This window comes from Paenibacillus violae (assembly GCF_032461945.1).
Classification (GTDB): domain Bacteria; phylum Bacillota; class Bacilli; order Paenibacillales; family NBRC-103111; genus Paenibacillus_E; species Paenibacillus_E violae.
In genome coordinates, this window is record NZ_JAWCUD010000014.1 from 115,344 (window position 1) to 173,014 (window position 57,671).

Genomic DNA, 57,671 nt, shown 5'->3' on the forward strand with positions numbered 1-57,671 from the left:
GGGGAATCGCTGTTGCTCATAATGGTTTTCCCGGCATGATCAATGATATAAACAGAGCTATGGCTCGCCGACTCCATCTGCGCGAACAATTCCTTGACTTGATCACCATCAATCAGCACGATGAAGCTTCCAAGATTTTGGGATTGCGATTGAACGGGAAGTGATTGCATATAAGTAATCACATTTTTTGGGACTTGCTCTTGCTCGTTGGATAAAGGAGTTGCCGGCAAATAGGACATTTTATGCTCCTTGTCCAGAAGCAGATGCCACTGCTCGTAAGGCATGTCCTTATAAGCGTAATAGATGGAATAAAACGTCCGCGAATCCGACACCAAGTCCGGTTTGACGATGGTATCGCTGTTTGCGAAGTAGACATAATAATCGAGGATAAAATTGCTGGTCATACTGTGATACTTACTCATTTTGTCGCGCATGAATTGGATGAATTCATATTTGTCCACATCATTTGGATGGGCAGGGATTCTAAGCATATAATCCAGCTTTGGGTCAAACACAACTTGGCGCATTAACGTATCCACTTCCGCCAATTTGTTATCCAGCGAAAGCTTCAACTGCTCGAGCATGGCCCCATTGGATCTTGTCGTGCTTCTCTCCAAGCTTTGTTCCACTTTCGTATACAGAAAAAGCCCCATTGCAAGCGGTATCAACAGTATAAATAAATTGGAGGCGATGATCGTTGAAAGCGCACTTTTGCGGCTATCGACCAGGCGTAAGATGAAGGGCAATTTCAATACAAACCCACCGTCCATTCCGTAAGCGAATTTATTAGAAATTGTATCTTCTCTTCACCAAAGTTGCAATACAACTTTTTGCACCAGCGAAGCAACGTGCGTGCCGTATTTTACTTAGCGGAACTGGAGGCCTCTATTTTGGCGAAAACTAGGTGTTTCCTCTCCGAGCGGAACTACAGACGCTTATTTGCCCTCCATGCCATGTTTTTCGCGTGAAATTGGCAAAATAGCGAACTGTAGTTCCCCTCACGAGTGGGAAATGTGTTTTTCTAGCGAAATAGCGGATTGTAGTTCCCTCAAAAAAATAACCTCCCCCTTATGCATGAGGAAGGTTTTTGGCGTTAGCTGAATGATTCGTTCACTCTTCTATTTTTAAAGAAAGTAGTATATAAATACCGAACAATCGGCCCTACAAGAATGAGTTGAAGTGGGAGAGCGAAAATGAAATTTTTAGCTACGATTATCAAATAACTTTCAAGCAGGGACGCGCCATTCAGCCCGTTAGAAAAATAAGCATTCCCTAACCCGTAAAGAGACATGCAAAGAACCATCCCACTCACCATAAAAAAAGCAAGAGACACGATCACCCATAGCTTCTTGGATTTGTCATAGGGTAACGAAAATGCCATTTTTTTGGCCACGGGACCGACGACAAATAACTCCAACAAGGATGCGATAACAAAGACTAGAATGAGTTGCAAAAGGATTTCTTTCAACGTTATCGTGCCTATCAAGCCATTGGTAAATAAATTATAAAACGTCATACCTAGAACCATTCCCAAACACATCATCAGACCAAAATAAAATTCTTCTTTCTTCGTCGTTGGCATTTTGCATCATCCTCTCTGTTTACTTTTGTAAGTATAGAGAAAATGAAAACCCTCGTGTAAGTGAACAATCCGTGAACATTTTGATGATGATGCAAAGGATCCGCCCCTATCGCGGAGCGGATCCTTTCGTTTACAAATCTGTTCGTAGACTCCATAATTCCGGGAAATAACGCTGCGCAACGACGTGTTTCAAATACTCCACACCAGCTGATCCGCCTGTCCCCGACTTAAATCCGATAATCCTTTCAACCGTTACCATGTGATTGAATCGCCATTGTTGTTGACGGCTGTCGATATCAACCAGCTTCTCCGCAAGTTCATATAGATCCCAGTAGCGTTCCACATCTTGGTACACAGTCAACCAGGCGGCTTTGACACTGGCATTGCCCTTGTATTCCTGCGACCAATCACGCTGCAAATGATCCGCATCAATTTCCAAGCCTCGCATAGAAAGAGCTTTAACCGAAGCGTCATACAGACTAGGTTCATGAAGAGCTTGGCTCAGTTGTTGGTGGAGCTCCGGTTGGTGCTCATAGACCGACAAAACCTTGGATTGCTTGCCTCCCAACATAAATTCGATAAGCCGATTTTGGAAGGATTGGAACCCGGATGAGCGGCCCAGGCTGTTCCGAAATTGCATATACTCAGCCGGTGTCAATGTCGACAGAACATCCCAGGATTGGATCAATTGCTGCTGGATTCTAGAGACGCGGGCTAACATTTTGAAAGCCGGCTCCAAGTTATTTTGCTGAATGAGAAGACGGGCAGCTTCCAACTCGTGCAAAATCAGCTTCATCCAAAGTTCACTGGCTTGATGGATGATGATAAACAGCATTTCATCGTGATGCCCGGATAGCCGTTGTTGACTGGACAACACTTTATCTAGTTGGAGATAATCCCCATAGGACATTTCTTTGGAAAAATCGCCATGAATGCTGGCGTCCGCTGCTTTTGACTGTGTTTGTTCGTGGTTCTCTGAATTGGACACGTGATTCACTCCTACTCTTGTTTTCGATTATTTCAAAGGGCTCAGTACGGCCCTGACAGGACTTCCATCCGCCTCAACTAGCGGTAGAGGAAGTGCGATTAATTCATAATCGCCAAGCGCAATGTTTGCCAGATCAATACCTTCCAGAATATGAATATCATTAGCATGCAGAGTATGATGCGCAGCCAACACCTTGCTATCAAGCGGATCAACAGAGGGAACATCCACGCCTATAAGCCGTATGCCCTTTTCAGCTAAATAAGGTCCTGCATCATCTCTCAGATAAGTGATGTCTGTAGGAAATTCATTCGGATTTGTCCAGGAATTTGTACGAATCAACAACCGAGTGATGCCGTCCAGCTCATACGCCTTCAACTCCTCTGCGCCGATGCTCGATGTACCCGATATCTCAATAACGCGCGCAAGTCCGATGTACAGCTCCAGATCCAGCTCCATGACCTTCCGACCTTCATTGTCAAAATGAAATGGCGCATCGATATGCGTGCCCGTATGGATACTCATTGTCAGTTTCCCAACATTCACGGAACCGCTTTGTTCCTTCGTCCAACTGACCTCGTAAGAGAATGGCGTGTCTCCTGGCCAAGTCGGCACCCCTGTTACCAATGGGCGAGAAATATCAAACATGAGTGTCATCCTTCCTTAAGCGACTACATCGCGCGTATTCTCGAACTTCTCGTATTGCTTTTCGACCATGATGGCTTTTAAACGCTGCACAGTCTCCCACACTTCATCGTAAGTTGTATAGAGTGCAACCGGAGCCAGACGAATAATGTTCGGAGCTCTGAAGTCCGGTACGATCTTATTTTCTTTTAATGATTTGCAAATCCGCGCCGCTTCCTCATGCTCTAAACAGACATGGCCGCCTCTACGCAGGTCATCCCTTGGATTCCCAATGGTGAAGCCCATTCCGGCCAATTCCTGTTCAATCAAATCGATCATATACGAAGTAATATGCAAGGATTTTGCGCGGAGCTTCTCGATGCCGGCCTCTGCAAACATTTCCAAAGAGCCGATAAGCGGAGCCATACTTAAGATATGCGGTGTGCCAATTTGAAAAGCACCTGCATGCTCCGCCGGAACAAATTGATGCTCCATATCAAATTGTTTGTCTTTCCGCGAACCGAACCAACCTGCCAGACCTGGTGAGCGACCGAAATGTTTGCGGTTTACGTATAAGCTTGCTGTGCCGCCCGGCCCATTGTTCAAATATTTGTAGTTGCACCAAAAGGCAAAATCAACGTCCCATTGACTCAAGTGATGGGGAACGGCTCCGACCGAATGGCATCCGTCAAAGCCGATGAGTATTCCACGAGCATGAGCTTCAGCCGTTAAACGCTCTATATCGAGCAACTGACCGCTACGGTAGAGCACCGTCGGCAGAATGATCAATGCAACTTCGTCCGTCATAGCCGCAATGATATCTTCTTCTGCAATGATACGCCCATCACGGCTTTTCACTTGAATCAGATGCTCCGCCGGTTCGTATCCATGCAGTTGCAATTGACTTTGAAGGGCGTAAATATCCGATGGAAACGTCAATTCATCCGCCAAAATCTTCGTTTTTTTACCTTCAGGTTTATAAAAAGTCGCCACAAGCTGATGTAAATTCGTTGTTGTGGAACCCGTCACAATGATCTCATCTTCTGATGCGCCAACTAACGGAGCGCTTAAGGCTGCCAATTTTTCCGATAAATAAAACCAAGGGTATTGACCTTGCAGCCAGCCATCGATGCCTTGCGTTTTCCAAGCATCAACGACTTTCAGTAATGTTCGCTCTGCGCGTCTGGATAACAGGCCCAAGGAATTGCCATCCATATAGATCGATTCTGCATTCACATAGAATTCATCTCGAAAGCGGGCTAGCTCATCTTCGTTATCAAGTTGCCGGGCAAATTCTTGGGAGTAATAAAAAGGTTCTCTGGACATAAAGCCCTCCTTGTGGATTATAGAACTAGATCGAATCGTGCTTATCTTACTTAAAATAGTAGATGCCGTCAATTATTATACTACGGTTAATTAATGCGCGGACATAGCAGTCGCTATTTTGAGAAAAATAGGCACATCATCGCACTACGGACGGGCGGGACGGGCAGGACCGGAGGTTGACCTGCAAACATGCGAGTTGGCATGGTGTTGCAACGCCCCCCCGTCTGTCTAACGGACACAGACGCTCTTATTCGGCGAAATATAGCCGTTTTGAAAATCTAACGGACACCAGCGCTGCTATTTGCTTGTTTCTACCATGATTTCGCCCCGAAATCGGCAAATAACGGCTCCTGTGTCCGTTAGATATAAAACAGGACGATATTCTCGCTATTAACGTCTGTGGTGTCCGTTAGAATTGACTGGCGAGGCGCGACGGGCTCAAACGCAAAAAAAAGCCCCTTCAAGGGGCCTTTTCTATAAGTTATATCTTAGTTTCTCCGTTTTTAGAAACTAAGATTTAATGGAACCAACCATCATCCCTTTAATGAAGTGCTTTTGAAGGAATGGATACACTAGCATAATCGGGATCGTCGCTATGACGATCACCGCCATTTTCAGCCCTTCCGGTGAAATGGACAACAGCAATTCCGATGATACGTCGGCTGACCCCATGTTATCGGTAATAACAATTTCACGCAGCCGCACCTGCAGTGGAATCAGGGATCTGCTGGTGATGTAGTAAATCGCTTGAGAATACATATTCCAGTTCCCGACAGCGTACATGATGCCCATCGTCGCCATAACCGGCTTCGACAACGGCAGAACGACGCTCCAGATCATGCGGAACTCGCCGCATCCGTCCATTTTGGCAGAATCAAACATCTCCACAGGCAGCGTCATAAAGAAAGAGCGCATGACGAACAAGTTATAGGCACTAATAGCGCCTGGAATGATCAAGACCCACAGTGTGTCGAGCATATGCAGATTTTTTAGCAGCAAGTAATTGGGAATTAGCGGCGCATGGAAAATCATCGTGAACAGCACCAGTAACAGCGCTGGTTTTCTGTAAATATATTCAGCTCGGGACAATGGATACGCCAGGCTTGCCGTTGCGATTAAATTAATTAATGTGCCGAACACCGTAATGATGACACTGTTTCGGAATGAGATCCAGATCGACGGATCCTTCAGAATCATGTGATAATTTTCGAGTGTAAAACCAACTGGCCAGAATCCTACGTTTCCACTGTTAATCGCAACCGCATTGCTGAATGACTGCGAAATGACATTCAAGATCGGAAGAAACATCGTAAGGCCGATTACAAGCAGAAAAATCATATTAAAAAGCTGAAATGCACGCTGTCCTTTTGTTAAAATCACGTTCCCTTTTCCTCCTTATGACTGAACGCATGTTAGTACAAGCCGTTTCCAGTCGTTCTTTTACTGAGCGTGTTGCCAAGCATAATAAGCAATAAACCAATTACTGATTTGAAGAGTCCGATTGCTGTTGTATAGCTGTATTGACGATCAATAAGACCGGCGCGGTAAACGTAAGTATCCAGGATTTGACCATTCTCACTGTTCAGCGAGTTTAAGAAAACGTAGACTCTTTCAAACCCGAAATCCAGAAAGCTTCCGATATGCAATAAGAACAAAATTGTAATGGTAGGCACAATGGAAGGAAGAGTAATGGACATCATCTGACGGAACTTGCCCGCTCCATCAATTTCAGCCGCTTCATAGAGATCCGGGTTAATGCCAGCGATTGCGGCCAAGTAAATAATCGTTCCCCATCCGCTATCCTTCCATATTCCTGAAGTGATCAGAATCGAACGAATGTAGCTGTTTTCACCAAGAAAATAAATAGGTTCAATATGGAACAAGCCTAAGACGTGGTTGATAATGCCTGTCGTCGGTGACAGAATGCCGATTACAATCCCGCCAACAATGACCCAGGATAGAAAATGCGGCATATAGATGACAGTCTGCAGCACTCTTTTATACCCATTGAACCGAATTTCATTTAACAGCAGCGCGAGTATAATCGGTATGGGAAACGCAAAGAGCAAATCGTACATGCCGATCAATAGTGTGTTTTTTAAAATGGTAAGGAATTCATCATAAGCGAACATCCGTTTAAAATGTTCCAAACCAACCCATGGACTGCCGGCAATCCCTTTAAAAATGTTGTAGTTTTGAAACGCAATGGACGAACCGAGCAAGGGAATATATTTAAAAATGACAAAATAAATAAGTCCCGGAATTGAAATCACATATAAAGGCCAATGTTTCATGACAAAAGCTCTTTTCGCTTTTCTCGATGCAAAGGTATATACCGTCTGTCCTGCCGAATCTGTCTTTGAAGCCATGGTCGTCTTTCCTTTCTGTCCATCTAAATGTTTGATGGTCTCATCATACTATGGTCCCCAGAGTCAAACCATGGAGAAACTTCGTTTCTAGGTGTGTTTTTCAACAATTTGAAAACAAAAAAACCTTGCCGCAGGCAAGGTTCATACAAGATATTCCAGTTCGATGTATATCGTGATCTCAACCAATTTTACCCCGAGCTGAAGTAGGCATTACCATGATGAGTTTGGTCCCCTTCTCCACTTCACTCTCGATCTGCAAGCCATAGTGCTCGCCATATACCATCTGAATTCGTCGATGGACGTTGATGATTCCGATACCGCCGATCCCTTTCGAAGAATCATTCTCCTTATCCGCAAGCTGGTTTGTGTGCAGTTTCTCGCGAAGTTCCTCCAGCCTGGACTCGCTGATGCCTAGACCATTATCTTCGACGCTCACCCAGAACTTATCCTCATCCTCACCGGCATCGATGCGAATATAATGATAGTCCTCCACACCGTCTGCAAAAGCATGCTGAAAAGCATTTTCAATCAGCGGCTGCAGGGTGAGACGAACCATGCTATTCAATAAATAATCTGGATGAATGCTTACATCCACTTCAAATTCCCGGCCGATGCGATGCTTGAGAACGACAAGATAGAACATGACATGTTTTAATTCATTGGAAACGGTTATCTCTTCCAGATTGGTCTGCACGGAATAACGCAGCATATACGCAAGCGCTTTGACAATTTCATAGATTTCCTTCGAATCTCTTATGACCGCATAGCAAACAATCGTTTCTAGTGTGTTATATAAAAAATGGGGATTAATCTGCAGCTGCAAAGATTGCAGCTCTGCTTTCTGGCGTTCCATCTGGCTCTTCTGATCGCTGAGTTCGGCCTGGTAGACCTTATCTACCAGCTCCGAGAGGCGCGTCACCATCAAATTGTACCGGCTCATCAGCTCAGCAATCTCGTCCCGATGCTCTGGAAGCGGAATTTGGACCCAGTTCCCCTGCTCGGTTTGACGCATGGCACTTCTCAAGATGCGAATCGGCCCTGTAATCGATCTTCCGAAGCGGAAGGCGATCCATAACGCGATGCCCAGTGTAAAACATCCGACAACGATCGTCGTTGTCCGAATCGTATCGCTCGGTTTGCGCAGCTCCTTCACCGACATCGCAACTACCAGGCGCCAATCGCCGTAGGTGGATCGGCGGCTCATGAACATCTGCGGCTTATCATCAATCGCCGCCATGAAAGCGTGAGGACCAGCCTCCAGCACCTGACTCCGTATAGCTTCAGGCAGTTCCGTGGCGGTCTTATCCGCATCCGGCTGATATACATACTTGCCATTATCATCGGTAATAAAAAAGTAGCCGTCTTCTCCCAAATCTATGCCTTTCCACAACTCTGAAAGCTCAGCCGCCCGTAACTCCACAACAAGAATCCCTTTGGGTTCCGTTGAGGAAAGTCCACGAATCTGTCGGACCAGCGTTATATTTTGTTGTCCGGACAGAATGCTGTGGTTCAGTACGCTCAAGCTGCCATCCGGCTTCGTATTGGCTTTGAAAAATTCCAGCTGTTGCTGTGCTTCTTCCTTATTGAAAGATCCCCCAACGGTATCATTATAAAAATACATCGCATTTTGATTAAAGCTAATCATGTAAATATTGGAGATTTCCGGATTCCGCGCAAACGCCGGCTCAATGATAAGCTCCTTAATAAACTTTCTCGCCTCATAATAAGGGTAGCCCGTTTCCCCCTCAGGCAGATCAACGAACCTTTTGACATCATTGCTGCTCAATAACGAAACCATGGACCGCTCATAACTTCGAATATACAGATCTGTATGGTGTGCTGCGTTTCCTACCACCTGAGTTAGCTGCTTCTCCACAATTTGATCAAGCTCATTGGATGAACTCCAGTATGAAAACACACCGACACTCGTCAAAGAAATCATAATGACAACGAAATAGGATAAAAATAGCTTCGGATATAAATTGAATTTTTTCATTTCATCCCCAACGATTCCCGATAATCCGAGGGAGAGATACCAAAGACTTTCTTAAATGTTTTTGTAAAATGGGGATAATCATCGTAGCCCACTTCTGCTGCTATATCCACGGTTCGTTTATGAGGAATCGCCAGCAGCTCACGAGCTTTCTCCATTCTTTTATTAATCCGGTAGCTGACGAAGGTTTCATTGCTCATTTTTTTGAATAAGGTGCTGAAATAGTTCGGGGTAATCCCGACCATATCCGCGACTTCTTTTAATGAAATATCCACTGACAGATGATTATCTATATAGATTTTGGCTTCCTCCATAGGGTCCTTGAAGTTGCCCCGGCGGACAACCAAAATATCCATCATGACGGTTTGCAGCCGTTCCTCAAATTCTTTAAATAACTCCGCCTTGGAGGATGAGCGAAAATCTTCGGTTAAATCCACGTTGATTACACGGTTTTTCTCTTGAAATTGCTTGTGCAGCAGCACGGCCGCATCGAGGAGCTGACCTTTCAACTGAGCCGCAGACAAATGGGAGCAATCTTCTTTTAACTCCTCTATAATCTTCTGCAATTCTTCTTCCTGGAGTAACCAAATGCTGTTTTCTATCCGTTCAACCCATTCCACATAGCGGGATACAGGGATATACCCTTGTGTTTGCGATTTCATAATGATGTCAAAGACATCATGCAGATCCGGCGGTGTAACCGGCTTCAGCAGATAGTGCTTGACCCCGTAAGACAGACATTTTTGTGCATAATCAAAATCACTATACCCCGAAACAACGACCATCATAACATGGGGATATTTCTCGTATACGTTGCGGCAAAGCTCTAAGCCGTCCATTTTGGGCATTCGAATATCCGTTAGAAGCAGGTCCGGTTCGAACCGAGTCATTTGCTCCAAAGCATCAAGTCCATTCACAGCGGTTTCAATTTGTTGAAACTTGTGGATATAGCTCTGGGCCATCATCATCAAGCCGCTGCGAATTACCGGTTCATCATCTACAATCAACAGTCTCATGTTGTTAACGCCTCCACCTCTAACGTTTATCGAATAATACCGAAAAATACACCAAAGAAAAAGAGACTTGTCCGCCGGTTGCGGGGACAAATCCTTTTTCCTGTGAACTGAGCTTATTTTTTGTTGTTGGAAACGATAGCCCCATTGCCACTCTTGTAACGCTCAGTCGCTTCTTTCAGGATATCATTGCCGCCTTTTGTTTTGTACTCCTCAATCACTTTCGGCCAATCGGAAATTGGTTCCTTGCCGTAAATCATCTTAATCATATGATCAATAATTAATTTAGGTCCTACATCATCGCCTGCTGGCGCCACATCCGGATACTTCGAGAACGATTCAAGCTGCGGTACGAACCGAATAGAACCCAAACCTTCTTTGGAAACAATCGTATCCAAGTACTTGATCATGTCGCGTCCGTCCGCAGACATTTCTTCCTTGGCTTTATTGTACACTACATCGTGTACAAACCAGAACATACCGCGGAATTGATCTTCCTCAATCGCTGAGGTTTCTGTTGGAGGCGTAAATTTAATTGCGCCATTCTCCGTTGTATAATTTTCACCTTCAATACCGAAGGAGAAATATTTCTCAGCTTCCGGTGTCAGCATCCATTCCAGGAACTGAATAATCCGAATTGCTTTTTCCTTCGACACTTTATTATTAATGTAATAAGAAGTATTGATGCTGGAGTAGAGCAGATGTCCGCCGAAGTTTTCCGGTCCGCGAGGGGACGAAATAATCTCAATTTTCCCATCCGGCACAAGGTTCTTCAGTTTGTTACGGTAACCGGACAAGCTTTGGGCATTAGCTGACCACATGCCTACCTTACCAGCTTCGATATTCTTATTATAATCGGTTGAGCTGATGGATGCGAAATCTTTTGGAATTAAACCTTCATCAAACATAGTTTTAAAGGTTTGAAGCGCTTTGGTCATGTTCTCCACATCGAAAAACTTCGGTACGACTTGATCTCCTTTGACTTCGAATTGAGCAGGCAGCACGTCGAAGGCTCCTAGAATCGTATCTGCGTATTTAAAGTTTTCGCGCATTTGGTACGGGTTCTCTACCCCATTAGCCTTCAGCGCTCTCATTACGGCCAAGAACTCATCTACTGTTTTCGGTGCAGGCAGTCCTGTTTTTGCAAGCAGATCCGCTCTAATGAAAGTCGCACGGCGGGAAGGATTGGAAAGCCACGATGGAATACCGTAGATTTTGCCGTTAAAACTGGTTTCCTGCCACGCTTCCTTTGGCACCGCTTTCATTATGTTTGGAGCATACTGCTTCAACAAATCGTCCAAAGGCATGAAAACTCCGGCTTCAACAGAACCCGACATCCCTTTGGTCGTAGCTCCCCCAACATTTTGGACAAGATCCGGAATATCGTTGGAAGCAAACATCAGGGACATTTTTTGATCAAAATCTTTGAGAGGAATCATGCGAAGGTCCAGATCTACATTCGTAAGTTCCTCCAGTTTTTTCACCCATTTTTCCTTATTCACATCTGCTGATTGCTCCGCATATTTGTAACCGCTTGTCGTCATGGACATGGAAAACTTTTGAACTTCATCTTTTTTGGCTGTTTCGCCAGACTTTGGATTTGTTGCTCCGCCGCCACAGCCCGAAAGCGCGCCAGCTGTCAACACCAGGGTTAATGCGATAACCATCCCTTTTTTCATTCTTTTCTGCCCCATTCTCTTATCGTAATTATCCAACGGAATTGGATATCTCCATCTTACCCTTCCTTGGATTGATGAGGAATGTGTTTTTTAACAATGGTGTTGTGTTTGTGTTAACACTTATTGAGCAATCACTCTATAAACGCTGCCCTGCTGCACCTTGAAGCTCGTTGTCTGTTCCCCATTGGAACGGGCGATTTCCTGATCGTTCAAGACAACGACAACCGACGATGAGGTGCGAATTGTACAATGACCATCCGTCGATGCCTGAATCGTCGCTTCGCTTAATTGCCCTTTTTCCCAAGCCAAATCTACGACATACCCGCCTTGCGCTCTTAAGCCTTTGATCGAACCCGACGCCCAATCGCCAGGAAGAGCCGGCAGTAGATTGAGCTCACCCATGTGACTCTGAAGCAGCATCTCGGCGATACCTGCAGTTGCTCCAAAGTTTCCGTCAATCTGAAACGGTGGATGTGCGTCAAATAAATTCGGGTACGTCGATTTCTCAAACAGATTCAACAAGTAAGCAAGCGCAGAGTCACCATCTCCAAGTCGTGCGAACATGTTAATGATCCAAGCGCAGCTCCATCCCGTATGGCCACCCCCGTTAGCCAGCCTGCTTCGCAACGTCATCTTTGCGGCTTCGGCCAAATCTGGCGTTGTATGAATGTCAATCTGTCTGCCAGGATGAAGCGCGAACAGGTGGGAAATATGCCGATGACCAGGCTCAGCTTCCACGTATTCCTCCATCCATTCCATTAACTGGCCATTCGCTCCGATCTGCGGCTGCGGAAGTTTCCCCATCCGTTCCGATAGTTGATCACGGAAGCCTTCATCGCATTGCAAGAGATGACTGCTTTTAATGCAAGCTTCGAACAAGGCATGTACAATTTGTGAGTCCATTGAAGGTCCCATGCATAGAGTACCTCGGAGCCCATTTGGCAACAGGTAACTATTTTCCGGAGAAATAGAAGGACCTGTCACCCACGTTCCATCCGGAGCCTCCGTTAAATAATCCATGAAAAATTCCGCTGCCTCTTTCAAAACAGGATAGGCCCGCTCACGCAAAAATTTCTCATTCCCTGTATAAGCGTAGTGCTCCCACAGATGGAGGCTTAGCCACGCTGCACCCATCGGCCAAAGGACACTTGTTGCGAGGATACCCTCTGGACGGGTTTCAGCCCATATATTCGTATTGTGATGGGCGACGAAACCTCTGCAGCCGTAAAGCGTCTTCGCAGTTATACTCCCTTTGACTCTCATTCTTTCAACAAGGTCAAACAGCGGTTCATGGCATTCCGATAACCCGCAAACCTCAACCGGCCAATAATTCATTTGGGTATTAATATTAATCGTATATTTCGACTCCCACGGAGGCGTAAAGCTATCATTCCAGATCCCTTGCAGGTTGGATGGCAGACTTCCAGGACGGGAACTCGCAATGGTCAAATAGCGGCCATACTGAAAGTATAACTCCGCAAGCAACTTTCTATGCTTCGGATTCCCCTCCACTACAACCTTCATGAGTTCGTCCGTTGCCAATGGCTGCTCCTCGTTCGAAGCTGACAAGCTAAATTGAACCCGGTTAAACAACGTTTGGTAATCATCGATGTGTCTTTGTTTTAGCTCCGAATACGTGTAAGCCCCGGCTTTCTCAAGCTGCTGCAAGCAGGCCGCCTCGGGATCAGCCTCTCGGAAGGTACTGCCCGCTGCAAACAAAAGCGTGACTTCCGAAGCGCCTTCCACGGAAATAAAATCGCCAATCGTCTGAATTACGCCGTCAGGAGTTTTAGCTTTGAGCACTCCGCTAAACTCCACACCGTCTCTGCCGCATTCTCCGTTCATGATAATGGTGTCCGAGGTCCGTGCATAACTATCTCCCTCATAAGGACGCCGATTTAAATTCACACAGAAAGTTAAACCGCCAGGTTTGCTGCAAGTCAGATGGATCACCATCACTTGATCCGGATAACTTGTGAATATTTCTCTGCTATAAGCTGCATCGCCAACATTGAAGGCTACCCGAGTTATCCCTTTCTGCAAGTCCAGTTCACGCAGATAAGCATGGACGTCCCCTTGCAGATCCGTGAAAAACAACTTCATCTCCCCAAGAGGCTGATACGGATTATAATATTTGGGCGTAGAAAACATAGACATCCTAGTCAGATAGGTCGCCTTTTCTACATCCCCGTCAAACAACAGCTTGCGAATGTGTGGGAGCTGCTGCAGCGCATCCGGGTTTTCGCCCTCTTTTGGCCCGCCGTACCAGATGGAGTCTTCGTTTAACTGAATCTTTTCCTCCTTAACCTGGCCAAAAACCATTCCGCCCAAGCGGCCGTTTCCGATCGGCAATGCTTCCGTCCACTGTTTTGCAGGCTCCCGATACCATAATTTGAGCTCCTTATTTTCCCCAGCTTTATGAGTTTTCATAATGACTCCTTGTCATAATCGTTTTTTTGGGCATGACAGCACACGCTGCCTTGTATCTTCTCGAAGCTTTCTACCTTAAGGATAGCTTAACAAAACCCAAACGACATATGTTTTGCCAGATTACGATAAAATGTTGCTGTATTATGATTTGAATTCCGATTAAAGGTTTGCTCAAGGGAACTGGAGTCCTCTATTCGGATAATAACCTACCGTTTCCTTCTTTGAGCGGAACTACTGGCTCTTATTTGTCCTTTGTGGCGCGTTTTCAGGTTGAAAACGACAAAATAGCGAACTGTAGTTCCCCTTCATATTTGTTAACATATCAATTCCGGTAAATAGCGGACTGTAGTTCCCTTTCACAAAAAAGTGCCAAGCAGCATCTGCTCGGCACTCTCCCCCATGTTCGATCTCATCGCTCGAAATAAATATTCGGAGCATCTGGGACAACAGTTTGATTTTGTTGTTTATTATAAATTCTATAGAGCATTACAGCCGCTTCCGCTCTAGTCGCATAGCCAGTCGGATTCAGCCTGTTTCCGCTGCCTTCCACAAATCCGCTTTTTATCAATGCAGCAATATCATTTACCGCGTATGAAGCTACATACGACTTGTCGCTAAACGCTTCAAGATCACTTGCCACTCCTTTGGCAACTTGGATGCTTGCTGCGCCCATTGCTCTTGCAAGAAGCACCATCATGTCCTGCCTGGAGATTTGTTCATTCGGATTAAATGCCCCGTCCCCTTGACCTTCTGCTAAGCCAAGCTGTTTTGCGATTCCAACCGCTTCATAGTAGTAGTCAATAGGGTGCACGTCACGGAAGTTCGTCGTCACATCGGCGTTAAAATCGAAAGTCTTCGTTAACAACATCATGAAATCAGCGCGACTTATATTCGCCGCTGGTTGAAATGACGTATCCGAAGTGCCGGATATAATCCCCTTGGATGCCATCACTTCAATCGGCTTTCTTGCCCACTCGACCGTACTCAAGTCAGCAAAACTCTTCTGCTGATATCCTACAGCAAATGTACTGAAATGTGTGGTTCTAAACGTCACTGTCCCTGTTGAAGCCTCATATTTCCCGCTTGGAACGGCAAGCACTTCACCCGCATGATCAATATACCATACGACAATGTGCTCTGGATCTTTTAACTCTTCTTCAGTAGGTTGATACGGAATTGCAACGGTAACTACCGTACTAGAATTATTAAAATCTACAGCTTTTCCGTCGACTACGAGGCTTAGCTTAAGAACGGGTCGATGACCGATTTGATCTTTCATATCGTCCGGAATGCTGCTCCTGTCGGCATTAGCTATGACGAAACCTACTTCTGTGGCTGAATGGAGATCAACATTGCCTAACAGTCGGTTAGGAATCGTTATCGATCCAAACTCCGTTACAATCGTTATTCGTTTCTCAGCAGTCGTTAAGAACATGCTTGCCGGCGTAAACAATTGATACTGTTTGGCGCCTTCGACAGGTTGGATCTCAACAACCAACTGACTATCGCCGGTCGAAAAGGCTTTGTCCACCGCTTCTTTTTCCAGCTTAGCCGAAACGATCCCGCTGGTTGAATCCACCACAACGTGAGGGTTAGACTTCACTTCAGGCTCAACAATGCTTGCCTGTGGTGCAGCAGTTGATGAGTCACCGCTATCAGGAGTCGTTGGATCTGGCGTTGGTGTAGGAGGCGAAATAACCTTCACCTCAAACGTTGTGCCAAGCACTTGATCTGACTGTTCTACGTTAACATTAACAAAATAAGTGCCATTAATTTTTTGCTTCAACACATAGCTGAATTGGTATGAGCCGTCTGCGCCAATTGCGGTTTGGTCTAATAAATCCAACTGATTCAGTGGGTTGATTACTTGCAAGCTAACGAGCTTACCCGCCTCCGAGCTTAATTGGCCGGATATGGTCACTCGGCCATCTTGCTCATGATAAGCTGCACGAACGTCAACCGGAGAAGCCACTGCGGACACAATCATCGCGCCTGCACACACCATAACGGCTAGTATTACAATCGTCCAATTTCGCAAACTCTTCAAGCATAATCCTCCTCGGAATAAGGAGACATAGAAAGGGATGCCACTAACAACCCTCCCTACGCCTCCCATCGCATGATTAAAATAACAACTCTAAGGATTGATAATTTCGTTTGAGATTCTGATTCGACTGGATGTGTTATTCCAGACAAAAGCTTTTAATTTGTACCCGATCACAATATCAGGCACCCTCATAATGGTCTTCATTTGCTTATCTTCACCAGCGGAGAACGAACTTGACACAAAGGAGTACCGGACCATCCGGTTTTGCTGGTCAAACAGCCCAAGGACAAGCACACCGTTCTGACCTATTGCCGAATTGTTTTGAACAGACATGCTTACTACAACATCGGTGGAGCCAATTAGGCCGGATACCGCATTCCCGCTACGATCTGTCAGAGATAAGTCTTTTACGCCAAACAGCTGGTCCCCCCAGTTTTTCACATAATTCACCTGATAAGTTTGCGTGCCAACGTTTTGATAGTCATCCACACTTTTTACTTCAATTACGTTCATGCCTTCCTTCAAAGTCATAGGAACAGTAAACGTCACGTTATTTAATGTTCTAACATTGTTGAGAACGTCCGCACCATTGATTTTGACTGTTACGTTAGCATCCCTATTAATGCTGCCTAATAATGAATAGGCTGGCGAATCAACAACCATGGGGATATCGACAGAAGGTGTAAATATGACTGCTTCTTTATGATAAGTAACCACAATCGTCTTGGAGCTTGAAACGTTGCCGAACAGCTCTTCATTCGATGCCGATACGATAATCGTATTCACTCCTTCGTTTAAGGTAATCTTTTTAGAGAAAGGCTCGCCCGCTTCTGTATATACGGCCTCCACGACCGAAACTCCGTTATTGATTACAGCTATTTTCGCACGATCTGTGACAGTCCCCGAGAGGGTATAGTCCGGGATCTCAACACTGACGCTTACATCATTATCAAGAGTAAACTGCGGCGAAGATGACAGATGAAGATTCGTAAAGCTGGCTGACATTAAATAATCAATGTTTGTGGTTGTTTTCGCTCCGTCCACTGCCATGCCGACATAAACTGTCTCCCCATAATCGACAACATTGGAAGCAACCAAAGACCAATCGATGCCATCTTTCGAAACATAGCCGGATACTGTGTTTTCTTTGCGTTCAAGTTTGATCCAGTATGGTGCTTTCAAGGTCGTGCTTCTTCGCAACTGCTCGGTATACCCGCTCCCGGTTTTGCTGCGGTTGATGACTGAAATCTTTCTACCGCTCGTATCCACGCTGAAATCATCGGTTGGATCCGTAGACAAGAAGACCCCTGTTGCCTTCGATGATGGATCGAGGCTCTCGCGCATCATAAACCCAGCCTTAACATCCTCATCGTATTCCGACTCATAGGCGACATTCGCATAAATTTCAAAGTTGCCTTTAACCGGTTTATAGGCATAATGGAATGAGTCTGTCGTGCCCTTAATGTTGATTTCGCCCGATCCCTTCACTTTGTACACAGTACCGGTTACGTTGGCGGTTCCTGGAATCTTAACAGTGCCAATATCTTGAGACACCCATGACTCCAGGTTTTCAGGTCCGTTTACATATGTAATAACAGGCTCTGACAAGGTCGTTACCCCGTTATTATCAATTGCTCTTGCATAAATGTAATGCTGGCCTTCTGGAGCGTTCTCCCAAGTAAACTCGAAAGGTTCGCTTACATCTTCATTAATCTTCTTATCCGCATCATAAAAAATCACCTTAGCTATCGATTTTCCGCTGGCACCTGCAGCTGCTGCACGAATATTGATCGGATCGTTTATGAGGTATGCCTGGTGCATCACCGGTGTCTCGATAGACACGGTCGGATTCAGTGACACAGGTACATCAGCCAACGCGTTGATGTAGTCCTCAATATTGGTATAACCATTCCCGTTAATATCCCCAAAACTGCCGTTGACGTTGCCTGGGATTTTATTTCCAGCAGCATCCAAACCGTTATCGTTTGGATCTAATCCATTGGCAAGTTCCCATTCATCCGGCATTCCGTCACCATCCGTATCAATCGGTGCAGGGGCCGACAACAGCTCCGGTAAACCGCCATCGTACGCAATCTTGTTGACGGTTCTTCCGGTTCCATTCTTTACCTCACCAACGATACGAGCATCAAGCGAATCCCGCTTCGGAAGCGAAGCTCCGCCATGCAGCAGCACTTTCTCATAGGCCGCTTCAGCCGTATCCGTCGTTGTCGGTCCTCCAACCAGATCATTCGCATCCGGGTAGATGAAAGGCGTTGTTTTGAGCGTAAACGTTGAATCCGGGTTAATTGCTTTATAAGAACCGTTCGCATTTTTCACCAAGTTATTAGCTGTTACTTCAGGATCGCCTACTACATAATTCCCATTGATATAAAAAGCTCCGCCGCCTGCATCGCCAGCCGAAGGCGCGACAATTCGGTTAAAGGCGCTATACGTATTAGGCCCTGGCTTATAGTAATTGTTGATCATATTAATGCCTGTTGCCATTTCCCCACCATATGCCGTATTGCCGCCCCAGTTATAAATAACGTTGTTCCGATAGTCAATCTTCTGGGGGTAATTCACGATATCCGTCGCCCGTGCAAACCGAACATTACGGTTAATGTGGTTCGTAATTAAATTATGGGCAAAGGTAATATTCGATCCTCCCCAGATCCCCCCGTAGCCATGAGGACCCTTCGTGTGAATGGAGTGGTTTAAACTGTCCGTGATAAAACTCCATTGGAGCGTGAAATTCTTATTGTTCTCCGAAGAGAATAATTCATCCGTACTCCAACTCCCTGAAACGTGGTCGATAATGACGTTATCTCCCGTGATGTTGAACGTATCGTCCAATTCAACTTCGCCGCCCCAGAATCGCATATATCTGACAATAATATTGCCTCCAGCTGTACTTGTTCCACTGCCAACTTTCACCGCATAACCACTCAGGGCGATACCGTCGCCAGGGGCTGTTTGACCGGCAATCGTAAGGTTGGGTTGACCGATTGTCAGAGGTCTGGTCAAATGGATGACGCCGGAAACACTGAAAATGATCATCCGGTTCGGCTGACTTACCGCATCGCGAAACGAACCTGGGATAGCAGGCGTGCCGTCCGCATAATCCAACAGGTTATTCACCACATACACGGAGCCACCGCGACCGCCTGATACATACATACCGCCGCCTTCAGCGCCAGGAAATGCCGGTGTTCTTGTCTTTTCAGCAGGATCTATTTTGATAGCAGTTGCTCCACTTGTGCTTGGAGTCCCTAAAGCGTCAACATAACGATATTCAATACGATGTGTACCTGTATCGCTTACTGCGAATTCTTTGGTATAAAATGCCCATTGTCCACCATCGATACGGTACTGCACGCGATTCGCCGCAGGAGCCTCGTTATTTACTTCCATGTAAACGAGGACTGGTTTGGTATAAGAACCCAAAATTCCATCTGGCCGTGCAGGATCAACAATTGGCACCACAGATTCAAAAAGTTTGGGATAAATGACTCTCTGGCTAGGGTCCCATCCTCCAAATATCCATGGTATCGTGAATTGGTTAGCTTGTTCCGCTGTCATAGCAAAATGGCTAGGATCGGTATCATCCTGCAGCTTGCGCATGGATGGGCTTGCTCCAGGACCTGAGCTATTGTACTCGGAATAATGGTAAGTCAAATTATCCGTCATCACCGTCCAACCATCCTGGTGAATATGATCATCCATCCATGTATTGATAAACCGCACGGTTGGTTGGTCCTGCCAAGGTCGGCCTAAATAATGTTTCCCCTGTGTGCTAGCGTCCTTTAATAGACGAGAGTTCATAAACACGATCCCGGGAAGATCGCCTGTTGGATTCTGCGTAGCTGCAGCTGTAATGTATCCTCCTGAACGCGAAGGACCATTTATACTGATAATGTCAGAGTGATCAAAAACAGCCGCAGTTGCCGGTCCATAAATAAAGTCAACGGAACCCTTGATCTCGCAATTGCGATAATATTGCCTGCTAGTTTTATCGTAGTAGGTGACGCCTGTGTAAAGCGTGTCTTGGTAACCGACAAATCGGACATTCTCAAAGACAACTTGATCTGCAATGACACGTGCGGCCAATGCCCGGCCTTTCGTAACGTCGGAGGAGTTCTCGATGGTTAAGTTGGCGGCATAAAAATTATTCGCTACGGTTCTTGTGCCATCCGATCGATCCTTGGTTCCTCCGACTGTAAGCGTCGCTGTATCTAAAGCCGCTAAGGTCGAGGTCGCGCCGCTTGAGGTCGGTGTGAATTCATTGTCATTATAAAAGATTTTCGTTTTATCCTTACCTGCGCCTATTAAAGCTACATAAGGCACAGTGACAGAAATTTTTTCATTATATGAACCTTCTTTGATGTAGATAATCTTACGAGATGCGTTGTTGCTGGGGATCGATTCAAGAGCTGATTTAATACTGGAGAAATCGCCGGTTCCGTTCTGAGCCACGGTCAAAACCATAGCAGGATTTGCAACAATTTCCTCGCTGGCATTAATCTCTCCGCTTGCACTCAACGCAGTAACCCTATAGTAATAAATAGTGCCATTCGTAACGCTTGTATCCACATACGAAGACGCAGTTATAGAGCTAGTTAAAGTCGTAAAAGTGCCGCCGCTTTTCGTACTTCTTTTTACAGCATACGTAGTTGCGCCAGATACAGGGGACCACGACAGTTCAACACTGCCGTCATTGGCAATCGCAGCTGCATCTATCGGTGCTGTCACCTGGGTTTGATTACTGGATGTCGGTGCAGCAGCATTCACAACGTTCACTGCAGGAAATAGATGAACATTCAACATGAGTAAAAAGCTTATCCCTAACGTTAGGGCTTTCTTCATGATGCTTTCCTCCTAATCAATAATTACTGCACGACAAGCTCCTCAGCGAGCGGGCTTTGTCCGACCATGTTGTTCGAGCTGTCCCAGATGAATACTTTGACTTTATATTTCGTGACTTCAGCCGGAAGCGTGAATCCAGCGCCCAAAGTCCTGGTTTCTCCAGGCTTAAGCTCCGCAATGGAAGAGGCAAAATCAATCATGGCATTGTCGGCATTATACAGAACAAACCATAACGTAAGCTTTTTATCTGCTCCCGTTGTGTTGACGACTTTCTTTTCCGCATAAATATCCTTTGAAGGCTCTAGAGTAAGTACAGGATTTCCGTTCAAATCATGGATTGCACCTTGTCCTGCCCAAAATATGTAAGCAATCGTGTAACTTGCTTTATTGGTATTCCCTGCTAAATCAACGGTAGAAACTTCTATTGCGTTATTCCCCTCTTGTAAAGTCAATGGATATGAGAAAAACTCGTCTGCTTGCTGATAAACAGAATTCACAACACTCTCGCCATTTAATTTAATGGTTAGACTTGCTGCTTTACTTAACGATCCAGTAAGCGTATAGACTGCATCCTTAACTGTGGCAGGAGGCGTTGCAATGCGGATATCGGGAATGATACTGTCCTGATTGATTGTTGCATTGACACGATCGAAGAAACTTGATTTATCGCGTTTTGCATAAACTTCAAATAAATTGGCACCGGGCACCAGATTTACATTCAGTTCAAAGTTCCCGCCGCCTATAAATCCATTCATCGGAAGCGTGACAGGCAATTTATTTTGATACACCGATAAATAGACACTTTCACTAACTGATCCTGTTAATGCATACGCTGATGTGTTGACCCATTCCGTCGCTGGATCTAACCTTAAACCTGTTGTTGCTCTTTCTACCATTGCAAAATAACCGGCATTTCGGGACAGATCAAAATTCGCGTAATCGTTATAGCCCAGCAGCACGGAAGAACCGGCGGAAAAACTTTTTTTATAAATATTGAATGTGTATCCCGACGCCGCACCCGTCATCTTAATAACATCACCGGTGTTAATCCAGTCGGCTAGCCATGCGGGCAGAACTGCGTTTTTATCAATTGCCACATAGACAGTCGTTTTGTCCTTCACATTGAAACCGATGATCTGATTTTGCACGGCCCCATCAGCGCCCAAGGGGTATCTCATCACGTCCTTGTGCGTGGTAACGATTCGTTCCATGCTTGCGTATTTACTAGGAATTTCTGAGAACTGGATTAAGGTATTATCTGCAAATGGATAGTCACCTATCGACGAACCCGCTTGCATTTTCCACATATATCCATAATAATTCGCATAGGACGTGAGTTCCCCAACCACACTTGTATCCGGTGTCGGAAGTGGTGTTGTGGCATATGGCGTACCCTCAAATTCCGTTATTTTACTTTCAAAATCTCTTGGCACGCCATTGTTGTATACACCTGATTCATCGCGCGTAACAACAGATAAACCTAATGTATACGGTTGACCATTAACGAGTGGTGTAGATGCTGATTTCGCGATGTCGTAATAGGCGTTAATATCCGAAGCCGGAATCAGATTGGTTCCCGTATAATCCTTATACAGGGTAGTCGCATTCCCGATCGGCCTCCAATTCGACTCGCCTTTCAGCTTAATGCGAAGCCGGTACTTTGATGCATAGGCATAATGCTCCGATGTCCACATGACGCGCGAGTTACGCGATCCGGAAGTAACAATTTTCGGTGCCGGCGGCTCTGCCATGAAGGGAGAATGAGTCACTCTAACGCCTCGAATCCAAAGATCCCCGGAACTACCAGGCGCAGCAATCACCAATCTCCTGAGATTATAGATGGGGAGACTTTTGTTCATATTGTTCCGGGCTTGTACGATATTCCCATCGTAGTACAAGCTGTATTTTTGGGAAACTGTATTAAAATCCAAGCGAATGGTATGCCATTCTCCTAGCTCATACGCACCTAATGAACCTGATGGCGCTGTCGATAAAAGGTAGCCCAAACCTTTGCTCGCCGTCACACCTGCTCCAACCAGGAACGTCGTGCCGGATGATGGAAAAAACTGAATGATGCGATCGTCCTTTTTCGTACCGGTTTGCATGAACGTAATTTCCGTAGAAATTGTTCCTGTATAGGGCTCTCCGAAAGTCTTACTGATTTGAAATTCATTTCTTAATGCTCCATCCGTGACAATACCATTTGCTTTCAGATGAAGAGCTCGAGTCCCTGTATAGGGATCTGCTTCAATGACCGCCGAAGCCGAGCCTGACGTATAGGAGGAGTAATCGAATCCAAGATCGGAGCCTGTTAATCCTAGAGGCGTGGTAGTGAAATCTTTATCAAAAACCGAAACGGGTTCATAGGTAGTATCCGTGACAGAAGAACTTCCGCTTTCCGCTGATACCGTTGGAACGTTATCAGGGCAGATCATAAGCACATTGAAAAGCAGCGTTAAGATTAACACTAGCGAAATCTGATTACTCTTTTTACGCAAGAGAATCGACACCTCCATGGCATATTTTCGATTGGCCAGTCTAAGAACATCTTTCCTTACGAGTTGGACAATGAGCGGGCTATCATCACCCCCTTCACAGAAAATAGGAATGCCATATATGTTGATCAGCAGTTTCCAACCGCGCGCGGAGTTGCCGACGCATGGCGGCGGTCAAACCCCCACGAAATCTTAGTTGTTTTGGTAACGTTTTCATGAAATTCGGAAGTATACTTACGAGGTAATAACAGAGAAGGGACGTTCTACTTTCATTAAAGATACTCCAATTATTGAAATTAATAATGGGGGATTCCATCCATAATCATAGACGATTCGATCAAAAAGAGAGTTAGCTGGAGAGATGTTTCTGAGGGTACTTTTAACAGCCCCAATATTGGCCAATGCCTCCTCTATGTTGCACTTTGTGCAGCATAGAGGCCTCAGATCGGCCGCTGCCGCCTTCTACGTTGTACTGTGTGCAACGATTTGGGCAGGATAGCGCAGTTTTCGCGCTATTTGGGTTGAATTCATTGTACTTTGTGCAATGAAGATCGGGGTGGTGGGGTTAAAAGCTGTTTTATGTTGTACAGAGTACAACATAGACAAAGGGGCGTGAGCCGGGACGCGAAGCGGTGATTCGGCGCAGATTGGTTGGTGTGAGGCGGTCGTGCTGAGCGGTATGGTCAGTTGGAGCGAGGCGGTCGTGCTGAGCAGTTGGTTACTTGGTGCGAGGCGGGCATGCTGAGCGGATTGGTCACTTGGTGCGAGGCGGGCATGCTGAGCGGTATGGTCAGTTGGAGCGAGGCGGTCGTGCTGAGCAGTTGGTTACTTGGTGCGAGGCGGGCATGCTGAGCGGTATAGTCACTTTGTGCGAGGCGGACATGCTGAGCGGTATGGTCACTTGGTGCGAGGCGGTCGTGCTGAGCGGTATGGCCAGTTGGAGCGAGGCGGTCGTGTTGAGCAGTTGGTTACTTGGTGCGAGGCGGGCATGCTGAGCGGTATGGTCTCTTGGTGCGAGGCGGTCGTGCTGAGCGGTATGGTTACTTGGTGCGAGGCGGACATGCTGAGCGGTATGGTCACTTGGTGCGAGGCGGTCGTGCTGAGCAGTATGGTTACTTGGTGCGAGCCGACCATCAACTGCGGAACTCCTCCCCATTCTAGCTAGAACTAAGCCAGATAGGGGAACTGGAGTTCTCTATTCGGAGAAAAACGAGAATTTTTCCATCTCAAAGGAACTACGGGGTTTTATTTGTCCTCCGTAGCCCTTTTTTCAGCTGAAACCAGCGAAATAGCGAACTGTAGTTCCCCTCCTCGTGAAAAACATGCCCTTTCAGAGAAATAAGGGACTCTAGTTCCCACCCTGGTTCAATCAATCGGCCTTACGGGGAATCGTTAACCGCACTCTCGTGCCTTTGCCTATTTCAGAGAAAATATCCAGTTTGCCTCCGATACTTTTTGCTCTTTCCTCCATGCTAAAAAGGCCGACGCCTTTAGAATTCCGCCCTCTTTCGAAGCCTTTTCCCTTATCCGAGATCTCCACTTCTACAGCCGATTCCTTCTCGTGTACAAGGACAATAGCCTCCGACACATCCGCGTATTTCGCTATGTTGGTAAGGGCCTCCTGAATAACCCTATAGATCGTAGTCTCCTCAAGGGCTCCTAGTCTCTTACGCAAATTGCTATCCAGTTTCACTCGAATGCCATAGTGATCCGTGTAGTTTTCGATATGCGTGCGAATCGCAGGAACAACACCAAGATCATCCAAGACGGAAGGCCGAATTTTCCACGCCAGACTTCGCACCTCTTCGATGATGGCCGAGACATTTTGCCGGAGATGCCCCATCTCAGATTCCGGTTCGTCTCCAATGAGTCGGTCCATCTGTATTAACAAAGAGAACAGACTTTGCCCAATGCCATCATGCAATTCTCGCGAGAATTTCCTGCGTTCCTCCTCTTGAATCTGCATAACCTGTGACATCATCAGCTGTAATTCTTCCTCTACCCGCTTCAATTGCGTTACTTCATTACGGATCGCTAAGTATTGATAAGCCCGACCTTGATCATCCACAAAAGGGACAATCGTCGTATCGACCCAATAGAAGGTGCCATCTTTGGCTCTATTCTTAATCTCACCGTGCCAGACCTTGCCTGCGGAAATCGTTTCCCATAAATCTGTCATGAACGTTTTATCATGATAACCGGAATTAATGATCCGATGGTCTTTCCCAAGGAGTTCGGACCTGGCGTATTGCGAGATTTTACAAAACTTATCATTGACATAAAGAATCTTGCCTTTGGCATCGGTGGCGGCAACGATGGAAGACTCGTCGAGAGCAAATTTCACATCAGATAGCTGCTTAAGGGATTGTTTCAAGTCCTGCAATAGCTCCGATTCAGGCATATGCTCCTTATTCAAAGTTCAACAGCCCCTTCTTAGCCGCGTACTTCACTAATTCCGGGCGTGTTTTTAACCCTAACTTTTCCATCACATTACTTTTATGCGATTCGACCGTCTTTACACTAATTACCAATTGCTCAGCAATTTCTTTATTGGAAAAACCTTTCGCAATGCGTGCCAAAACTTCTCTTTCACGCTCAGAGAGCGATTCATACGTGCCGGAATTCTCCCCGTTTTTCATTCGTTCCATATATTCGTTCATCAGCCTTTTGGTAGCCGTTGGATATAAGTAAGCATTTCCTGCCGCAACGGAACGAATGGCTGTCAATAATTCTTCATGAGGGGCGCTTTTCAAAATGTAACCGGACGCACCAACGTGTATGGCCCTGAACAAATACTCATCGTCATCATGCATCGTAAGAATTAAAATTGCCATGTCTGGAATTAATTGCTTTAATTTTTCAGTCGCAGTAAGTCCGTCCATACCTGGAGGCATGCTTAGATCCATTAACACGACATCCGGCGTAAGCATCTGGGCAGCCTGAATACCTTCTTCACCAGCGGCGGCTTCGCCGACCACTTCCATGTCATGCTTGCCGTTTAGCAGCATAACAAGCCCCGATCTTACGATAGCATGGTCATCCACAACCAGAATCTTTAGCATTCCCTTCCCCCTTTTAGCGGCTACTCCGCGGTTTAAGCTTCCTGTTCCCATCATAGCAAAAAAAGCCCCATCCAGAAATGCCATTCATTTTGAGGCTGCCTTCCAAGGTCCCTCTATATAGGTTGCTAACCTTTCGAGGTTTGCCAGAATTGCTTTTATTTCGTTTTCTTCGTAGCCACGATCCGTCCGTCTTCCGATAAAAAGTAGCCCCTTCATCCCAGTAGAAGGACTTGTTATGAGCGGGAATGCGGCAGCAGTCTGCAATTGCTCGGCAAGCATGACGGGGCATTCGCGCCTTTCTTGAACTGCTCTCGGATTGGCAGCGTCGAATTTAACCCATCTGCCTAGACGCAAGGCTGTGCCCGCCAGGCCTTCCCCCATTTTTATCACCATTTGCTGACAGCGATCATTCTTATTTCCCAATATGTACATCCAACGCCTACGCGCTGGTTGATCGACGAAAGGAGCCAACGCGATGAAATCGCTTGACGTCATATCTCGAAGTCGTGTTAAATCATCCATGATGTTCACTTGACCTGCTGCCATTTTACCACTTCCAATCTTTATGAATCCGAACGAAATCCTTTCTACTTCCATTGTAGGCGGTTCCATCCTTCTTGTCTGTCAGGGAAAACCCTGATTTCGGTATCAGGAAATGAGTTCATAAATCAGTGAAACTCCTGATAAACAAAAGTGTTAAAAAGGACTATGATTAAGATAGCCAAGAACCGTGGAGGAGCTGAACCACTATGATGAAATTTTTCTCTGAGACTAATTTGAATGGATTGAAAAACGCTATGCAGATGAAGCTGGCCAAAAAAGGTGAGTATCTGTTCTGGGAAGGTGAACCGGCAGACCGATTGTTCTACGTCTTCCAAGGCGGAGTTCGCATCACCAAAACGTCAGAAGCAGGCAAAAGCCTCATCCTGCATTTGTATCAAACGGGTGACTTATTCGGGCAAATAGACCCCTTTCAGAATTCGGTGCAAAACTTCAGTGCCGAAGTTACCGCTGACTGCAAAGTTGGGGTCATTATGCGCAAAGACCTTGAGGAACTTCTGCAGCAGCACAGTGATCTGGCTATTGAATTCATGAAATGGATGGGGCTCATGCACCGGATGACCGAAGCCAAATTTCGGGATTTAATGATGTATGGGAAGCCCGGGGCGCTTTGTTCTTTATTAATAAGACTTGGTAACTCCTATGGAGTACCTTCAGGCGAGCATACCTTGATCGATTATAAACTTAGCAACGCAGAAATGGCGGATATGATTGGTTCTACACGCGAAGGTGTCAACCGAATGTTAAGCGAAATGAGAAAAGAAGATGCGATTACCTATCGCAATGGTCAAATTGTTATTAAAAATGCAAACTATCTGCGAAATATTTGTCATTGTGAAAACTGTCCGTTAGAAATTTGCAGAATGTAATAGCCCCTATCTCCTCGTCACATTTCTCCTATGAAAAGAAGGATTCCAGATCCATTAGCACCCTATCCGTTAAAGGCAAAACAAACTGTTCTTCCATGGTGAGATGATCATTTAATATCAAGCACGCCTGCAAGAGGTACGAGGCCGTTTCGGTTAACTGCTTTTTATTGAAAATAGGCGTTATATCGACGACGGCCTCCTTGAACGATTGAAGAAATGAAACACCTAATTGATGATCTTTTTCCAGGACCCAAAAGGATGGCATGATCGTAGGCGCTTGCTGACTATGAAAGTAGTTGATCAGGAAAGGGTACAACTCCTGCTCTTCCCACGCGGCGTGCCACTCCAGTTCCTCCTCGAAATGTACTGCCTTAAGTCTTAAATCCTGAAGAATGTGCATGCCTTCCGCCGTATTATCTATCCAGCTCACTTCTTTGGCACTCGCTTCGAGACTCCGTAATTGTCTTCGCAATTGTTCATGTTCATCGGCCAAACGGTCCGTTGCATAAGCAAGTTTGGCCGGATTCGAAGAAGCGAGTCCGATATGGCGACTCTCCACATTAACCTCCATGCCTGATCCCTCCCAAGTTTTTTATACGAAAGCACCTGATCTTCTCTCCATTTATGAGTGGAAGAACAGGCGCTTTGCTGAATTCGTTCATTTGATTCTACCCTCATGTTATCTAAGCTTAAATGTTAGATGAAATCTGTTAACGATCTTATCGAACCATTTGTGCAAATACGGTAAGATCAAGTGATCTACCCCAAATTTCCCCGCGTTGGCACCAGCTGCCAAGACAATGAAACCAAGCAGCACTAACCAGGGATTCGTGCTAACTGTTCCTGCGAACATATACATGAAGTTCATGATTAATCCGAAGAAGACCGCTGTTGTTGTCAGAGCCCCCAACAGAAGCCCCAAACCGACCAATAATTCGCCCCAAGGAATGACTACATTAAAGATGCCAACGTGTGGAAGCGCGAAGTTTTTCAAGAAAGCTACAAAGTTGCCATAGACCAAATCCGTTGTACCTGTCTCAAGAACCGGCTTAGCAATGGCACCTTTCAAGTAGCCTGTAGCGTCAAATGCCTTTTCGCCGGTTATTTTGTGCCATCCGGCTACGATCCATGCCAACCCCACATACAACCGAACGAGTGTCAATAACATTGCTGCGTACTTATTCTCTCTGAGCCACTTCATCATCCGAACCATCTCCTTTTTCTTTTATGCTTTTATTGTAGCTTTCAGCAAAAGAGATGTATGTGATAAAAATCACACGCTTATCAATTTCAAAAGAAAAAGGCATGATCCCAGTTGATCACACCTCCTTCTCCATCCTATTTAATTTTCAACGGATTATTTTACCCCGGTATACACGAAAGCTCGAATAATATGTCTTTGTGCAAAAAAGAAAGCAATGAGAATTGGCGTTACCAGAATCATATTCCCGGCCATAAGCACGTTCCAATTCGCGACCCCTTCTTCTTCCCGGATCTTGGCAATCCCTAAAGGCAGCGTTCTCGCAACATCATCTGTCGTCATAACAAGCGGCCAGAAATAATCGTTCCAATGCGCAATAAAGCTGAACAAAGCAAAGGTCGCCAGCACCGGCTTCGCCATAGGCACCATTAATTTCACAATAATTTGCCACTCTTTGGCGCTATCAAGCCGCGCTGCTTCAATTAATTCTTCCTGCACTTGTTTAAACGATTGCCGCAAGAGGAAAATGCCGAAGGCGCTGGACGCAAAGGGAAGAATAAGCGCAAGATGCGTATTCAGGAGCTTCCAAGCACTCAACTGTAAATAAACCGGCAAGAAAATTAATTGAGATGGGATCATTAAGGTCACCATCACCATGCCGAACAAAATTCCCGACGCTTTAAACTTATAACGAGCAAAGGCATAAGCCGCTGGAATAATCGTAAGCATCTGCAAAACGAGAATACTGATCGAGATTATGATACTGTTCGAAATATAGTGTAAGAACGGGCCTGATCCCCACGCTTTGGCATAATTGCTCCAAATGAACTGTTTTGGAATCCAATTCGGCGGGAAAATCATCGTTTCCGGCAGCGTTTTAAGGGACGTAGAGAGCATCCATATGAAGGGCATTGCAAAAATGAGGACGAGCCCAATCATGCCAATCACGCTAATTGCACGGGTTACATATTGTAGTATTTTTGATGCAATTTCTTCTTTACTGTTTACATATAACAACGTACGATCCGCATCCATGATCTGTTCAGCTTTCAGTGGAATCACTTCCTTTTATTGATAATGTACGCGTTTGGACATCAGTTTAAAGTAGATGATGGTTAACACGCCGACAATGAACAGCAGGATGACTCCCGCCGCAGAGGCGTAACCAATTTTAAAGAACCGGAAACCGTATTCGTATATGTAATAAACAAGGGTATTCGTTGTGTTAACCGGTCCACCTTGCGTCATGATCGCGATCGTCTCAAAAACCTGAAAGGATCCAATCATATTAATGATCACCAGGAAAAAGATTGTAGGCGAAAGCATCGGAAGTATCAACTTGTAAAAAGTCGTCCAAGGCTTCGACCGATCCAGTGCTGCCGCTTCGTAGATGTCCTTCGGAATGCTTTGCAAACCGGCGATAAATACCAAGGTATTGTAGCCAAGCCCCTTCCAGACGGCGACGATAACTAACGAAATCAGCGATGTCTTTTGCGAGGAGAGCCAGGCGAGCTTAGCAAAGCCGAACAAACCGATAAACCAGTTTAATAAACCATATTGCGGGTCCATCACCCAAGCCCAAATCATGGAAATGGATACCCAAGAAACGATATGCGGACTGAAGATCGCTCCTTGCACAAAACTTTGAAACACACCCGTTTTATTCAGCCAAAGCGCTAAAATTAAGGAAAGTCCAATGATGAACGTAACCGTTAAAACGGTATAGATGGATGTGTTGTTTATTACTTGTATAAATTCTTTTTCCGTTAAGAGATCCGTAAAGTTCTGCATCCCGACATAGTTCTTGTTAGGGCTAATAAAATTCCAATCATACATACTCAGGTACATCATATAAAGAATCGGATAGATAAAAAACAACGAAAACACGGTAATGGCCGGAGCCACCATGGCATACGGACGCAGTTTTCCCCATATGGTCATATTAAACACCGCCGCCAGCAACAAGGATTTTCTCACGTTGTACATGTCTGGATATGTCGCGAATTCTTTGGCCCTGTAAGTCAAAATAGTAAAGCTGATCATAAGGAATCAATACGTTAATATGATCATTCGTTTCCAAAGCGGTAAGGAAGGTTTTTACGAAAAACGTCCCCATGTGTGAATCGATCTGATAAATATTTTCCGCTCCCAGGCTTTCTCTGGTAATAATTTCACCTTCCATGACAAACCCGTCTGTGCGATCTTTCGGAGACATGAGCACATGTTCAGCCCGGAAGCCGATATACCCGATCTCCGAAGCTGCCTCTACCTTTAACCCTTGTACATGGCCATAATCAAAAACATTCATCGCAGGGGTACCGATAAACTGCGCTGTGAAAACATTTACCGGATCATTATAAAGCTTTAAAGGCGAGTCCGACTGCTGAATAACTCCTTTATTCATAACAACGATCTCATCGCCCATCGACATTGCTTCCACTTGATCATGGGTAACATAAACAAATGTGCTGCCCAGCCTTTTATGAAGCTGAATCAACTCTGTTCTCATCTGGTTGCGCAGCTTAGCGTCCAGATTGGAGAGCGGCTCATCCAAAATAAATACTTTGGGCTTCTTGACCATCGCCCGGGCTAAGGCAACCCTCTGACGCTGTCCCCCGGACAAGTTTTGCGGCTTTTTGTCCAGATGAGGCGTTAACGCAACGATTTCACAGATATCGCGGATTAACGTTTCCCGCTCCATTTTGGGTACTTTTCTGTTCTTAAGCCCGAACTCGATATTTTCACGTACGGTCATGGTTGGGTATAACGCATAGTTTTGGAAAACCATGGCGACATCCCTAAGTCCAGGCTGTGTATCGTTTACACATTTGTCGCCAATCCATATTTGTCCTTCGGTCTGTTTTTCAAGTCCTGCAATCATGCGCAAGGTTGTTGATTTGCCGCAGCCGGATGGGCCGACAAGCACGGTAAATGACCCATCTTTGATCGTCAGATTCAGACCGCTGATAATCGTATCGTCTTTATACTTTTTGCCGATATTGACTAGTTGGATCTTTGCCATACGTTCATCTCCTTACCCTGATTACTTGCTCAACAATTTATTCGCTTTTTCCGCAGCCTCGTTCATGGCATCTTGCGGTTTGACATCTTTTTCAAGGATGGCTTTCGTCATAGCATCGATGATCGTTTTCGAAACTTCAGCGTAAGCATTTGCGTTCGGACGAAGGACAGCATATTGTAATTGATCGGAAGCTACTTTGTATTGCGGGAACTCTTTATAGTAGTTTTGCAGCTCTTCACTTTGCAAAGCAGATAGACGGTTAGGCAGGTAGCCTACATATTTATGCTGATAGATTGTGTTTTCTTTGGATGTCATGAACTTCACAAACTCCCAAGTTGCTTCTTTTTCAGCGTCATTCTGCTTGGACGTGATGGCCAATTGGCATCCGCCTGTTGGAACTCCATAAGATTTATTAGCAGGCATAAAGTCGGTTGCCATTACGAAGTTATTTCCTTTCGCAACCTCTAAGCTTGCTGAAACGCCTGCCGTAGATCCGATTTTAAAAGCGGAAATTTGGTTGGTCCAGTCTTTCTCCGCGTCAGCACCTGCCGTCTTTCCTACCGTAAATTTGATCAAGCCGTCATCGGACATCTTCTTCCAAAACTCTACAGGTGCAACGCCTTCAGGAGAGTTAAAAGTAGCTTTTTTCCCGTCCTCGCTTAGTACCTTACCACCGCTTTGAGCAACGAGCGCCTCATATTCCCAAACACCAACGGCCATCGTCATCGGAGTCTTCCCTTTTGCTTTCAGCACGCGGGAATATTCCTCTAATTCCTTCCAGTTTTTCGGACCGGCAGGGTCCAAACCGGCATCTTTTAGCATCGTGACATTTTTGTAAAAGATCGGGGTGCTTCTCATAAATGGAATCCCATACAGCTTGCCATCAATATACGCATTCCCCATAAGACCAGGGTTAAAATCCTTAATATTGACTTGCGCCTCATCCCTTGCTGCAAGAGGAGTCAAATCTACAAGCATGCCTGAGCGGGCGAAAATCCCGGTAGAGGCAATCTCGAGGTCAAAAACGGCAGGTGCGTTCCCAGCAGCGAATGCCGCTTGCACTTTCGCATGAAGATCATCATAGTTGCCTTGGTTGGCTTGCTGAACTTCAATTTTGTTCTGTGACTCATTAAACTTCTTCACAAGGTTTTGTTTGGCTTCTTCAATTTTCCCACCGTTAGCTGTCCAATATTTAATGACGATTTTGCCTTGTGGAGAGGAAGCCGTATTGGCAGAACCCGAAACAGCCTTGTCTCCCGCACCACCTGTTCCGCATGCTGAAAGCATGATGATTGAACTTACCGCAAGAATCGATACTAATTTTTTCTTAAACATTTGTAGTTCCTCCCAATTTTTTAGTATGAACCTAAAAAGAAAGAAGCCTAAATCAACCGCCGACTTCAAGTCGGCCGCTAATCAGGCTTCTCCACTACTCCAACCTACATCTATTTACTTGTCTGGCTTCATCATAATCGCCCAGTATTAAATGAGTGTTAAGTGGTTATTAATATTATGAAAATTATTCCATCAACCAATATTCCGAATGATGTTTTCTTCGGTCGCATAGATCTCTCGCCATAAATCTGTTTTGGAAGCAGATACTGCCGTTGCTCCGTGTTTAAATCCATCCATGACCTGGCTTCGTTCGTACACCAAACCGCCTGTAATAATGGGAAGAGTCGTGAACTTCTTGATTTCTCCGATCATCTGCGGAATTCGTGCCGGCATGACCTCAATGATGTCTGGCTCCACTTGAGCAAGACTTTTGAATATGTTCTCCACGCCTTCCGTATCGACTAGGAAAAAGCGTTGAATGGCAAGCAAGCCCATTTTTTTCGCTGTTTTTACAACATTCGTTTTCGTCGTAATAATGCCCGTTGGTTTAATCACTTTGGCCAAATAGTCCATACCATAAGCGTCGGTACTTAAGCCTCCTATTTTCTCCAAGTGCAGAAAGACAGGCAGCTGGTGCTTATTGAACAAATCTACATAGCCTTTAATGACGCCGATATGACCGGTTAAGAGGAATACACCGCTTAATTGGTGTTTAAGAGATAAGGCAATTTCGATTTGTTTTGGCTCCTTGATGGAAGCCACCATGCGGTGCGTGCTTAATCTTTCAAAAAACATTCCGCCTTCGTCATGCTTAAGCTTTTTCATCCATCAAGACCTCCCTTGATCAGGAACTATCGTTGTTCCGCTTCTATTCGCAAAGAGACGATGCACTCCCGTTCTGAATCTGTCCCGCGTGCGCTAGCATTATGTCTAAAATGTTTCATATTGTTGTATAACATCTCAACATTCCCTGTCAGGGCTGCATCCGTAAAATCAATAGCTGAAATACGAATTTCATCTTGTTCAACGTCCACAATCCGTAATCCATGCTGATCGAGACAAGCAGATAGTTGAACAAACGTCCAATTATTTTGCTTAACAATAGAATCAATGTGCGTATGCCCGTTAAAATAGATCCCTACGCCTTCTTTCTTGCTTAAGATCTTCCACATATCGATGCTTGGGTGAATGGAGCCTTTATCTTTATCGGAATTGGTTGTCGTGTTATGTACCGGATGATGAGCAAAAACTAAGACGGGTTTCGTCCCCGATGCCGTTATGACATCTTCAAACCATGTCAATTGCTGTTCGTCAACCGAGCCTCCCCAATCCTCAAAATCCATTTCTTTAGCTGTATCTAGGAAGACAAGCACGGCTTTCTCATTTTCTACAGCGTGATAGCGATGTTGTCCCGTTATTTCGAGTACTTCCCTTCTCGTTTGAGCATACAGATCATGGTTGCCCAAAGCGTGGTAGAACGTTCTATCACTTTCTCGCAGCAACGCATACACATCACGAAGCTCCGAGGAATGCCCGTAATTTGTCAAATCCCCCAGAGAAATATGAGCATCACCTTCCAATTCTAAAAATCGTCCCAGCAGAGTTTCATAGAATTCATTCCGTGCTTCTAACCAACCTGGAATTGTTTCATCAATTTCGTGATAATGCAAATCTCCCATTACAACTAGCTTCATAAGATCACTCCTTCTCTCACTAAAATTTGATGACACTCATAATCATGATAATTTGCTTGTATTAATTTGGTTTACCTTTTCATTTATAAATTTTGTAAATATGTAACCATAATTTTACCCTTGACAACAGAGTGCTTTGTAGTAATATTGAACGTAATCGAATAGGTTGATTTTTCTTATCAAGAGTAGGTGGAGGGACTAGCCCGATGATACCCGGCAACCGACAAACCTTTGATCACAAAGGAATGCACGGTGCTAATTCTTGCGGAAACGCTGTATTAGGTAAGCGAATCTGGGAGATAAGAGCGAGGCGATGACTTTGAATTCCTATGACCTTTCTCTGTTTCCAGAGAAGGTCATTTTTGCTTTTTCGAGCCATTACACTTGTTTAAGGATGTGACAAGATGTCAATCACAATGAATGAAAGAATTACGACTATGGAAACCGCCCAATTTTACCAGGATCGCCCTCCCCTTCAAATCGCTTTGCTGCATTCAACAGTCAAGATTACCCGAATAGAATGTTTTCGGTATGACCACGAGCTCATCGATGAGCTGCAACTTGCAAACGGAGTCGAACATATCTATGGACTTCTTGCTATCTCCACTAATGCGGGGGCTGTTGGCTTCAAGGAATTTGCAATCCCTTCTAGAAGCCTGAAGTGCGATTTGACTACGTGGGTTGCTCTTTTTCAGCGGATAAAAGGGCTGACTTTGACCGAAAGTATGAACTATACGCTGCTAAAACAAGAGGCGTGGGGACCCGTGAGAAAAGAATTGATGGAGTCCGCCTTACAGGATCTAATTGAACAAACGGAATCAGTCTCACAACCGCACAAGGGTCAAAAATATATCTTGGATCGGGCCTACTTATACAATCATGCTCAAGCGTATATCTCCTTTTAAACATAAATTGGCAATTAAAAAATACTTATGTTAGATTGCAGAACCATTGAAAGGAGTTCATCTTCTTGTCAGATACCGCCAAATCAAACAAAACCGGCCATCTATGGCTCATTACAGCTGTAGCTTTGGGGACGTTGCTCAACCCTTTGAACACGACCATGATTTCCGTCGCTTTTTCCAGGCTGCAGGAAGAGTTTCATGTCACGTATGCCTCGATTTCATGGCTTATTGCAACCTACTATGTCGCTAGTGCGGTCGCACAGCCTGTCATGGGGAAGGTCGGCGATTTATTCGGCCGTAAAAAAATCTTCATGCTCGGACTCGCCCTCATCACCGTTTCCTCCATGCTGGCGCCGCTTTCAACGAGCTTTGGCTGGCTGATGACGTTTCGTGTCATTCAAGCGATCGGCAGCTCCGCCCTATTCCCAAATGGCATGGGCATCATCCGCTCGGTCATTACGACGAATCAAGCGAGAGCGCTAAGTGTCATGTCGGTGTTCTCCTCCACCTCAGCGGCACTAGGTCCATCGCTCGGAGGATTTTTGATCCAATATAGCGACTGGCCGTCTATTTTTCTCATTAATTTTCCGTTTATCGTCGTGTCATTCGTACTCGCTCTCCGAATGATGCCTAAGGATACACCCCGGAAGCAGGCAGGTGCAGGTTCTTTGGACATAACTGGCATCGTCTTTTTTACCGCGCTGATCTTTAGCTGGCTGTTCTTTTTCCTATCGTTCAAATCCGGTGTCAACTGGCTGCTGCTCCTGCTTAGTCTAGTGCTCAGCGCAGGCTTTTACTGGTATGAATCCAAGCGAAAGCAGCCGTTTATCGATGTCCTGTTTCTTAAGCGGAATGTCGATGTTTGCTTCGTTTATTTGCAATTCATTTTAGTCAACATTGTGTTTTACTCAATTATGTTTGGTATCCCTTCGTATTTGCAGCAGGTGCGGCATTACAATGGGCAAGAAGTGGGATTAATCATGCTTTCCATTTCAGGCTTCGGCATCCTCGTTACCCCCCTTGTGGGCAGGTGGATTGACCGTTCCGGTTCGCGAACTCCACTGCTCGTCGGTACGTTATTCGTTGTGGCTGGAACCTCCCTGTTGTTAACGATTCACGATAGCTCCACTGCGGTTTGGATTTTTATCTGCTTATCTGTACTTGGCATCAGCAACGGGTTTCAGAATCTCGGGCTGCAAACCGCCCTGTATTCTTATGTTACAACAGCAGAGACCGGCATTGCCTCGGGCATGTTCATGACTTCGCGTTTTATGGGAACCATATTATCTTCGAGCTTGCTCGGAACAGTTTTTAGCACTCAAATCACAACCGCGCACTTTCACAGTTTGATTATCGGGTGCGTGATCATCAGCGTACTGATGCTTCTATTGTCCCTTCGCATGTTTCTTAGAGCGAGAAGCGGTACGGAACAAGTCCAGTCGCAGTAGCTTTGTCACAACATATGGAGGTGAGCGCGATGAATAACAGCAACAACCAAACGGTAACCCTGGGGATGGGGTGCTTCTGGAGTCCGGATGCTTTGTTCGGGCAGCTGGCCGGTATCACGAGAACACGTGTGGGTTTTGCTGGAGGAACGGTAGAGAACCCTACTTACCGGCAGCTTGGAGACCACTCCGAGACCGTCGAAATGGACTTTGATTCCAGCATCGTGAGTTTGGAAGCCATCCTGCATGTGTTCTGGAGCAACCATAATCCAGTAAATATAAATGATTACAAAGGCCGGCAGTACAGATCCATAGTGTTGTATCGCGACCCTAATCAGATGAGCGTAGTCAACAAAGTCATGGCGAACAGCGAGGAACAAGGAAAGGGCATGCCGGACACCGAGGTTGCTCCTTTTAAAGGCTTTTACCCAGCTGAGGACAGACATCAGAAATATTATTTGAAACGGTATCCCGATGCCATCGACAAGTTGAGAACTCTTTTTCCAACCGAGGAAGAACTGACCAACGCAACATTGGCAGCAAGATTAAACGGACTGGCGAAAGGGTACACGAATTTGGATAAAATCATCAACGAAATCCGGACATGGCTGATTAGCGGTGAGGAGCAAGAAGAGATCATTCGACTCATTAGAGGGATAAAATGGTAAGAGGACTGAAGGCAGCCGATCTGGTTAGATAGGCTGCCTTTTTCTTTTTAATTCGTATATGTATTTTTCACTCTTTTTGAGTTGATAAAATAGGGGATCCAGATTAAACAAGTAACGAATGATTTAACAATATTTCTGCCTTGTTCCCCCATTAGTTCGTAAGTCGCCATTTCTTCAATGGTGTTTGAAATAAAATAATAGCCAACATTCGCAGCAAAATTGATCAAGTAAAAATATATCGCCAAATATTTCAATCGTTTCTTTTTTTTCAATATGCAATAACCGATGATGACTGGAAAAATCACATAAAATAAATTCATGGCCGTCTCATAAATGATAATAAAAGCGTATTTCCAGTTTTCCTCATACAATTGGGACAAACGTCCATTTTGGTAAACAGGGAGTATCGTATCCATCAAATAGTAGAAGGAGCTCCCGAAAGTTAATAGGAGGCCTATCGCTACCAAATAAAGCCAGCCACCAAATCCATAAGGCTTCACTTTTTCCTCTGTGGGTGCCATGATTTCTGTCGTGTTATCCAGTTTTACGGCTAAGTCGTTTTCTATATTTGTCATTGAGTCACCTTTCAATCTTTTCCGTCTTACCTTTATACTCCCTAAAAAAATAAATTCTGTCAATCAATATGTGAGCGTGATAACATCTATTGCCACCGCCTCAATTGCCATCACCTCAAACCTCGTAATGGAACTGGAGTCCCTTATTTTATAGAAAATGAGTTGTTTCCTATTTAGGCAGAACTACAGGCTCTTATTTCTCTTCAAAAGACCGATTTCACAGCAAAATTGACAAAATAGAGGAACGTAGTTCCCCTAATAATGGAAATTGTGCATTTTCTTCGAAATAGCGCCCTCTAGTTCCCTGAATAACCCAAAGAACCGCAATTAATGAATTGCGATTCTTTATTTGCGTATAAGACCAGCCAACCCTACCGATTATAACCGTTGCCGATGCCCGGGAAAGGTGATGGCCGCGCCACATATCCCGTATAAGAAGCTTGCGGATGCGGCTCCGCTTGCGGTGGGTAAGTATCAGGCCGCGCCTGACGTTGATGCGAGCAATCGACAGGTGGCCCTATTGTGACTGTGCTCTTGATTGGAGCTAACGCCTGCGTGATCTGCGCTTGATCCAAACAGTACGTATGAGCGAGCATGTTTCTCGGCGCCAGTCTGAGGAAGTCGGAGACCGCGATGAATTCCGGTACCGGCGCATCGAAGATCGCGAGCAGATGCGTATCGTCTTCGGTAGCCATTTCCCAGTGAAACCACCCTTGAGGAATATTAGCTACTTGACCGGGAGTAATGTTGAAGTTAAGCACCATTTTGGTGAAAGGATTCAAGATGGAGACGACCGCTGCGCCCCGAATGCAATAGACTAGTTCAGATGCGTTCTGATGAACATGCGGCTCGACCACATTCCCTATGGATAAATAGATGTCGAGCAGTGAGACGTTGCCCAGCGTATTCAACTGCTGAATACCCAACGTATTAATGAAGTTATTCGCATCCTTGGTGAATGTACGATTGTTCTTCAGATCGTAGAAATATTGGACGTTTGGAGAAGTGAAATCCATATAGGATACAGCCATACGCTCAGCCTCCCGATTGTATTATCATCTTTACTAAACGTATTCCACTTCAGCTATACCCATGACAAATGCCCTTCCTCGCAGAGCAAATTTCACTCCACAAGGCCCATCCATCCGCAAAAATAACATCAAACCCGGCTTGTTCGCATGCTTTTCCAATTTTTGAATACATTTAAATATTCGATAAACAGGAGGACACAAGTCATGTCACAACATGGGCATTCGTTCATGAGAGGTACGCTCGTATTGTCTGTCGCCGCTTTCATCAACCGTATTCTCGGTTTTATCAGCGGTATGTATATCGCGCGCGTACTGGGCGCAGAGGGAATCGGCATCTTGATGATGGCCCATCCGCTCGTCCCACTCGTCATTACGATTACGGAGTTGGGATTGCCGGTAGCCATTTCGAAGTTGGTCGCAGAGGCCTCCGCCCGCGGCGAACGAATGAAAGTAAGACGCATTCTGCATGTCTCACTTGCTGTCACAGGCTTCTTGAGCGTAGCGCTCACGACCATAACGCTGCTTGGATCTGAATGGATCGCTTCCATTCTCCTAAGCGACCAACGTGCTTATTACGCAATGCTCGCCATTACGCCGATCGCGCCGATTGTAGCCGTCTCCGCCGTATTAAAGGGATATTTCCGCGGCATGCAGCGGATGAAAACTATTGCAGCCTCCGATGTGCTGGAGCATACGGTTCAAATCGCCTGCGTGCTAGCGCTGGTCCACCTGCTGCTGCCTTACGGCGTCGCTTATGCCGCCGCAGGAGCAATGGCTGCCTCTGTCATCAGCGAAGCGGTCAGTCTCCTCTTCCTCGTGACAAGCTACAAGCTGTTCGGCGAATCCAGGATGTCGGGCGAAACTTGGGCAAACCACTTGAAACAAGGAAGAAGCACACTCGGCGAGCTGCTTCAGATCGGACTGCCAACCACTGGTCACGGCATTATTCACTCGTTGTACAGCACCTTCCAGCCGCTTCTTATCACAACGAGCCTAGCGCTCGCCGGCGTCGGTACGGCACTTGCCACCAAGCAATTTGGCATGCTGGCCGGCTATGCGTTTCCGCTGCTGTTCATGCCAAGCTTTATCACGCAATCCTTGTCGACCGCGCTCATTCCTGCGATTGGCGAGGCAGCGGCGAACAAGAACAGTCTACTTATCCATGAGCGAATGAACCAGGCTTTGAACTTGGGGCTTTTGATCGGCGCACCGGCAACCGTGATCCTGTACGAGTGGGCGACTCCGCTAACGACACTTGTCTACCATGCACCTGAAGCAGGATTGCTCCTGAAAATACTGGCGCCAATGTTTTTCCTGCATTATTTCGATGCCCCGCTTCATGCGATTCTGCTCGGACTCGGCCGCGCACAAGCAACGCTGTGGAATTATGTAATAGCCACCGCAATCAAGGCTGTCACGATCTACGTTTTAGGCAGCCAATTGGGCATTATCGGTGTAGCTTATGGCATCGGTATCGGTATTGTGATGCAGACGGTGTTGAACTTCTTTTCCATCTCCAACTCCATCGGGTTCTATTGGAACATTAGGCCCTATGTCAAAGTTGGGATCAGTATGATGATGATGGCGATATCCGGACACTGGATCTATCAATATGTGATGAGTCATGGCATGCCGCAGATTTGGTGCGTAACTACTTCTATCGTCTGTTCCTTGCTTCTCTATTTCGCGGCACTCGTCTTCACAGGTACGTTGAATTGGAAAAGTACGCGCCACAGGTTTTCTATTCCTTGGTAAACGCACATAGAAACCCTCAGCGGATGCTGAGGGTCTCCATTTTATTAACTTTGATAGTTAGTTGCAGTGTTTTTATCACCAACTTTAACAGTAACATCCTTCGTTTCCCCGTCGCGAGAAATGGTTACCTTCAGTTCATCGCCTACAGACGCGGCTTGCACTGCTTTGGTAATGTCCTCTGTGCTTGATGATGCTTTACCATTTACACTCAAAATAACGTCGTACTGTCGAATACCTGCCTCAAATGCAGGCGTACCATGCTCTACTTCGGCTACAACGGCACCTTTTGTGCTGTTGATTTTCAAATCTGACAGCATATCATCCGTAATATTTTGCAGTGCTACTCCGATGTAAGGTGCTGGCTCTTTGGGGATCGTTTCGTTATTTTTCAGCTTATCCACAACTGAACTGAATGTGCTTGAGGGAATTGCAAAACCGATGCCTTGCGCTTCAGAGTTAACTGCCGTATTAATACCGATAACTTCCCCATTCAAATTTAAAAGCGGACCGCCAGAGTTCCCTGGATTGATCGCTGTATCCGTTTGTAGTAAATGCTTGTAGTTTCTAGTTTTTTGGGTATCATCAATGCTAATCTCACGCTCTTTGGCGCTTAGAACACCTGTCGTTACAGAGTAATCAAAGTCATACGGATTGCCAATCGCAACTAGCCAATCGCCTACTTCCGTATTGTCGGAGCTGCCTATTTTCAATGCAGGAAAGGCTTTGTCTCCTTGAATTTGAAGCACTGCCAAGTCTAGATCATAACTGCTTCCTAGAAGTTTTGCCGTAAAAATGCGTATCGTAGCCTTGCACGTAGACGCTAATTTCGTCCGCGCCGTCAATAACATGCTCGTTAGTTAAAATATACCCGCTCGAGTCAAAAATAAAGCCCGATCCAATCCCATTTTCAATGGTATCACCACTTTGAGTGCCCTGTTGGAATGGGTTTCTTCTATTTTGTCCCGTATTCGTTTGTTTTACTTTCGTCTCAATTTTGACAATAGCTGGACTCGCGGATTTTGCAATGGCTGATACGCTATTCGTCCCTGTTGGCGATAATGACGCCGTCTGGACATTGGCGGCTGCCGAATTAGCGGCTGCAGCGACGCTTGATGGTGTGGACACAGCCTCATATCCAAACAAATTCAGCTTATCCGATGTGAACATCAATCCGCCAATAACGACCGCACCGGCCATAAAAGCTGCAAACATGGATTTAAATTTGGGATTCCCCGATTTGTTTTCAACCTTTATACCCGTAACTTCGATCATATCTTTCATAGTATCGTTCATCTCATTCATATCTTTCATATTATCTTTCATATCTTCATTCATGTGATTACCACCTTTCGAGTGCTGGTTGATAGAATTAATGTTGATAGTTGAAGTATAGGACGCGAACCTGAAATAAGACTTAAGTTGGGCTGATAGGCATATGAAAGTTAACTGAAAATATCCTGAAAGGTGCAAAGGCTGTCCTCTCCGATAATTTCAAGCATTAGCTCCTGCTCTTTAGATAACAATACCGTTATTAACCTTCTGGGCAACCCCACGGGAAAAAGGAACTTACATGTACATCTCGAATATCTACTGTAATCAGATAGCAAAAAAATGATGATAGACAGGAGTTAGATACGATGATCAAAGGTTTCGGAGGCATTTTTTGGAGAACTAAAAATCTCGAGGTAATAAAAAAATGGTACAATGATGTACTTAAGATTGAAATCGGAGATTGGAACGGGACGATCATACAACCTCAATCCGGCAATGAAACGATCTTTTCTTTGTTTACCGAGGATAACAGCTATTTTCCACTAGAACAGCAAGTCATGTTAAACTTCCAAGTCTATGATTTGGACGAAGTGATTCAGCATCTTGAACAAATCGGTGTACCTCTAGCCAAGAACAAAGAGGTCGGTGACTATGGCAAGTTTGCTTGGATCGAAGATCCGGAAGGTCGACTGATCGAGCTATGGGAGAAATAAAGTCGGCAACGCAAAAAAACCTCTAGACTGCACTGTTAAGTGCTTCTAGAGGTTTTTTGGGTTAATGATCGTTAAGCGACTCCGCGTGATCCTCTTCTTACGAGAAAGAAGTAAGCGAACATTGCAGCGGCGCTCGTCAACAAAATAATGACGCCTAGCGGCACAGCGGTATTTTCACCCGCGATACCCACCAACGGGGAGACAACAGCCCCGAGCAAAAAGGGGATGACACCAAGCAATGCAGCAGCGCTGCCCGCATTCTGACTTTGGCTCTCCATAGCAAGTGGGAAAGCTGCCGTTGACGTAATACCGATTGCCGCCACGAAGAAAAACAACGGAATCACCAAGGCGAAAAGCGGTCCATGAACAATGGCTACCACTAAGACTGTTATGCTGGCAAAAAAGGCCAGCCACAGCCCAAACAACAGAAAAGCTTGTTCGGAGACGCGATGCGACATCCGCCCCACCACTTGGGAGCCGATGATTAAGCTAATGCCGTTCGATCCGAACAAAAGAGCGAATACCGTCGGCGAAGCGCCGTAAATATTTTGATAGATAAAAGGCGTACCCGACACGTAGGCGAACACACCCGCGATCATAATGCCCTGTGCCAGCATGTAGCCGACAAACTGGCGATCCCGCAGGAGCGATCCGTAGTTCTTTAACTGTTCCATAAAATTGCTAGGCCTGCGGCGATCGGATGGCAAAGTCTCTTGTAGTTTCCATTTTGTCATCGTCAATAGGTACAATCCTAATATCGCGAGTGCGATAAATACGCCGATCCACGTCGTGAAAGATAAAATTCCACTGCCCGTAACCGGTGCTACTAGAGGACCTAAATTACCAACAAGCAGCAACAGGGAGAAAAACTTGGTGAGTTCGTGACCACTGTACAGATCGCGCGCGATTGCCCGGGAAATAACAATACCCGCGGACGCGGAGAAGCCCTGCACGAAACGGAATGCAATCAATACGCCAATATTAGGCGAGAACGCACAAGCCAATGAAGCGACGACGTAAAAGGCCATAGAAATAAGCAGCGGGTTGCGTCTGCCATAGACATCACTCAGAGAACCCATCACGAGTTGGCCGATACCCAGACCGAGTAAACAAGCGGTCAAACTGAGTTGTACAAGTGAAGCTGTTGTACCGAATTGCTTCACAATTTCCGGGAACGCGGGTAAGTACATATCAATAGTAAAAGGCCCGAGTGTTGAAAATAAACCGAGCAGCAATGCTAATCTAAACGCATGCTGATTGTTCTTGCTGGTCATAATAAAAATGATCTCCTATTCTTCTATCCATATCCAAGTCTCATATAATGAACCTGATGTTCATCCTAACACAAATCTACAAATTCCGACAATGATATTTAACACCTTACATATTTGCGTTTGAAACCGATTCTCCCTTTTTCCACTTCCTTTTGAATACGATCGGCAGCGTTCAGGCTCTTATTGCGTTGGACATCAACCGGACCAACAGCCTTTGCGGTCTCAACAGCCATAGCATGAAGCGGCAAGTACGATACTCCTACTGTGTAGATGAAATTATTCATCGCATATTTCGTTCGTTCGGGCGCATCATGAATCGTATTTTTTACCCTTTCGAGCATTTCGGCAAGTTTACTTTCATCAAATTCGCTGTCCCGTCGGTTACCCAAGAGCCAGCAGTAACAACTCCAGCCTGCCGACATTTTCAACTCTTCACCGCTAAGGATCCATTTATCGGCAACCTGCTGGGCGATTTCTGTTTCTGCCAAAGTTACAGCAACCACATAATCAGAAAGCATATAAAAATAAGCCCCATCTATCCAACGGTCAAAATCCACTTCCGTCATTGCCTTTGGATCAGCAATAACGCCGGCAAAATACATCGCGTCGTAGTTGCCAGTATTGTAAAGCTCCTCAGCCAAAGGTTGATTGAGCTTAATTTTCTTGGCAATGGGCTTCATTTCACCGGTAGCTACACCAAATAGTGGCTCGTGCGCACCGTTGGAGACGTAAATTTTCTTGGTTCGTTCCTTACCTAGAACTTCAAGTTCTTGCATGACCGTTTCTACGTTCATAGATGAACACTTCCTTTTTTATTTCATCGGATAAATACTCATATCCTAGTTCACCGAAATGAAGACCATCGTTTCTTTGGCCTTTTAATAGTTCGGATAGATGGTGAAACCCCATCATTTTTGAGAAAAAGTCGATAAACTGACTTCCCGTTGCTTCACTCACTTCTCTAACGGCCTCGGCGTATTCCTTAAGCACGAGATTTGTTCGAGCATGCTGCAACTTCTCATCTACGGGTGCGGGGCTAATAAGGATGACTTTGGCAGGAGAAAGAATAGTAACAATGTCAGTCAAATTCCTCTTATAATCTAGCAATTGAACCCTCTTATGATGTGCAGCATCATTTGCGCCGAATAGTACCGTTACGAGATCCGGGTTATGAGGTAAAACATCGCTTTGAATTCTCTCAATTGCATCAAATGTATTATTGCCAGGCACGCCGGCGTTCATGATTTCCCATTCTTCGCCAAGTTTAGAGGCGAGTTTGATGGTTAATAGCGGGCGGGCGTAACCTTCAGTCCTTGAAGTTATACTGTCTCCAAAACAGACCAGTTTCATGAATTTGCTCCCTTTTAACTCCTTGTGGCAGGAAGGACCCAGTTCTCTTTCATATAAAAAGGTCTAACAGTTTGATATATTCACTTTAACACAAAACCAATCACATTCGTAAATCCCCAAAACATATAAAAAGGACACCCCCAAGGGTATCCTTTGTTGAACTTTGTTGTCATCTGCACTCATCGATCACACCATGATAACATCCATTCCGCTGTCGCGGAATTGGCGAACCACATTTTCCGATACATTGCTGCCTGTAATCAGTGTATTAATGGATGTGCAAGGAGCTACGGTATGCAGCGATACCTTACCTATTTTGCTATCATCCGCTACGACGATTATCTTTTCAGCCGCATTTATCATGCCTTTTTTGGTGGGAACCAGTTGAGCCTCCGGATGCATGAGACCGTACTTGGGATGAATAACAGGAATCCCGATAAAAGCTTTCTGAACATGGAGTGAACCTAGAACATGATCCGTGAACATTCCGTTTAACATGTAGCTGGAAGGATAAAGATCTCCACCAGTTACAATGACTTTGATGCCTGGCGCATCACGCAGCTCTGTAGCAATATTCATGTCATTGGTGACTACTGTAATGTTTGATCGTTGAACCAAGTTTTTGGCAATATGCAGCGTTGTAGTTCCGGAGTCAATAATGATGTGTTCCCCGTCTTCCACCATGCTAGCGGCCATCTTGCCAATCCTGTCCTTCTGATCGAACTGTTGGACAACTCGTTCATTAAACGAAGGCTCATTATTCGTCCATTGGTCGATTGTCACCCCACCGTGTGTCCTCTTCGCAAGTCCCTTTTGTTCAATTTCCTCCAGGTCCCTCCGAATGGTAGCTTCATGAACGTTGAATTCCTGGGCTAATTCGGCGATTGTTGCCACACGATGTATTTTTACATATTCAACTATCCTAAATTTTCGTTCTGCCGCTAACACGAAGCACCCCTCTTATGTGCAAACTTTGCTAATATTATGCTCAGATAAGAGTATATTCGCTCATTTCTGCTTTTATATTATTATATGCTGTTTATTCTGCCAAGTAAAATCTATTTATTGTGATTTTTAATAGCCTCCACGGGTCGTAAACGATTGTAAGTATAAACATTGGCTAACCGCAAAGGAGTGAAATCCGAGGCAAAGCCTACGCCCAGCTCCGCTTTCTGCGGGTGTTTGACATCGGGAATTCGTACAGCTAAGCCTTCCGGTTCTCTAAAAGATAAAGAACTCCCCGCCGTAATTAGCTGCTTGTCGACTACTTCTCCTGTATCGAAATCCACAGTGGTAATGTACGTATTACCTATAGGTTCAATCGAACCGCTTGTGCCGTAAGAGCTCCCCTCCAGCAAATAGAGGTATTGCCCGTAAGAGGCAAAGCCTTGAAATGTTCCTACACTTGGCTGTACAACATCCGCTATAGCGTCATACCGGTGCTGCTTAACACTCTCCAGTTCATACACGCCAAAGTGGAAAACACCGTTTTTCCGATATCGCATAGTTAACAGCTCGTTAGCTGCGTCAATATTTACCGTTGTACGATCCGCCCCTTCGATAAGCTTGTGTTTCTGAAGCTCTGGCGACTCGGGAGTTAAAATTTTTCCATTCTCAAACTTGAATCTTGTAATGACGGTTCCCCAACCATCTTTTCCCTCTGCTACAGAGTCGGTCTCCGACCAAATATAAGGAATTCCGTCTTCCGTTTCAACTCCGATCTGAACACCATGACCGAATCCTTTCAAGTACATGTAACCTACCTTGTTTCCCTCAAGATCCAGCTGCGTTAAAGCTAAATCACCGTTCAAATTGCGATTAGCCCCGCTAACGGCAGCCGGTTCTCCCGGAAGCGTAAGCCCGCCTGCCATCAACTGCACGGTATAGATATGCTTATTCACGTTGTCAAAGGCAAATGATTGCAGAACAGTGCCATTTTGTAACGCTTTATCACGGACGAGCTCCGTCGGTTGATCTGACAAATCAAACACTTTTGAATGCCATGAAGGCTGCTTTGCACTCGCCGTAGGCATGGATGACCCAAGCGCACAAGTAAGCACGATTCCTGCAATCCAAACCATACACCTTTTAACTCTCATCGAATTTGACCTCACTTTCCTAATCAAAATAGCGACTCAATAGCTCAACAAATACACTTGGCTCGTCAACTGCATATCGCCGAATTCCCATGTTAAGCAACTCGAACAAGTCTTCCTGATCAAATTTGTACGGCAGCACTTCCAATTCCATCCCCGCTTCTCCCAAATACTGAAGAGCCTCTTGAATAAAAGTTTTCTGCAGTTTGTAACGCCATGACTGCTTTTCCTCGGCATCCGGCAGGTGAAGCTGAACAATATCAAGGGAGTTAAACCCGGTTTGACGAATATGTGTGAATGTTTCCACCGCTGTTTCCGGGAAACGTGCAGGAATCCACAGCATGGTTCTAACCTCGGGGACTAACCGCTTAACTGTTTTACAATTCTCATGATTATTGTGGGCAAATATAATTTGCCCGGCTACGCCGTATTCTTGAATCAGCGCAGCCAACACTTCCAAATCTACCTGTTTGAAGTCCAGATAGAGCTGACGGTCGGAATGCTCGGACAAAACAGCCAATATCTCCTTAAGTGAAGGAACTTTCTCATTGAGGAACCGCTCTCCGAATTTCAAGCCTGCATCCCATTGCTGAATCTGATCAAAAGTAAGTTCAGAAATCAGCTTGTCTTGATGCGCTTCGGGTACGGACAATGTTCGTTTCGGCGTTGCGTCATGTATACCGATAATGATGCCATCTGCCGTTTGCCGGATATCAATCTCGGGTATCCCTCCGAGGCTCCATGCGTAATTCATCGCTGCCATCGTGTTCTCCGGCACTTCCGAATTCGAGTTTTGGTGGGCCTGCCATTGAATAGCCTTGCTCCCTAAGTTCTTATCAGTTAAGGACATTGTCGCCATTCCTCCAAATTATTTTTATTTGGACTTCAAAATTCGTTCCGTTTCCTTTTTAAATCCATCCAATGACGATTTGATATCTTTGCTATCGTACATAATTGCCTGCATAACGGAATGGAACTCTTTCATAACTTCCGGCCAAACGACGCTTTTATTTGTATCAACGGCAAATTTAAGCTGATCGTAAGCGACCTTGCGGTTTGGCTCTTTCGTCCATAGATCCTGAATTTGCTTCGTTTCGACCATTTTCTTGGTGAAAGGGAGGTAACCCGTATCGATAATGAATTGTAAGCCGCCTTGCGGATCAGTCTCTACCCAGTTAATGAACTCCCACGCTGCGTCCTTTTGCTTTGATCCGGTAGTCATGGCAATATTAGCGCCGCCTGTAGGCTCAGCATTCACTTTATCCTTCGGCATGAATGCGGTTACCATTTTAAATTTAAGGTTGGAAAGCGATCCCATGACACCTGTCGATTGGAACATCATCCCGACTTTACCGTCTGTGAACATCTGATTTACGATGCTGCCGGAGTTTTGTGAAGGTGGGTAGTACAAAGCGCCCGACTTTTGCATATCCTTCAAGTAGCTAAATACTTTGTCACCGATTCCGTTATCGATAAAATCAAGTGAAGTTGTTTTCTCATTAAAAAACTTACCGCCTGCTTGCGCAATTAAGGCAATTGGATACCACGAATCGTGAACCATCGTAAGCCCGTAACGCTTGTATTCGCTTCCTTCCTTAATCACAAGCGCGTTGGCAACTTTGTTCAGTTCGTCCCATGTTGTCGGAACCGCAAGTCCTTTTTCATCCAGCATATCCTTGTTGATATAGAAAATCGGCGTGGAACGGTTTAAAGGCAAGGATACCAATTTGTTATTAAACGTAGAATGCCCCATCAAACCAGGAACGAAGTCATCTGCGCTCAGTTTCGAGCTTTTCATATAGGAGTTAAGATCTTGCAATACCTCAGCGTCTGCGAACTGCTCGACATATGCGCGTTCAAGCATCGTCACGTCAGGGGCGGTATTGGCTGCAATCGACTGCTGCAATTTGGTAGCGGTTTCATCGTAATTACCTTGAAACGTGCCGACCACTTCAATATTAGGATGGGAAGCATTGAATCGGTCAATCATCGCAGTCATATACTCACCGGTTTTTCCCCCGAGGGAGTGCCAAAATTGAATCGTAGCCTTGCCTTTTGCCGGCTCAGTAGAGGTCTTGGCCGTCGCAGCCGATGTCGCTGCAGGAGCTGTTGATCCTTCAACGCCGCTTCCATTTGATGAACAGCCTGCTAGCAAACCCGTTAATACGACTGCAGTGACCATCATATTGCCAACTTTTTTCTTCATGTATTTACCCCTCCATGAGTAGGATTAGATTATTTTGTTTTATTTAATTCCGGAGTATACGAAAGCTTTAACAATGTATTTCGAGCAGAATGCATACACAATCAAAATGGGAATGACCAACACCACATTGGCCGCCATCAGAATATTCCAATTGTTCACCCCCTCCGTTTCCTTCAACATCGAAATACCTATCGTGAGAGGCCGAACCGCTGTCGAATCGGTCATAACCAGCGGCCAGAAATAATCGTTCCAATGACTGACAAAGCTGAATAGCACAACCGTCGCCAAGGCAGGCATAGCCATTGGGGTAAGGATATTCCACATGATTCTGAACTCACTCGCGTTATCAATTCTAGCAGCTTCTATGATTTCTTCCGGAGTTTGCATGAAATATTGGCGAAGCAGGAAGATGCCGAATGCATTGGACATAAACGGAATAATTTGCGGCAGCAGCGATTTGATTAACCCCCAATCCGCCAGCATCAAATAAACAGGAATGAAGGTAACCTGGCCGGGAATCATAAACGCCAACAGCACCATACCGAATAGGATTCCTTTTCCATAAAAATTGTATTTGGCAAAAGCGTAAGCAGCTGGGATCATCACAATCACTTGCAGAACGATAACGGAAATCGTCACGATGACGGAATTCTTTGTATAGGTTAAAAATGGTCCCGTACCCATAGCATCCGTGAAATTCTTCCACTGCGGCATAGCTGGAACCATCGTCGGCGGGAACGTCATAATCTCATCATAAGACTGCAATGACGTCGAGATCATCCACAGAAACGGAAATATAAAAACAAGTAGAAGCGCGATTTTGAAAATAAAGCTGACGGTTCGCTTCATGGCAAATTGTACTCTCCTTTTTCATCCTCTAGTTTGCCATTAAGAATAATGGACTTTTTTGGACAGTAATCGGAAGTACAGCACGGTCAGCAGCCCGATTGCCGCCATCAATACTACGCCTGTCGCTGAAGCATAACCGATATTCGTTGTACGGAATTCGTAAATGTAGTAAACAAGCGTGTTGGTTGCTTTATTGGGACCGCCTCCCGTCATGATTCTCACCGTATCAAAAACTTTGAAAGAACCAATCGTCATAATGATAAGGATAAAAAATAGCTGTGGGGAAATCATGGGTATCGTTATCGAGAACAGCACCCTGAACTTACTGGCATTATCAATAGCCGCTGCTTCAAGAATCTCTCTAGAAATCCCTCGGATGGCTGCGATGATAATTAGCGCATAATAGCCAATGCTGTGCCATACCGAAACGAGAATGACAGAAACCAAAGCCGTTCTGGAGCTTTGCAACCATTGGGACGGTGGTAAGCCGAGCGCTTTCAGCATGTAATTGAGATAACCGACACTTGGTTCCATCATCCAAAGCCATACGAGCGCAATCGATACGATTGAAATAATATGGGGAGTAAAGATGCCGACTTGTATCAAGGAATTGAATTTGCTGTTGTTGCTTAGCCAAACGGCTATAATTAAGGATAATGCCAAGGTCAGAACGACAACTCCAATCGTGTACAAGCACGTATTCCATAGTGATTTGTAAAAGTCTTCTCTCGTGAAGATTTCAATAAAATTATCCAGTCCAATGAACCTGCTCTTCGCCTTATTCAGCATGTTATATTTAAAGAAGCTTAAGTAAATCAGGTATAGAATAGGGTAAATGACAAAAACAAGGATACCGGCCATGGCAGGCGCAATCATGATATACGGGCGAAACTTGCCCCAAAGTCTCTGTTTGTTCAAATGGATCCTCCTTCCAATGATATACAAGATGTTGATGCTTATTAATGTTTATTTCTCTTGGTAAACGCTTTCTTTTTGCTTAGATAAGTTTACTTCAATTCATTATTTTTGTCATTACCGAAACATCACCATTTGAAATTTAATAGAATCTTCTTCCATCCTCTGTTGGATTCAGCAAATTCCATAACATGAGCGAAATCTTGGGCGGATTGAATCTGAGTCCGCTCATCCGGAAGCAGCTTCCTTAACGTTTCCTGGCATTGCACGTCTCTCATAGCCTCCAACACAGGTATAAAATCATGAATAGAACTACGACTGCTTCCTCTCATCGTGATTCCTTTTTCAAGAACGTCCCTCGTATTAATGGGCACCCGATCTTCCGTTACTCCCATCAGAATAAGATGTCCGCCTGGATTTAACACCTCAATGGCTTGATTTATCGCACTTTCTGAGAACTTGCCACCCGTACATTCCAAAGCGACATCATACCTTTCACCTTTGGAGAAATCATAATCCTGCACTAACTTGCGGGTGGCAAATTCAAATTGTGCCAGCTTCTCTGGAACAGCACCGAATACAGTGAGTCGATCTTGACTTACGCCATAAACATGATGAAGCATGGCAGCCGCCAAATATCCGACCGGACCATCTCCGAATACAACTACCTGTGCACTCTTAAGTGAATCCGCAACATGATGGAGAGCTTGATAGGAAACGGAGCTGAGCTCTGCCAGTACAGCAATTTCATCCGGTACTTCATCTGGAATGGGGATGGCGCTCGCTGCTGGAAATACCAATCTGCTCTGAGCAATGCCGTCGGTTCCGCTTCCCAAAAAACGCCCCCGTGTGCAATAATTGACTCCCTTGCCGCTTCTGCAAGACTCACAACAGTTCATCGGATCTGTTCCATCCAGCATATATCCTTGAATGTTCGGCACAATAACAACTCGTTGACCCGTTTTGACTGTCGGTGTACCACTTGACTTTACGATGCCAATCCCTTCATGAATAAGTGCCATAGGAAGCTTTTTCTCCAACGCTTCTGCTCGCCGTTGCCCACTAAAATAGCGTAAATCCGCATGACAAACACTGCCCAGGGTCGGTTCCACGACAACATCCCAAGCTTGCATTTGTTTTTCAAGGACGGTCTCGATTACCTCATGAGGCTTTACTAATCGATATGCACGCGATTGAATACGGTTTTGTACGAATTTTGCCTGTTCCATATATGATTCCTCCCATTTCTTTCTAATGACTTCTGCGATTGTAAACTACATTTAAATAAATCCACTCAGACTCGCATATGCTGCTTCCATTCTATGCCGAATTACAGCATAACCCCCTTCTTCTCCTTTCCACTCATTTTTTTGCAATAAAATGTTTACTAATGCTCGTTATTGCTTATTTTGAGTATACATTCTCAATTTCGCTTTCGTCAACACGAATTTTCCGTGAATATTAACAAAAAAATGCTTGATTATATTTAATTTATGTTAAACAAGACAAATAAGCATAGCCGCCTGGCCGCTACCATCCAAATAGGAAGAGCCACCGCTTCTATGCTTTCTTTACTACGATATGAATTACTGCGCTCCCCTAAGAGTGCAAGGATTTAACTACATGTTCGCGACTACTTCCACCAGAATGTTCATGCTGAGCACTCGGCTCTACACCCAGAACGTCCGGAAGGGAGATAAGCGTTTTCAAAATATCCGTCAACGACTTATCGTTTTGCACTTTAATTGAAATGCCTAATGAAACCTCACCGTTGTAACTATTGGTTTCAGCCCTTTCCATGCGCGGAATCATCTGCATAGTCCGAATGTGTATTTTGAGTTCCGTCAGCTTATTAAAAACAAGATTTAAACTTTCAGGATTACTCGATACACAGAGAATATATTCTTTTTGTCGACGTTTCCGTAGGAGGTACTTCTCCCAATGATTCAATACAAACAGACAAAACAATACAAGAATGGCAGCCAAAATAGATACATAATAAAATCCAGCCCCTACCGACAGTCCGATTGCGGCTACTACCCAAATCGAGGCCGCCGTAGTCAGGCCGGAAACTGTCGCGCCTGTGCGCATGATTGCTCCCGCGCCAAGAAAGCCAATCCCACTTATCACCTGTGCAGCCAAACGAGCAGGATCAACCCTGACATTGGGTTCAATAATGAAATCATTAAACCCGTAAATAGACAAAAGCATGATGGTTGTTGAACCGACACATACAAGAATATGAGTGCGCAGTCCAGCTGCATGATTGCTCCATTCCCTCTCCAGACCTATAAGCCCTCCAAGCACCACAGATAAAATCATGCGAAAAGTAAGGGACATATCGGAAATGTGCCAAATCGAATCATGTGATAACAATAGACGTCACCTCCTCCTTTTGCTCATTGATGAATAATAATGTTCATTAATATAAATAAATTGTTTATTAATGTTTATTACATAGTATTTCATGGATATAGGTGTGTCAAGATGAATAATTGGATTTTCCCACATATTTCTCTTACAGGAATTAACAACCCCACATAAGCAATGAATATCTTTATTTTTCTCCGTTTTCCTCCAAATCCTTGGTTTGTCATACACGGAGGTGTTTGATACGCTTTGGATGACTTAAGCGTCCGACCTAATCCATGGAAAAGGGGAAGTCCCCATGCGAACACAGCGATTCAATTTATCCGATACACAACGTTTTTTACTTCGAAATGTGTCTATCATCGGTCTCGGGCTTTTTATTAATCAAATGCTGCAAACCGTGGGGAGTATCGTACTCGCCAGGGAGTTAGGCGACCCGGATCGGTTTGGCGAGGTCAACCTGTTGCTGCAAATTTTCGGGATGATAGCCCTATTCCTCAATTTCGGCTTCAACTCTTCCTTAATCTATGCGTTTTCGCGCAAACCACTGGAAGCGGTTCAAAACAATTTCCGTGTCGCCTTAACCGGGAGTATCCTTTTTAGCTTGATTATCGGATTGATGCTTTTAGCACTAGCTCCACTTCTGGCGAACTACTACCATTTGCCAGAACTTCGAGGCGCTTTACTGCTGAGTTCGATCATGTTTATTTTCAACTCCATTTTAAACATCGGCGTTGCTTCCTTCTCCGGGAACCGCGATTTCGGAACGCAAGCTTTCTTTATGGTGATTACGACGGCGCTGTCCACCACCGGCACGGTGCTTGGCGTGCTTTTGCCACGTGGCAGTTTGAGCTTACTAGAAAACATTTCACTTTGGATGGGCGTAGGAGCATTCCTGACTGCCTTTATTATTTGCATCAAAGTTGAACGTGTGCATAAACCTTTATGGTTCGGTGTTCTTCCGATTCAGGAGGTCAAAAACATGCTGGCATACGGACTGCCAACCTGGGCCGGCAATATCGCAAAAGCTTTTCAACAGCCTTTCCTCGTCATGATGGTAGGTTCAAGTTCTGTATTGGCTGTAGGTTATTTAGCAAACGGTTTCCGAATTACTGGCTTTATTGGAATCATCACATGGGCGTTCATGATCGTCACACTCCCCTTTGTCGCAGAGAAAGCACAGGATGTCGAGGAGAGCAAGCATCGCGGTACGAGTTGTATCCGCTATAATAACATTTTGCTTTATCCGTTGACCGCAATCATTTGTTTATACCCGAGTCAAATCAATGGATTTTTATTTGGTTCGGACTATTCAACAGGTGATTCCGCTACCTACATTCGTCTTATGGCTTTAGGTGTCCTCTTCTCTTCTGTCGGTCGTCTAGGCGGAAGTATTATGGCAGGTATCGGCAAGACGAAATCTACCTTCTGGGTTATGATTGCCGCCGGGATTTTCGTTGTCATTTTTGTCCCTATGGTTGCCGCCAGCAGCCCCGTGCTTGCCGTTTGGATTTATACCGGAGGCTGGGCTGTGTCTGCTCTGACGATGATCGGATTTTATTATTTTGAAAAGTTTGCACTTAACTGGTGGAAAGCCTACGGCGAGCCTCTGCTGCCAACGATTGCGATGCTGGTGATGATGGAAGCGGGTCGATTTGCAAAAAGCTGGTTTCCGCTCTTCGTTTGCTTAGGTCTTCTCGCTCTCCTCGTTTTCACGATATGGATCGAGAGAACTCGTAAGCCGAGGTCAAAGGCAGCTCAGCGTGCCGTTGTTGTGGAATAACGAACTTCCGCCTGACCCGCTGCGAAAATATAGCAGCGAACTCCGCTGAAGCTCCACTTAAGGGAACTGGAGTTCACTATTTTAAGGAAACCGAGCTATTCGCTCTCCGAGAGGAACTGAAGGGTCTTATTTCACTTCCATCACCCGGTTTTCAGGTGAAACAGCACATTAGCGGACTGTAGTTCCCCTCTTAGGCCGAAAGTGTGCCTTTTCAGCGAAATAGGGGACTATAGTTCCCTCCCGCTGAAAATCGTCGAACTCATATGATTAAAAGCCACCCCGAGAGGTGGCTTTCAATCGCTTATTCTTATTAATCCTCTTATTTCCGCTGCATCATTTTCATGAGCACCTTAACCGCTTCCGCCCGTGTAGCTGTATCAGCCGGTTCAAAATTATTACCGCTGCGTCCGTCAATAATGCCCAGTGCACGAGTACTCTCTACATGGCCTTTCGCCCACGCCGGGATTTCTTCGTCATCGGCAAAGCTAGTCGCCGCTTGCGTTGCCGGCGTCGTACCCAAAGCCGCCGATATCATGGCTGCCATTTCTGCACGAGATATCAAGCCGTCCGGCCGGAAAGTCTGATCCTCATAGCCATGAATGATTCCCAAATCTACCGCTTGAGTTACCGCCGTTTCAGCCCACGCAGGAATCTGCTGCTGATCTGCAAACATAAGCGCATTGCCCTTTTTGTCCACCTTTAGCGCGTTCATCAGCATGACTGTAAACTCGGCCCTCGTAACCGAATTGTCTGGTTTGAACGTTCCATCCGCATAGCCACTAATGATTTTCTGCGTTACAGCTTGCTTGATGTCTAGCTCCGCCCAGTGTCCAGCTATATCCGAGAAGGAAATTTCCACACTTCCAGGGCTCTTCGGTTTGTCCACAGCAAATACAGCAAACTTCGTAAAGTGATTTACTTCCACAGTTATTTTGTTATCCATTACGGTGCCGCCAATTTCAATCCATGTTTTTTTCGTTTCATCGTAATAAAAAACAGATGGCTGCTGATCTTGACCTAATTTGGCAGGATCAAACAAGAACGAAATGCTTACCGGCTTGCCGAAGTTCTGCGTGAAGTTTTTCAAAATCTCAAAAACGGAACTAAGCAGCTTATGACTATCGCTAACTAACCCATCGACATTTTGCAATGACTCAGCTGTTAGATGAAGCTCTTGACTCGTCGCTCCCTCAGGTATGGTAATCCAAATGGCATCCTTCCAACTTACACTGCGCGTACCACCTGCTGGAACCGTCACATCCAGCTTGGCAGGCACAACAGGAGAACCTGAACCCGAGTTTGACGAGCCTGTTG

General features: G+C 45.3%; 51 protein-coding genes and 1 riboswitch (2 of these 52 cut by a window edge). Of the genes, 9 read left to right on the top strand and 42 right to left on the bottom strand.

What is annotated here, in order from left to right; genetic code table 11:
• From RQP52_RS30980 to RQP52_RS31045, 14 genes are all read right to left on the bottom strand, one after another.
• Positions 1-770 carry the start of a helix-turn-helix domain-containing protein gene (locus tag RQP52_RS30980; RefSeq protein ID WP_315955411.1) on the bottom strand. It extends 1,615 nt beyond the left edge of the window, so the window shows 770 of its 2,385 coding nt (coding positions 1-770); its start codon is at positions 768-770; its stop codon lies beyond the left edge, outside the window.
• 323 nt (positions 771-1,093) lie between these two features.
• The gene (locus RQP52_RS30985; protein ID WP_315955412.1) at positions 1,094-1,582 is read right to left on the bottom strand and encodes a hypothetical protein; all 489 of its coding nucleotides are present in this window, start codon (positions 1,580-1,582) and stop codon (positions 1,094-1,096) included.
• 130 nt (positions 1,583-1,712) lie between these two features.
• Positions 1,713-2,570, bottom strand: a complete 858-nt coding sequence (gene kynA, locus RQP52_RS30990) for a tryptophan 2,3-dioxygenase (RefSeq protein ID WP_315955413.1) — start codon at positions 2,568-2,570, stop codon at positions 1,713-1,715.
• Between the two features lie 27 nt (positions 2,571-2,597).
• Entirely contained in the window at positions 2,598-3,215 is a 618-nt protein-coding gene (gene kynB, locus RQP52_RS30995) for an arylformamidase (protein WP_394358180.1), read from the bottom strand.
• 15 nt (positions 3,216-3,230) lie between these two features.
• Positions 3,231-4,517: a kynureninase gene (gene kynU / locus RQP52_RS31000; RefSeq protein WP_315955415.1), complete on the bottom strand. Its 1,287-nt coding sequence runs from the start codon at positions 4,515-4,517 to the stop codon at positions 3,231-3,233.
• 510 nt (positions 4,518-5,027) lie between these two features.
• Positions 5,028-5,855 (bottom strand): carbohydrate ABC transporter permease, encoded by an 828-nt coding sequence (locus RQP52_RS31005; RefSeq protein WP_315955501.1) that lies wholly within the window; start codon positions 5,853-5,855, stop codon positions 5,028-5,030.
• Positions 5,856-5,929: 74 nt separating this feature from the next.
• Entirely contained in the window at positions 5,930-6,886 is a 957-nt protein-coding gene (locus RQP52_RS31010) for an ABC transporter permease (RefSeq protein ID WP_315955416.1), read from the bottom strand.
• Between the two features lie 178 nt (positions 6,887-7,064).
• Entirely contained in the window at positions 7,065-8,882 is a 1,818-nt protein-coding gene (locus tag RQP52_RS31015; RefSeq protein WP_315955417.1) for a cache domain-containing sensor histidine kinase, read from the bottom strand.
• Positions 8,879-9,895 carry a response regulator gene (locus RQP52_RS31020; RefSeq protein ID WP_315955418.1) on the bottom strand — a complete coding sequence of 339 codons (1,017 nt, stop codon included), beginning with the start codon at positions 9,893-9,895 and terminating at the stop codon, positions 8,879-8,881. The genes RQP52_RS31015 and RQP52_RS31020 overlap by 4 nt, the downstream gene beginning before the upstream one ends.
• A gap of 113 nt (positions 9,896-10,008) precedes the next feature.
• On the bottom strand, positions 10,009-11,571 hold the full coding sequence (locus RQP52_RS31025) for an extracellular solute-binding protein (protein ID WP_315955419.1): 1,563 nt from the start codon (positions 11,569-11,571) through the stop codon (positions 10,009-10,011).
• 120 nt (positions 11,572-11,691) lie between these two features.
• Entirely contained in the window at positions 11,692-14,001 is a 2,310-nt protein-coding gene (locus RQP52_RS31030) for a glycoside hydrolase family 95 protein (protein WP_315955420.1), read from the bottom strand.
• A gap of 409 nt (positions 14,002-14,410) precedes the next feature.
• The gene (locus tag RQP52_RS31035) at positions 14,411-16,048 is read right to left on the bottom strand and encodes an S-layer homology domain-containing protein (protein ID WP_315955421.1); all 1,638 of its coding nucleotides are present in this window, start codon (positions 16,046-16,048) and stop codon (positions 14,411-14,413) included.
• A gap of 90 nt (positions 16,049-16,138) precedes the next feature.
• The gene (locus tag RQP52_RS31040; protein WP_315955422.1) at positions 16,139-20,911 is read right to left on the bottom strand and encodes a pectinesterase family protein; all 4,773 of its coding nucleotides are present in this window, start codon (positions 20,909-20,911) and stop codon (positions 16,139-16,141) included.
• Positions 20,912-20,934: 23 nt separating this feature from the next.
• On the bottom strand, positions 20,935-23,427 hold the full coding sequence (locus tag RQP52_RS31045) for a hypothetical protein (RefSeq protein WP_315955423.1): 2,493 nt from the start codon (positions 23,425-23,427) through the stop codon (positions 20,935-20,937).
• A 666-nt stretch (positions 23,428-24,093) separates the two neighbouring features.
• Between RQP52_RS31045 and RQP52_RS31050 the strand changes: the two genes are divergently transcribed.
• Both RQP52_RS31050 and RQP52_RS31055 read left to right on the top strand, forming a co-directional pair.
• Positions 24,094-24,258, top strand: coding sequence for a hypothetical protein (locus RQP52_RS31050; protein ID WP_315955424.1), 165 nt, complete (start codon positions 24,094-24,096; stop codon positions 24,256-24,258).
• Complete coding sequence (locus RQP52_RS31055; protein WP_315955425.1) at positions 24,236-24,571, top strand: hypothetical protein; 336 nt, start codon at positions 24,236-24,238, stop codon at positions 24,569-24,571. Before RQP52_RS31050 ends, RQP52_RS31055 begins: the two co-directional genes overlap by 23 nt.
• Before the next feature lie 204 nt (positions 24,572-24,775).
• Here RQP52_RS31055 and RQP52_RS31060 read toward each other — a convergent pair whose 3' ends face one another.
• The 3 genes from RQP52_RS31060 to RQP52_RS31070 all read right to left on the bottom strand — a co-directional run bounded on the left by RQP52_RS31060 (position 24,776) and on the right by RQP52_RS31070 (position 27,065).
• Positions 24,776-25,807, bottom strand: a complete 1,032-nt coding sequence (locus tag RQP52_RS31060) for a PAS domain-containing sensor histidine kinase (RefSeq protein ID WP_315955502.1) — start codon at positions 25,805-25,807, stop codon at positions 24,776-24,778.
• 7 nt (positions 25,808-25,814) lie between these two features.
• Positions 25,815-26,468, bottom strand: coding sequence for a response regulator transcription factor (locus RQP52_RS31065; RefSeq protein WP_315955426.1), 654 nt, complete (start codon positions 26,466-26,468; stop codon positions 25,815-25,817).
• Between the two features lie 84 nt (positions 26,469-26,552).
• Positions 26,553-27,065 (bottom strand): GAF domain-containing protein, encoded by a 513-nt coding sequence (locus tag RQP52_RS31070; RefSeq protein WP_315955427.1) that lies wholly within the window; start codon positions 27,063-27,065, stop codon positions 26,553-26,555.
• Between the two features lie 152 nt (positions 27,066-27,217).
• On the opposite strand from RQP52_RS31070, the gene RQP52_RS31075 reads away from it, so the two are divergent.
• A complete protein-coding gene (locus tag RQP52_RS31075; RefSeq protein WP_379173453.1) occupies positions 27,218-27,898 on the top strand; it encodes a Crp/Fnr family transcriptional regulator in 681 nt (226 codons plus the stop codon).
• A gap of 28 nt (positions 27,899-27,926) precedes the next feature.
• Here the strand turns inward: RQP52_RS31075 and RQP52_RS31080 are convergent, their stop codons facing one another.
• The 9 genes from RQP52_RS31080 to RQP52_RS31120 form a co-directional block, all read right to left on the bottom strand.
• On the bottom strand, positions 27,927-28,469 hold the full coding sequence (locus RQP52_RS31080; protein ID WP_315955428.1) for a hemerythrin domain-containing protein: 543 nt from the start codon (positions 28,467-28,469) through the stop codon (positions 27,927-27,929).
• Between the two features lie 108 nt (positions 28,470-28,577).
• Entirely contained in the window at positions 28,578-29,102 is a 525-nt protein-coding gene (locus tag RQP52_RS31085) for a DoxX family membrane protein (RefSeq protein ID WP_315955429.1), read from the bottom strand.
• Positions 29,077-29,205 (bottom strand): hypothetical protein, encoded by a 129-nt coding sequence (locus RQP52_RS31090; RefSeq protein WP_315955430.1) that lies wholly within the window; start codon positions 29,203-29,205, stop codon positions 29,077-29,079. Before RQP52_RS31090 ends, RQP52_RS31085 begins: the two co-directional genes overlap by 26 nt.
• Positions 29,206-29,255: 50 nt before the next feature.
• Positions 29,256-30,038: a carbohydrate ABC transporter permease gene (locus RQP52_RS31095; RefSeq protein ID WP_315955504.1), complete on the bottom strand. Its 783-nt coding sequence runs from the start codon at positions 30,036-30,038 to the stop codon at positions 29,256-29,258.
• Positions 30,039-30,167: 129 nt separating this feature from the next.
• Positions 30,168-31,076: a carbohydrate ABC transporter permease gene (locus RQP52_RS31100; RefSeq protein WP_315955431.1), complete on the bottom strand. Its 909-nt coding sequence runs from the start codon at positions 31,074-31,076 to the stop codon at positions 30,168-30,170.
• The gene (locus tag RQP52_RS31105; RefSeq protein ID WP_315955432.1) at positions 31,042-32,121 is read right to left on the bottom strand and encodes an ABC transporter ATP-binding protein; all 1,080 of its coding nucleotides are present in this window, start codon (positions 32,119-32,121) and stop codon (positions 31,042-31,044) included. Before RQP52_RS31105 ends, RQP52_RS31100 begins: the two co-directional genes overlap by 35 nt.
• A gap of 21 nt (positions 32,122-32,142) precedes the next feature.
• Positions 32,143-33,456, bottom strand: coding sequence for an ABC transporter substrate-binding protein (locus RQP52_RS31110; protein ID WP_315955433.1), 1,314 nt, complete (start codon positions 33,454-33,456; stop codon positions 32,143-32,145).
• A 192-nt stretch (positions 33,457-33,648) separates the two neighbouring features.
• Positions 33,649-34,281 (bottom strand): glycerol-3-phosphate responsive antiterminator, encoded by a 633-nt coding sequence (locus RQP52_RS31115; protein WP_315955434.1) that lies wholly within the window; start codon positions 34,279-34,281, stop codon positions 33,649-33,651.
• 26 nt (positions 34,282-34,307) lie between these two features.
• Positions 34,308-35,150, bottom strand: a complete 843-nt coding sequence (locus tag RQP52_RS31120; RefSeq protein ID WP_315955435.1) for a metallophosphoesterase family protein — start codon at positions 35,148-35,150, stop codon at positions 34,308-34,310.
• Between the two features lie 173 nt (positions 35,151-35,323).
• Positions 35,324-35,456, top strand: a riboswitch (SAM riboswitch).
• Positions 35,457-35,554: 98 nt separating this feature from the next.
• Between RQP52_RS31120 and RQP52_RS31125 the strand changes: the two genes are divergently transcribed.
• From RQP52_RS31125 to RQP52_RS31135, 3 genes are all read left to right on the top strand, one after another.
• On the top strand, positions 35,555-36,055 hold the full coding sequence (locus RQP52_RS31125; RefSeq protein ID WP_315955436.1) for a hypothetical protein: 501 nt from the start codon (positions 35,555-35,557) through the stop codon (positions 36,053-36,055).
• 65 nt (positions 36,056-36,120) lie between these two features.
• Positions 36,121-37,503, top strand: a complete 1,383-nt coding sequence (locus RQP52_RS31130; RefSeq protein ID WP_315955437.1) for an MFS transporter — start codon at positions 36,121-36,123, stop codon at positions 37,501-37,503.
• 29 nt (positions 37,504-37,532) lie between these two features.
• Positions 37,533-38,168 (top strand): peptide-methionine (S)-S-oxide reductase MsrA, encoded by a 636-nt coding sequence (locus RQP52_RS31135; RefSeq protein WP_315955438.1) that lies wholly within the window; start codon positions 37,533-37,535, stop codon positions 38,166-38,168.
• 47 nt (positions 38,169-38,215) lie between these two features.
• Here RQP52_RS31135 and RQP52_RS31140 read toward each other — a convergent pair whose 3' ends face one another.
• Entirely contained in the window at positions 38,216-38,743 is a 528-nt protein-coding gene (locus RQP52_RS31140; RefSeq protein WP_315955439.1) for a DUF2569 domain-containing protein, read from the bottom strand.
• Positions 38,744-39,114: 371 nt separating this feature from the next.
• The gene (locus RQP52_RS31145; RefSeq protein WP_315955440.1) at positions 39,115-39,774 is read right to left on the bottom strand and encodes a cupin domain-containing protein; all 660 of its coding nucleotides are present in this window, start codon (positions 39,772-39,774) and stop codon (positions 39,115-39,117) included.
• A gap of 204 nt (positions 39,775-39,978) precedes the next feature.
• Here RQP52_RS31145 and spoVB point away from each other — a divergent pair, with 204 nt between their 5' ends.
• A complete protein-coding gene (gene spoVB, locus RQP52_RS31150; RefSeq protein WP_315955441.1) occupies positions 39,979-41,529 on the top strand; it encodes a stage V sporulation protein B in 1,551 nt (516 codons plus the stop codon).
• Positions 41,530-41,573: 44 nt separating this feature from the next.
• Here the strand turns inward: spoVB and RQP52_RS31155 are convergent, their stop codons facing one another.
• Both RQP52_RS31155 and RQP52_RS31160 read right to left on the bottom strand, forming a co-directional pair.
• A complete protein-coding gene (locus RQP52_RS31155) occupies positions 41,574-42,275 on the bottom strand; it encodes a S1C family serine protease (RefSeq protein ID WP_394358181.1) in 702 nt (233 codons plus the stop codon).
• 13 nt (positions 42,276-42,288) lie between these two features.
• Positions 42,289-42,864 (bottom strand): hypothetical protein, encoded by a 576-nt coding sequence (locus RQP52_RS31160; protein ID WP_315955443.1) that lies wholly within the window; start codon positions 42,862-42,864, stop codon positions 42,289-42,291.
• Between the two features lie 302 nt (positions 42,865-43,166).
• Between RQP52_RS31160 and RQP52_RS31165 the strand changes: the two genes are divergently transcribed.
• Positions 43,167-43,514 (top strand): VOC family protein, encoded by a 348-nt coding sequence (locus RQP52_RS31165; protein ID WP_315955444.1) that lies wholly within the window; start codon positions 43,167-43,169, stop codon positions 43,512-43,514.
• Positions 43,515-43,585: 71 nt separating this feature from the next.
• On the opposite strand, the gene RQP52_RS31170 is transcribed toward RQP52_RS31165, so the two are convergent.
• The 11 genes from RQP52_RS31170 to RQP52_RS31220 all read right to left on the bottom strand — a co-directional run bounded on the left by RQP52_RS31170 (position 43,586) and on the right by RQP52_RS31220 (position 54,544).
• On the bottom strand, positions 43,586-44,788 hold the full coding sequence (locus RQP52_RS31170) for a multidrug effflux MFS transporter (protein WP_315955445.1): 1,203 nt from the start codon (positions 44,786-44,788) through the stop codon (positions 43,586-43,588).
• 98 nt (positions 44,789-44,886) lie between these two features.
• On the bottom strand, positions 44,887-45,582 hold the full coding sequence (locus RQP52_RS31175; RefSeq protein ID WP_315955446.1) for a DNA alkylation repair protein: 696 nt from the start codon (positions 45,580-45,582) through the stop codon (positions 44,887-44,889).
• The gene (locus RQP52_RS31180; RefSeq protein WP_315955447.1) at positions 45,551-46,138 is read right to left on the bottom strand and encodes a GDSL-type esterase/lipase family protein; all 588 of its coding nucleotides are present in this window, start codon (positions 46,136-46,138) and stop codon (positions 45,551-45,553) included. The genes RQP52_RS31175 and RQP52_RS31180 overlap by 32 nt, the downstream gene beginning before the upstream one ends.
• A gap of 186 nt (positions 46,139-46,324) precedes the next feature.
• The gene (locus RQP52_RS31185) at positions 46,325-47,086 is read right to left on the bottom strand and encodes a DeoR/GlpR family DNA-binding transcription regulator (protein ID WP_315955448.1); all 762 of its coding nucleotides are present in this window, start codon (positions 47,084-47,086) and stop codon (positions 46,325-46,327) included.
• A 110-nt stretch (positions 47,087-47,196) separates the two neighbouring features.
• Positions 47,197-48,237 (bottom strand): phage baseplate protein, encoded by a 1,041-nt coding sequence (locus RQP52_RS31190; protein WP_315955449.1) that lies wholly within the window; start codon positions 48,235-48,237, stop codon positions 47,197-47,199.
• Positions 48,238-48,256: 19 nt separating this feature from the next.
• Positions 48,257-49,084, bottom strand: a complete 828-nt coding sequence (locus RQP52_RS31195; protein WP_315955450.1) for a glycerophosphodiester phosphodiesterase — start codon at positions 49,082-49,084, stop codon at positions 48,257-48,259.
• Positions 49,085-49,108: 24 nt separating this feature from the next.
• The gene (locus tag RQP52_RS31200; protein WP_315955451.1) at positions 49,109-50,440 is read right to left on the bottom strand and encodes an ABC transporter substrate-binding protein; all 1,332 of its coding nucleotides are present in this window, start codon (positions 50,438-50,440) and stop codon (positions 49,109-49,111) included.
• A gap of 39 nt (positions 50,441-50,479) precedes the next feature.
• Positions 50,480-51,289: a carbohydrate ABC transporter permease gene (locus RQP52_RS31205; protein WP_315955452.1), complete on the bottom strand. Its 810-nt coding sequence runs from the start codon at positions 51,287-51,289 to the stop codon at positions 50,480-50,482.
• A 39-nt stretch (positions 51,290-51,328) separates the two neighbouring features.
• Positions 51,329-52,207, bottom strand: a complete 879-nt coding sequence (locus tag RQP52_RS31210; protein ID WP_315955453.1) for a carbohydrate ABC transporter permease — start codon at positions 52,205-52,207, stop codon at positions 51,329-51,331.
• A 125-nt stretch (positions 52,208-52,332) separates the two neighbouring features.
• Positions 52,333-53,433 (bottom strand): alcohol dehydrogenase catalytic domain-containing protein, encoded by a 1,101-nt coding sequence (locus tag RQP52_RS31215; RefSeq protein WP_315955454.1) that lies wholly within the window; start codon positions 53,431-53,433, stop codon positions 52,333-52,335.
• 370 nt (positions 53,434-53,803) lie between these two features.
• Positions 53,804-54,544: an MgtC/SapB family protein gene (locus RQP52_RS31220; protein ID WP_315955505.1), complete on the bottom strand. Its 741-nt coding sequence runs from the start codon at positions 54,542-54,544 to the stop codon at positions 53,804-53,806.
• A 328-nt stretch (positions 54,545-54,872) separates the two neighbouring features.
• Here RQP52_RS31220 and RQP52_RS31225 point away from each other — a divergent pair, with 328 nt between their 5' ends.
• Positions 54,873-56,357 (top strand): oligosaccharide flippase family protein, encoded by a 1,485-nt coding sequence (locus tag RQP52_RS31225; protein ID WP_315955455.1) that lies wholly within the window; start codon positions 54,873-54,875, stop codon positions 56,355-56,357.
• Positions 56,358-56,676: 319 nt separating this feature from the next.
• Here RQP52_RS31225 and RQP52_RS31230 read toward each other — a convergent pair whose 3' ends face one another.
• Positions 56,677-57,671, bottom strand: partial view of an asparaginase domain-containing protein gene (locus RQP52_RS31230; RefSeq protein ID WP_315955456.1) — the end only. It continues 1,564 nt past the right edge of the window; the window shows 995 of its 2,559 coding nt (coding positions 1,565-2,559); its start codon lies beyond the right edge, outside the window; its stop codon occupies positions 56,677-56,679.

What these genes read in the sequence shown, in the direction of transcription:
- RQP52_RS31165 (WP_315955444.1), top strand. Translation starts at nt 43,167, where the DNA reads ATGATCAAAGGTTTCGGAGGCATTTTTTGGAGAACTAAAAATCTCGAG.
- RQP52_RS31205 (WP_315955452.1), bottom strand. Translation starts at nt 51,289, where the DNA reads ATGAAGCGAACCGTCAGCTTTATTTTCAAAATCGCGCTTCTACTTGTT.
- RQP52_RS31090 (WP_315955430.1), bottom strand. Translation starts at nt 29,205, where the DNA reads ATGCCTTTTTCTTTTGAAATTGATAAGCGTGTGATTTTTATCACATAC.
- RQP52_RS31005 (WP_315955501.1), bottom strand. Translation starts at nt 5,855, where the DNA reads ATGATTTTTCTGCTTGTAATCGGCCTTACGATGTTTCTTCCGATCTTG.
- RQP52_RS31180 (WP_315955447.1), bottom strand. Translation starts at nt 46,138, where the DNA reads ATGAAACTGGTCTGTTTTGGAGACAGTATAACTTCAAGGACTGAAGGT.
- RQP52_RS31040 (WP_315955422.1), bottom strand. Translation starts at nt 20,911, where the DNA reads ATGAAGAAAGCCCTAACGTTAGGGATAAGCTTTTTACTCATGTTGAAT.
- RQP52_RS31170 (WP_315955445.1), bottom strand. Translation starts at nt 44,788, where the DNA reads ATGACCAGCAAGAACAATCAGCATGCGTTTAGATTAGCATTGCTGCTC.
- RQP52_RS31080 (WP_315955428.1), bottom strand. Translation starts at nt 28,469, where the DNA reads ATGGAGGTTAATGTGGAGAGTCGCCATATCGGACTCGCTTCTTCGAAT.
- RQP52_RS31220 (WP_315955505.1), bottom strand. Translation starts at nt 54,544, where the DNA reads ATGTCCCTTACTTTTCGCATGATTTTATCTGTGGTGCTTGGAGGGCTT.
- RQP52_RS31120 (WP_315955435.1), bottom strand. Translation starts at nt 35,150, where the DNA reads ATGAAGCTAGTTGTAATGGGAGATTTGCATTATCACGAAATTGATGAA.
- RQP52_RS31215 (WP_315955454.1), bottom strand. Translation starts at nt 53,433, where the DNA reads ATGGAACAGGCAAAATTCGTACAAAACCGTATTCAATCGCGTGCATAT.
- RQP52_RS30985 (WP_315955412.1), bottom strand. Translation starts at nt 1,582, where the DNA reads ATGCCAACGACGAAGAAAGAAGAATTTTATTTTGGTCTGATGATGTGT.
- RQP52_RS31140 (WP_315955439.1), bottom strand. Translation starts at nt 38,743, where the DNA reads ATGACAAATATAGAAAACGACTTAGCCGTAAAACTGGATAACACGACA.
- RQP52_RS31105 (WP_315955432.1), bottom strand. Translation starts at nt 32,121, where the DNA reads ATGGCAAAGATCCAACTAGTCAATATCGGCAAAAAGTATAAAGACGAT.
- RQP52_RS31095 (WP_315955504.1), bottom strand. Translation starts at nt 30,038, where the DNA reads ATGATTGGGCTCGTCCTCATTTTTGCAATGCCCTTCATATGGATGCTC.
- RQP52_RS31075 (WP_379173453.1), top strand. Translation starts at nt 27,218, where the DNA reads ATGATGAAATTTTTCTCTGAGACTAATTTGAATGGATTGAAAAACGCT.
- RQP52_RS31015 (WP_315955417.1), bottom strand. Translation starts at nt 8,882, where the DNA reads ATGAAAAAATTCAATTTATATCCGAAGCTATTTTTATCCTATTTCGTT.
- RQP52_RS31025 (WP_315955419.1), bottom strand. Translation starts at nt 11,571, where the DNA reads ATGAAAAAAGGGATGGTTATCGCATTAACCCTGGTGTTGACAGCTGGC.
- RQP52_RS31145 (WP_315955440.1), bottom strand. Translation starts at nt 39,774, where the DNA reads ATGGCTGTATCCTATATGGATTTCACTTCTCCAAACGTCCAATATTTC.
- RQP52_RS31175 (WP_315955446.1), bottom strand. Translation starts at nt 45,582, where the DNA reads ATGAACGTAGAAACGGTCATGCAAGAACTTGAAGTTCTAGGTAAGGAA.
- RQP52_RS31065 (WP_315955426.1), bottom strand. Translation starts at nt 26,468, where the DNA reads ATGCTAAAGATTCTGGTTGTGGATGACCATGCTATCGTAAGATCGGGG.
- RQP52_RS31070 (WP_315955427.1), bottom strand. Translation starts at nt 27,065, where the DNA reads ATGGAAGTAGAAAGGATTTCGTTCGGATTCATAAAGATTGGAAGTGGT.
- RQP52_RS31010 (WP_315955416.1), bottom strand. Translation starts at nt 6,886, where the DNA reads ATGGCTTCAAAGACAGATTCGGCAGGACAGACGGTATATACCTTTGCA.
- RQP52_RS31085 (WP_315955429.1), bottom strand. Translation starts at nt 29,102, where the DNA reads ATGATGAAGTGGCTCAGAGAGAATAAGTACGCAGCAATGTTATTGACA.
- RQP52_RS31225 (WP_315955455.1), top strand. Translation starts at nt 54,873, where the DNA reads ATGCGAACACAGCGATTCAATTTATCCGATACACAACGTTTTTTACTT.
- RQP52_RS31200 (WP_315955451.1), bottom strand. Translation starts at nt 50,440, where the DNA reads ATGAAGAAAAAAGTTGGCAATATGATGGTCACTGCAGTCGTATTAACG.
- RQP52_RS31110 (WP_315955433.1), bottom strand. Translation starts at nt 33,456, where the DNA reads ATGTTTAAGAAAAAATTAGTATCGATTCTTGCGGTAAGTTCAATCATC.
- RQP52_RS31125 (WP_315955436.1), top strand. Translation starts at nt 35,555, where the DNA reads ATGTCAATCACAATGAATGAAAGAATTACGACTATGGAAACCGCCCAA.
- spoVB (WP_315955441.1), top strand. Translation starts at nt 39,979, where the DNA reads ATGTCACAACATGGGCATTCGTTCATGAGAGGTACGCTCGTATTGTCT.
- RQP52_RS31030 (WP_315955420.1), bottom strand. Translation starts at nt 14,001, where the DNA reads ATGAAAACTCATAAAGCTGGGGAAAATAAGGAGCTCAAATTATGGTAT.
- RQP52_RS31045 (WP_315955423.1), bottom strand. Translation starts at nt 23,427, where the DNA reads ATGGAGGTGTCGATTCTCTTGCGTAAAAAGAGTAATCAGATTTCGCTA.
- kynB (WP_394358180.1), bottom strand. Translation starts at nt 3,215, where the DNA reads ATGTTTGATATTTCTCGCCCATTGGTAACAGGGGTGCCGACTTGGCCA.
- RQP52_RS31135 (WP_315955438.1), top strand. Translation starts at nt 37,533, where the DNA reads ATGAATAACAGCAACAACCAAACGGTAACCCTGGGGATGGGGTGCTTC.
- RQP52_RS31160 (WP_315955443.1), bottom strand. Translation starts at nt 42,864, where the DNA reads ATGAATGAAGATATGAAAGATAATATGAAAGATATGAATGAGATGAAC.
- RQP52_RS31020 (WP_315955418.1), bottom strand. Translation starts at nt 9,895, where the DNA reads ATGAGACTGTTGATTGTAGATGATGAACCGGTAATTCGCAGCGGCTTG.
- RQP52_RS31195 (WP_315955450.1), bottom strand. Translation starts at nt 49,084, where the DNA reads ATGTCCTTAACTGATAAGAACTTAGGGAGCAAGGCTATTCAATGGCAG.
- RQP52_RS31115 (WP_315955434.1), bottom strand. Translation starts at nt 34,281, where the DNA reads ATGAAAAAGCTTAAGCATGACGAAGGCGGAATGTTTTTTGAAAGATTA.
- kynU (WP_315955415.1), bottom strand. Translation starts at nt 4,517, where the DNA reads ATGTCCAGAGAACCTTTTTATTACTCCCAAGAATTTGCCCGGCAACTT.
- RQP52_RS31190 (WP_315955449.1), bottom strand. Translation starts at nt 48,237, where the DNA reads ATGAGAGTTAAAAGGTGTATGGTTTGGATTGCAGGAATCGTGCTTACT.
- RQP52_RS31060 (WP_315955502.1), bottom strand. Translation starts at nt 25,807, where the DNA reads ATGCCTGAATCGGAGCTATTGCAGGACTTGAAACAATCCCTTAAGCAG.